The 56,065-nt window shown below is 61.8% G+C and carries 55 protein-coding genes and 3 tRNA genes (2 of these 58 running past the window's edge); 32 read left to right on the plus strand and 26 right to left on the minus strand.

The window, feature by feature from the left end:
* Window positions 1-279, plus strand: partial view of a tyrosine--tRNA ligase gene (gene tyrS, locus RS694_RS03505; protein WP_029706246.1) — the 3' portion only. 963 nt of this gene lie to the left of the window's left edge; the window shows 279 of its 1,242 coding nt (coding positions 964-1,242); its start codon lies beyond the left edge, outside the window; it ends in the stop codon at window positions 277-279.
* Window positions 280-298: 19 nt separating this feature from the next.
* On the opposite strand, the gene RS694_RS03510 is transcribed toward tyrS, so the two are convergent.
* The 4 genes from RS694_RS03510 to RS694_RS03525 all read right to left on the minus strand — a co-directional run bounded on the left by RS694_RS03510 (window position 299) and on the right by RS694_RS03525 (window position 3,760).
* Window positions 299-1,006 carry an ankyrin repeat domain-containing protein gene (locus RS694_RS03510; protein WP_029706247.1) on the minus strand — a complete coding sequence of 236 codons (708 nt, stop codon included), beginning with the start codon at window positions 1,004-1,006 and terminating at the stop codon, window positions 299-301.
* A gap of 19 nt (window positions 1,007-1,025) precedes the next feature.
* Entirely contained in the window at window positions 1,026-1,517 is a 492-nt protein-coding gene (locus RS694_RS03515) for a GlcG/HbpS family heme-binding protein (RefSeq protein WP_029706249.1), read from the minus strand.
* 135 nt (window positions 1,518-1,652) lie between these two features.
* A complete protein-coding gene (locus tag RS694_RS03520) occupies window positions 1,653-2,279 on the minus strand; it encodes a response regulator transcription factor (RefSeq protein ID WP_029706251.1) in 627 nt (208 codons plus the stop codon).
* Complete coding sequence (locus tag RS694_RS03525) at window positions 2,276-3,760, minus strand: sensor histidine kinase (protein WP_051391719.1); 1,485 nt, start codon at window positions 3,758-3,760, stop codon at window positions 2,276-2,278. The genes RS694_RS03520 and RS694_RS03525 overlap by 4 nt, the downstream gene beginning before the upstream one ends.
* 74 nt (window positions 3,761-3,834) lie before the next feature.
* Here RS694_RS03525 and dtd point away from each other — a divergent pair, with 74 nt between their 5' ends.
* Window positions 3,835-4,299 carry a D-aminoacyl-tRNA deacylase gene (gene dtd / locus RS694_RS03530; RefSeq protein ID WP_029706253.1) on the plus strand — a complete coding sequence of 155 codons (465 nt, stop codon included), beginning with the start codon at window positions 3,835-3,837 and terminating at the stop codon, window positions 4,297-4,299.
* Window positions 4,300-4,366: 67 nt separating this feature from the next.
* Here dtd and RS694_RS03535 read toward each other — a convergent pair whose 3' ends face one another.
* The 3 genes from RS694_RS03535 to RS694_RS03545 are packed head-to-tail and all read right to left on the minus strand — an operon-like array spanning window position 4,367 to window position 6,624.
* Entirely contained in the window at window positions 4,367-5,116 is a 750-nt protein-coding gene (locus RS694_RS03535) for a substrate-binding periplasmic protein (protein ID WP_029706254.1), read from the minus strand.
* Between the two features lie 28 nt (window positions 5,117-5,144).
* Entirely contained in the window at window positions 5,145-5,600 is a 456-nt protein-coding gene (gene ybeY, locus RS694_RS03540) for an rRNA maturation RNase YbeY (RefSeq protein ID WP_029706255.1), read from the minus strand.
* 7 nt (window positions 5,601-5,607) lie between these two features.
* Window positions 5,608-6,624: a PhoH family protein gene (locus tag RS694_RS03545; protein WP_241463887.1), complete on the minus strand. Its 1,017-nt coding sequence runs from the start codon at window positions 6,622-6,624 to the stop codon at window positions 5,608-5,610.
* Between the two features lie 64 nt (window positions 6,625-6,688).
* On the opposite strand from RS694_RS03545, the gene ruvA reads away from it, so the two are divergent.
* Window positions 6,689-7,261, plus strand: coding sequence for a Holliday junction branch migration protein RuvA (gene ruvA, locus RS694_RS03550; RefSeq protein ID WP_029706257.1), 573 nt, complete (start codon window positions 6,689-6,691; stop codon window positions 7,259-7,261).
* A gap of 9 nt (window positions 7,262-7,270) precedes the next feature.
* Entirely contained in the window at window positions 7,271-7,831 is a 561-nt protein-coding gene (locus RS694_RS03555; RefSeq protein ID WP_029706259.1) for an NADPH-dependent FMN reductase, read from the plus strand.
* Window positions 7,832-7,885: 54 nt separating this feature from the next.
* Here the strand turns inward: RS694_RS03555 and RS694_RS03560 are convergent, their stop codons facing one another.
* Complete coding sequence (locus tag RS694_RS03560; protein ID WP_051391717.1) at window positions 7,886-8,941, minus strand: carbonic anhydrase; 1,056 nt, start codon at window positions 8,939-8,941, stop codon at window positions 7,886-7,888.
* Between the two features lie 142 nt (window positions 8,942-9,083).
* On the opposite strand from RS694_RS03560, the gene ruvB reads away from it, so the two are divergent.
* Window positions 9,084-10,145, plus strand: a complete 1,062-nt coding sequence (gene ruvB / locus RS694_RS03565; RefSeq protein WP_029706262.1) for a Holliday junction branch migration DNA helicase RuvB — start codon at window positions 9,084-9,086, stop codon at window positions 10,143-10,145.
* Here ruvB and RS694_RS03570 read toward each other — a convergent pair.
* From RS694_RS03570 to ttcA, 5 genes are all read right to left on the minus strand, one after another.
* Entirely contained in the window at window positions 10,142-11,899 is a 1,758-nt protein-coding gene (locus tag RS694_RS03570) for a lysoplasmalogenase family protein (RefSeq protein WP_037246606.1), read from the minus strand. The genes ruvB and RS694_RS03570 overlap by 4 nt on opposite strands.
* 45 nt (window positions 11,900-11,944) lie before the next feature.
* Entirely contained in the window at window positions 11,945-13,105 is a 1,161-nt protein-coding gene (locus RS694_RS03575) for a GGDEF domain-containing protein (protein WP_029706265.1), read from the minus strand.
* A gap of 76 nt (window positions 13,106-13,181) precedes the next feature.
* Complete coding sequence (locus tag RS694_RS03580) at window positions 13,182-13,835, minus strand: histidine phosphatase family protein (protein WP_029706266.1); 654 nt, start codon at window positions 13,833-13,835, stop codon at window positions 13,182-13,184.
* A gap of 8 nt (window positions 13,836-13,843) precedes the next feature.
* Window positions 13,844-14,455 (minus strand): DUF4136 domain-containing protein, encoded by a 612-nt coding sequence (locus RS694_RS03585; RefSeq protein WP_029706267.1) that lies wholly within the window; start codon window positions 14,453-14,455, stop codon window positions 13,844-13,846.
* Window positions 14,455-15,390, minus strand: coding sequence for a tRNA 2-thiocytidine(32) synthetase TtcA (ttcA, locus tag RS694_RS03590; RefSeq protein WP_029706268.1), 936 nt, complete (start codon window positions 15,388-15,390; stop codon window positions 14,455-14,457). The genes RS694_RS03585 and ttcA overlap by 1 nt, the downstream gene beginning before the upstream one ends.
* A gap of 274 nt (window positions 15,391-15,664) precedes the next feature.
* Here ttcA and RS694_RS03595 point away from each other — a divergent pair, with 274 nt between their 5' ends.
* On the plus strand, window positions 15,665-16,057 hold the full coding sequence (locus RS694_RS03595; protein ID WP_037246609.1) for a hypothetical protein: 393 nt from the start codon (window positions 15,665-15,667) through the stop codon (window positions 16,055-16,057).
* Window positions 16,058-16,099: 42 nt separating this feature from the next.
* On the opposite strand, the gene RS694_RS03600 is transcribed toward RS694_RS03595, so the two are convergent.
* Together RS694_RS03600 and RS694_RS03605 are read right to left on the minus strand one after the other, a co-directional pair.
* Window positions 16,100-16,477 (minus strand): dihydroneopterin aldolase, encoded by a 378-nt coding sequence (locus RS694_RS03600; RefSeq protein WP_029706270.1) that lies wholly within the window; start codon window positions 16,475-16,477, stop codon window positions 16,100-16,102.
* Window positions 16,478-16,484: 7 nt separating this feature from the next.
* Window positions 16,485-17,279, minus strand: coding sequence for an SDR family oxidoreductase (locus RS694_RS03605; RefSeq protein WP_029706272.1), 795 nt, complete (start codon window positions 17,277-17,279; stop codon window positions 16,485-16,487).
* 21 nt (window positions 17,280-17,300) lie between these two features.
* Between RS694_RS03605 and RS694_RS03610 the strand changes: the two genes are divergently transcribed.
* The 11 genes from RS694_RS03610 to RS694_RS20215 all read left to right on the plus strand — a co-directional run bounded on the left by RS694_RS03610 (window position 17,301) and on the right by RS694_RS20215 (window position 30,689).
* Window positions 17,301-18,464, plus strand: a complete 1,164-nt coding sequence (locus tag RS694_RS03610) for a class I SAM-dependent methyltransferase (RefSeq protein ID WP_029706273.1) — start codon at window positions 17,301-17,303, stop codon at window positions 18,462-18,464.
* A 62-nt stretch (window positions 18,465-18,526) separates the two neighbouring features.
* Window positions 18,527-18,895, plus strand: a complete 369-nt coding sequence (locus RS694_RS03615; RefSeq protein ID WP_029706274.1) for a phosphomannose isomerase type II C-terminal cupin domain — start codon at window positions 18,527-18,529, stop codon at window positions 18,893-18,895.
* 9 nt (window positions 18,896-18,904) lie between these two features.
* Window positions 18,905-19,882, plus strand: a complete 978-nt coding sequence (locus RS694_RS03620; protein ID WP_076069332.1) for an ROK family protein — start codon at window positions 18,905-18,907, stop codon at window positions 19,880-19,882.
* Between the two features lie 297 nt (window positions 19,883-20,179).
* A complete protein-coding gene (locus RS694_RS03625; RefSeq protein ID WP_029709810.1) occupies window positions 20,180-21,178 on the plus strand; it encodes a Gfo/Idh/MocA family protein in 999 nt (332 codons plus the stop codon).
* A gap of 155 nt (window positions 21,179-21,333) precedes the next feature.
* Window positions 21,334-22,584, plus strand: coding sequence for an ABC transporter substrate-binding protein (locus tag RS694_RS03630; RefSeq protein WP_029709809.1), 1,251 nt, complete (start codon window positions 21,334-21,336; stop codon window positions 22,582-22,584).
* A 71-nt stretch (window positions 22,585-22,655) separates the two neighbouring features.
* On the plus strand, window positions 22,656-23,534 hold the full coding sequence (locus tag RS694_RS03635) for a carbohydrate ABC transporter permease (RefSeq protein ID WP_029709808.1): 879 nt from the start codon (window positions 22,656-22,658) through the stop codon (window positions 23,532-23,534).
* 15 nt (window positions 23,535-23,549) lie between these two features.
* The gene (locus RS694_RS03640; RefSeq protein WP_029709806.1) at window positions 23,550-24,404 is read left to right on the plus strand and encodes a carbohydrate ABC transporter permease; all 855 of its coding nucleotides are present in this window, start codon (window positions 23,550-23,552) and stop codon (window positions 24,402-24,404) included.
* A 7-nt stretch (window positions 24,405-24,411) separates the two neighbouring features.
* On the plus strand, window positions 24,412-25,482 hold the full coding sequence (locus RS694_RS03645; RefSeq protein ID WP_029709805.1) for an ABC transporter ATP-binding protein: 1,071 nt from the start codon (window positions 24,412-24,414) through the stop codon (window positions 25,480-25,482).
* A 122-nt stretch (window positions 25,483-25,604) separates the two neighbouring features.
* Window positions 25,605-26,306, plus strand: a complete 702-nt coding sequence (locus RS694_RS03650) for a response regulator transcription factor (RefSeq protein ID WP_029709803.1) — start codon at window positions 25,605-25,607, stop codon at window positions 26,304-26,306.
* Window positions 26,307-26,334: 28 nt separating this feature from the next.
* Entirely contained in the window at window positions 26,335-27,714 is a 1,380-nt protein-coding gene (locus RS694_RS03655; RefSeq protein WP_029709801.1) for a sensor histidine kinase, read from the plus strand.
* Between the two features lie 2 nt (window positions 27,715-27,716).
* A complete protein-coding gene (locus RS694_RS20215) occupies window positions 27,717-30,689 on the plus strand; it encodes an EAL domain-containing protein (RefSeq protein ID WP_081708742.1) in 2,973 nt (990 codons plus the stop codon).
* Window positions 30,690-31,098: 409 nt separating this feature from the next.
* On the opposite strand, the gene RS694_RS03675 is transcribed toward RS694_RS20215, so the two are convergent.
* From RS694_RS03675 to RS694_RS03685, 3 genes are all read right to left on the minus strand, one after another.
* Window positions 31,099-32,349: a multifunctional CCA addition/repair protein gene (locus tag RS694_RS03675; protein WP_029709799.1), complete on the minus strand. Its 1,251-nt coding sequence runs from the start codon at window positions 32,347-32,349 to the stop codon at window positions 31,099-31,101.
* Window positions 32,350-32,371: 22 nt separating this feature from the next.
* Complete coding sequence (locus tag RS694_RS03680) at window positions 32,372-33,055, minus strand: glutathione S-transferase family protein (protein WP_076069335.1); 684 nt, start codon at window positions 33,053-33,055, stop codon at window positions 32,372-32,374.
* 104 nt (window positions 33,056-33,159) lie between these two features.
* The gene (locus RS694_RS03685) at window positions 33,160-35,160 is read right to left on the minus strand and encodes a lytic transglycosylase domain-containing protein (RefSeq protein WP_029707279.1); all 2,001 of its coding nucleotides are present in this window, start codon (window positions 35,158-35,160) and stop codon (window positions 33,160-33,162) included.
* A gap of 9 nt (window positions 35,161-35,169) precedes the next feature.
* On the opposite strand from RS694_RS03685, the gene RS694_RS03690 reads away from it, so the two are divergent.
* Window positions 35,170-35,769 carry a 5-formyltetrahydrofolate cyclo-ligase gene (locus RS694_RS03690; RefSeq protein WP_029707280.1) on the plus strand — a complete coding sequence of 200 codons (600 nt, stop codon included), beginning with the start codon at window positions 35,170-35,172 and terminating at the stop codon, window positions 35,767-35,769.
* 88 nt (window positions 35,770-35,857) lie between these two features.
* Here RS694_RS03690 and RS694_RS03695 read toward each other — a convergent pair whose 3' ends face one another.
* Window positions 35,858-36,253 carry a TfoX/Sxy family protein gene (locus RS694_RS03695; protein WP_029707281.1) on the minus strand — a complete coding sequence of 132 codons (396 nt, stop codon included), beginning with the start codon at window positions 36,251-36,253 and terminating at the stop codon, window positions 35,858-35,860.
* A 26-nt stretch (window positions 36,254-36,279) separates the two neighbouring features.
* Window positions 36,280-37,071 carry a DUF6279 family lipoprotein gene (locus tag RS694_RS03700; protein WP_051391843.1) on the minus strand — a complete coding sequence of 264 codons (792 nt, stop codon included), beginning with the start codon at window positions 37,069-37,071 and terminating at the stop codon, window positions 36,280-36,282.
* A gap of 175 nt (window positions 37,072-37,246) precedes the next feature.
* Here RS694_RS03700 and glmU point away from each other — a divergent pair, with 175 nt between their 5' ends.
* A complete protein-coding gene (gene glmU, locus RS694_RS03705) occupies window positions 37,247-38,629 on the plus strand; it encodes a bifunctional UDP-N-acetylglucosamine diphosphorylase/glucosamine-1-phosphate N-acetyltransferase GlmU (protein WP_029707283.1) in 1,383 nt (460 codons plus the stop codon).
* 31 nt (window positions 38,630-38,660) lie between these two features.
* The gene (locus tag RS694_RS03710; RefSeq protein ID WP_051391844.1) at window positions 38,661-39,407 is read left to right on the plus strand and encodes a sensor histidine kinase; all 747 of its coding nucleotides are present in this window, start codon (window positions 38,661-38,663) and stop codon (window positions 39,405-39,407) included.
* Here the strand turns inward: RS694_RS03710 and RS694_RS03715 are convergent.
* A complete protein-coding gene (locus tag RS694_RS03715; protein WP_241463973.1) occupies window positions 39,404-40,018 on the minus strand; it encodes an NUDIX domain-containing protein in 615 nt (204 codons plus the stop codon). The two genes, RS694_RS03710 and RS694_RS03715, sit on opposite strands and share 4 nt — an antisense overlap.
* A gap of 86 nt (window positions 40,019-40,104) precedes the next feature.
* Here RS694_RS03715 and RS694_RS03720 point away from each other — a divergent pair, with 86 nt between their 5' ends.
* A complete protein-coding gene (locus tag RS694_RS03720) occupies window positions 40,105-40,869 on the plus strand; it encodes a DeoR/GlpR family DNA-binding transcription regulator (protein ID WP_029707286.1) in 765 nt (254 codons plus the stop codon).
* Window positions 40,870-40,876: 7 nt separating this feature from the next.
* On the opposite strand, the gene RS694_RS03725 is transcribed toward RS694_RS03720, so the two are convergent.
* Entirely contained in the window at window positions 40,877-41,359 is a 483-nt protein-coding gene (locus RS694_RS03725) for an Lrp/AsnC family transcriptional regulator (protein ID WP_029707287.1), read from the minus strand.
* A gap of 134 nt (window positions 41,360-41,493) precedes the next feature.
* On the opposite strand from RS694_RS03725, the gene glmS reads away from it, so the two are divergent.
* Window positions 41,494-43,395, plus strand: coding sequence for a glutamine--fructose-6-phosphate transaminase (isomerizing) (gene glmS / locus RS694_RS03730; protein ID WP_029707288.1), 1,902 nt, complete (start codon window positions 41,494-41,496; stop codon window positions 43,393-43,395).
* 335 nt (window positions 43,396-43,730) lie between these two features.
* On the opposite strand, the gene RS694_RS03735 is transcribed toward glmS, so the two are convergent.
* Complete coding sequence (locus RS694_RS03735; protein ID WP_029707289.1) at window positions 43,731-44,417, minus strand: hypothetical protein; 687 nt, start codon at window positions 44,415-44,417, stop codon at window positions 43,731-43,733.
* Between the two features lie 212 nt (window positions 44,418-44,629).
* On the opposite strand from RS694_RS03735, the gene RS694_RS20380 reads away from it, so the two are divergent.
* The 4 genes from RS694_RS20380 to RS694_RS03755 all read left to right on the plus strand — a co-directional run bounded on the left by RS694_RS20380 (window position 44,630) and on the right by RS694_RS03755 (window position 48,410).
* Entirely contained in the window at window positions 44,630-44,932 is a 303-nt protein-coding gene (locus tag RS694_RS20380; RefSeq protein ID WP_152528807.1) for a hypothetical protein, read from the plus strand.
* A gap of 240 nt (window positions 44,933-45,172) precedes the next feature.
* Window positions 45,173-46,339 (plus strand): CBASS cGAMP synthase, encoded by a 1,167-nt coding sequence (locus RS694_RS03745; protein ID WP_029707292.1) that lies wholly within the window; start codon window positions 45,173-45,175, stop codon window positions 46,337-46,339.
* Window positions 46,336-47,952, plus strand: coding sequence for a ThiF family adenylyltransferase (locus tag RS694_RS03750; RefSeq protein ID WP_029707293.1), 1,617 nt, complete (start codon window positions 46,336-46,338; stop codon window positions 47,950-47,952). The genes RS694_RS03745 and RS694_RS03750 overlap by 4 nt, the downstream gene beginning before the upstream one ends.
* The gene (locus RS694_RS03755; RefSeq protein WP_029707294.1) at window positions 47,940-48,410 is read left to right on the plus strand and encodes a Mov34/MPN/PAD-1 family protein; all 471 of its coding nucleotides are present in this window, start codon (window positions 47,940-47,942) and stop codon (window positions 48,408-48,410) included. The genes RS694_RS03750 and RS694_RS03755 overlap by 13 nt, the downstream gene beginning before the upstream one ends.
* Before the next feature lie 11 nt (window positions 48,411-48,421).
* On the opposite strand, the gene RS694_RS03760 is transcribed toward RS694_RS03755, so the two are convergent.
* Together RS694_RS03760 and RS694_RS03765 are read right to left on the minus strand one after the other, a co-directional pair.
* Window positions 48,422-49,834: a cyclic GMP-AMP synthase DncV-like nucleotidyltransferase gene (locus RS694_RS03760; RefSeq protein WP_029707295.1), complete on the minus strand. Its 1,413-nt coding sequence runs from the start codon at window positions 49,832-49,834 to the stop codon at window positions 48,422-48,424.
* Window position 49,835: 1 nt separating this feature from the next.
* On the minus strand, window positions 49,836-50,150 hold the full coding sequence (locus RS694_RS03765) for a hypothetical protein (protein WP_152528808.1): 315 nt from the start codon (window positions 50,148-50,150) through the stop codon (window positions 49,836-49,838).
* Between the two features lie 80 nt (window positions 50,151-50,230).
* On the opposite strand from RS694_RS03765, the gene RS694_RS03770 reads away from it, so the two are divergent.
* From RS694_RS03770 to RS694_RS03785, 4 genes are all read left to right on the plus strand, one after another.
* Window positions 50,231-50,305 (plus strand) — tRNA-Arg (locus RS694_RS03770).
* Window positions 50,306-50,313: 8 nt separating this feature from the next.
* Window positions 50,314-50,388, plus strand: a tRNA-Val gene (locus RS694_RS03775).
* Window positions 50,389-50,393: 5 nt separating this feature from the next.
* Window positions 50,394-50,468, plus strand: a tRNA-Arg gene (locus tag RS694_RS03780).
* A gap of 70 nt (window positions 50,469-50,538) precedes the next feature.
* On the plus strand, window positions 50,539-51,102 hold the full coding sequence (locus RS694_RS03785; RefSeq protein ID WP_029707297.1) for an HNH endonuclease: 564 nt from the start codon (window positions 50,539-50,541) through the stop codon (window positions 51,100-51,102).
* 13 nt (window positions 51,103-51,115) lie between these two features.
* Here RS694_RS03785 and rtcR read toward each other — a convergent pair whose 3' ends face one another.
* Entirely contained in the window at window positions 51,116-52,738 is a 1,623-nt protein-coding gene (rtcR, locus tag RS694_RS03790) for an RNA repair transcriptional activator RtcR (RefSeq protein ID WP_029707298.1), read from the minus strand.
* Between the two features lie 206 nt (window positions 52,739-52,944).
* Here rtcR and RS694_RS03795 point away from each other — a divergent pair, with 206 nt between their 5' ends.
* Together RS694_RS03795 and RS694_RS03800 are read left to right on the plus strand one after the other, a co-directional pair.
* On the plus strand, window positions 52,945-54,519 hold the full coding sequence (locus RS694_RS03795; RefSeq protein ID WP_029707299.1) for a vWA domain-containing protein: 1,575 nt from the start codon (window positions 52,945-52,947) through the stop codon (window positions 54,517-54,519).
* Between the two features lie 658 nt (window positions 54,520-55,177).
* Window positions 55,178-56,065: the 5' portion of an RtcB family protein gene (locus RS694_RS03800; protein WP_029707300.1), read on the plus strand. 339 nt of this gene lie beyond the right edge of the window; only the first 888 of its 1,227 coding nucleotides appear in the window; its start codon is at window positions 55,178-55,180; its stop codon lies off the right edge, out of view.

Here is a 56,065-nt window from a genome sequence, read left to right on the forward strand (position 1 = left end):
GCGGCCGAGCAGGATTTCATCAACCGCAGCAAGGGCGGCATTCCTGATCAGATTGATGATTTGTCAGTGGAGTTGGGTGAGGGTGCGCTGTTAGGTATTGGAGTTCTTCTGAAAATGGCGCGTTTGGCGGCTTCTACAAGTGAAGCCAACCGCCTGATTGACGGCGGCGGTGTGCGTATCGACAGCAATGTGGTCAGCGACAAGGGCCTGAAGTTGGGCGCGGGCACCTATGTGCTGCAGGTGGGCAAGCGCAAGTTTGCCCGCGTGACCTTAGGCTAAACCAGGGTCCTTTGGCGCTTTAGCGGGCGCCGGCTTTCTCCAGCATCTGCACCATCTCGGCATAACCATGCGCTTTGGCCTGCGCCAGCGGCGTGTTGCCCTGGCGGTCTGTCAGGCGTGTGCTGGCACCAGCAGCCAACAGGGCACGCAGCGTCGCCTGGTGGCGCGGCCCGCCATTGCCCAGCACGATGGACTCAATCAAGGCCGTCCAGTGCAGGTTGTTCACATGGTCCAGCGGCGCACCGGCGGTTATCAATTGCCGCACCACACCGTCATGCCCCAGATGGGCAGCGGCAATCAGCGCGGTACCGTCGTAGCGGCTGGTGACCAGCTTGGCACTGGCGCCCAGGGACAGCAGCAGGCGCAAGCTCTCTTCGTCGTCCGCCACCGAGGCAATGGTCACGGCGTCATAACGGTCCTGGTCCAGCAATTCCAGTTGAGCGCCGGCTTTGGCCAATGCCTGGATGGCACCGCGTTGCCGGGCGAAGGTGGCCACATGCACCGGCGTGCGGCCATTGGCATCGCGCACATTGAGGTCGGCGCGCACGGCTACGAGTTGGGCGATGCGTGCCACATCGCCACTGTGGGCGGCGGCATGCAGCCCCTGGTAACGGGCAATCTCGGCAGCGTTGGGTGCCGTCTGGGCCCAGGCGGGGGCCGCCAGGCCGCACGCGGCCACCAGAGCGAATGCCCCTTGTACAAAAACGTGGTGAAGCGTGTGGCGCATGGCGTGTTCCTCTTATGGGTTATTTCAGCAGTTCCTTGACCTTGTCGAGTGCCACGTTGGCGCACTGCTCGTCCAGGTGACCACCGGGTGCACCGCCCACGCCCACGGCACCGATGACTTCATTGCCCACCTTCACAGGCACGCCACCGCCCAGCAGCAGGTAGCCGGGGATGTAAACCAGATTCGCGGCTGCGGGGTTCTTTTGTGCGCCTTCCATCATGGCCAGCGTGGTGTTCTTGGCGGATGCGGAGGTAAAAGCCTTTTGCTGGCTGGCAGCCAGGGTGTGGGGGCCGGCGTTGTCCGCACGCTGCACGGCGCGCACGGTGCCCGCACGGTCCACCACGGTGGCGGCGACGGCATAACCGTTGGCAGCGCAGGCGGCCACGGATGCGGCGGCGATCTGGTTGGCCAGGTCGAGCGACATGTTCTTTTCGGTGCGTACGGCCTGGGCGTTGGCGCCGAAGGCGGTCAGGGACAGGGCGATGGCAGAAACTTTGAGGATGTTGCGCATGGTGTTCTCCGGTGGTTGGTTTAGCCGGTTCAGCGTTTGCTTGAACCGTGGGAGAACTGTAAAAAATGCAGGCCACCGTGCCTATTCGTGCGGCTACGCGCGAGCCTCCGTAGAACTACGGAGTGGCGTCTGGCTTCAGGCGTCCGCTGCGTCCGCCAGGCTGGCGTAGTGGCGTATCAGTTGCGCGAGGGTTTCTGCCTGCAGCTTGGCAAACAGGTTGGCGCGGTGGGTCTCGACCGTGCGCGGCGAGAGGTCCAGCACGCGGCCGATTTCCTTGTTGGTCAGGCCTGAAACGATCAGGCCCAGCACCTCGCGTTCACGCTCCGACAGCTGGGCGTAACGTTCACGGGCTTGCCGGTCGGCCTGGTGGCGTTCGCGCGAGCGCACGTGTTGGCGCACCGCGTTTTGCAGGGCTTCGAGCAGGGCCTCATCGTCAATCGGTTTTTCGAGGAACTCTGCCGCACCGGACTTGAAGGCGCGGCGGCACAGCTCCACCGTGCCGTGGCCGGTGAGCATGAGAATGGGTTGGTCTACGCCCTGTGCTACCAGCGTCTCCAGTACCGTGAGGCCGCTGATGCCAGGCATACGCACGTCCAGCACGATGGCGCCTACGCTTTCCCGGTCGAAGGTCTGCATGAAGGCCTGCGGGTGGCCCCAAGTCTGCACACGCAGGCCCACGGTGCCGATCAACAGGGCCAGGCTGGCGCGCACTGCTTCGTCGTCGTCAATCAGGTGGATCAGCGGAGAGAGGGGGGCGTTCATGCGGATGGGGCCAAGGGCAGTGTCAGGATAAAAACTGCGCCGCGCGGTGTGTTGGCCTCGGCGCGCAGCCGTCCGCCCATGCCGGTGGCCAGGGTTTCGCACAGGCTCAGGCCCAGGCCCAAACCGCCTTCACGCGTGGTGAAGAAGGGCTCGAACACGCGCGGCAGCGCATCGGGTGGAATGCCGGGGCCGGTGTCTTGCACGCGCAGTTCTCCTACGCCGTTGGTGGCGGCCACGTGCAGGGTCAGCTGGCGCTCTGCTGCGGGTACGGCATCGAGTGCTTGCAGCGCATTCATGAGCAGGTTGTGCACGATTTGCTCCAGCGCCACGCCTTCGGCCAACACCTGTGTGTTGCTGGTGATGTGCACCTCGGGTTGCACGCCGCGGCGCCGACATTCGGGCTCCAACAGGTACAGCGCGTTGCGCAGGGCCTGTTCCAGATCGACCGTCTGACCCGGCGCGTCAAGGCTGGGGCGCTCGACGGCGCGGCGCAGGCGGCCTACGACTTCGGTGGCGCGGCGTGCTTGCGCTACAGCCTGGTCCATGGCGGTGCGCGCGGTGTCCAGCTCGGGCGGATCGTCCTGCAGCAGGCGTTTGGCGGCCTGCGTGTTGGCCAGCACCGCCGTCAGTGGCTGGTTGATTTCATGGGCCATGCCGGCGGCGAGTTCGCCCAGTGTGTTGAGTCGCGCGACCTGGCCCAGACGCAGCAACTCCTCGGCCCGGCGCCGCGCGGTGCGCTGGCGCCGCCAGGCAGACCCGGCCCACAGGACAGCCCCCACCAGCGCCGCCCACAAGGCCATGGCCCCCCAAGGCAGCTCGCCCCAGCCAACCTGGCGTACCGCCACCACATCAAAGGGCTGGCTGTCGCTCGCCAGGTGTTTGTGGAATTCATAACGCCAGCCGCCTGTGCCAATCTTTCCCGGCTGTACAACAAACTGCTGGCCTGCATGCTCCAGCGTCACGCGCACGGGGCTGGTGTCCACGGGCATGGACCATTCGTCCCAGGGCACGGTGCCGTGCACGTCAATGCGCAGCGCAAAACTGGTGGGTGCGGCGGCCAGTACCAGTTGGTATTGGCCGCGTGCAGAGCCCAGGTCCAGGTTGGCGATGGCTGCACGGCGATTTTTGCGTGAGTCGTCTTCGGCGTCGGCCAAGGCCTTCTCGGGCCAGGCCGTGCCAGGATCGCGGCGCGACACGCCCAGGATTTGCGGATACACGGAGGACAGGCGCTGCTCGGGTTGATTGGCTGCTGCATCCGCTGCGGGCTGCAGCAGCGCCAGCGTGGCCAACACCGCGTCATGCTGCACCACACGCTGGCTCAGCAGGCGGTGGCTGATGCGGGCGTCGGTCTCAAAGGCCTCGCGCAGTTGCGCCAGCTCGCTGCGCGCCAGCAGTACGCAGCCCGCGGCGGTGATCGCGCACCAGGCGAGCAGCCGCAGTCCGTGGGCTTTGAGCGCGTAGTGGGTCCATGCAGAGGGCATGGTGGAATTCTTGCACACGGCCGCCGGAGATAATCCGGCGCAATTCTTTCAATCTGTTCAGACAAGGCAAAACCGTGTTGGCATTGATTCAGCGAGTGCGCCGTGCGCGCGTGGACGTGGCGCAAGAGACCGTGGGCAGCATCGGCCCGGGGTTGCTGGTGCTGGTGTGTGCCGAGCAGGGTGACACCGAGGCGCAGGGCGACAAGTTGCTTGCCAAGATACTCAAGCTGCGCATCTTCAGCGACGCCGATGGCAAGATGAACCTGAGCGTGCAGGACATGGACGGCGCGGGCACCCAGGGCGGCTTGCTGATCGTGAGCCAGTTCACGCTGGCCGCCGACACCACGGGTGGCAACCGGCCCAGCTTCAAGGGCGCGGCGGCACCTGACGACGGGCGCCGCCTCTACGACTATTTTGTGACCCAGGCCCGCGCGGCGCACCCGGTGGTGCAAACCGGCATCTTTGCGGCGGACATGCTGGTCGAGCTGGTCAATGACGGACCGGTGACGATACCGATGCGGGTCGCACCGACTCTATAGATGCTATTTATTTGGTAGCTGGTTACGCACTATCCATAAGGGCTGGAGCCCTATTTGATCCATATTTCTACAGCTTGGCGTCTTTGATGATCTTGTCCAGATCACCTTTGGCCCGCAGGGCGGCGATGCCCTTGTTGAAGGTGGCGATGATGGCTGGCCCACGAGGATGGCTCTTGGGAACGATCAGGAAGTTCTCTCCCTTGCCTACGGACTTGCTGACGAAGGCGATCTCTTTGATTCCAGCCTGCGCCATGGCGGTTTCGGCGATATAGGGTGTGGCGATAAAGAAGTCCACGCGTTTGATCAGCAACATCTTGGCGCAGCTTGCCAGGTCGGGCGGGCTTTGCACTTCCAGTGTCTTGTTGTCTATCAACGCGCCCATGTCCTTGGGTAGCGCAAAGCCCAATGGCAGGCAGTACCGTTTGCCCTTGAGCGTGGTGATGTCCTCGGGTTTCAGCCCGGATTCCGCCAGGTAGTACATGCGACGGTCCACCGTGTAGTAGGACTCGGAGAAGTAGAAATCCCGCTCGCGTTCGGCGCTGCGTCCGTACGGAAAGGTGCCGTCGTGTTTGCCTTCCAGTGTCTCGGAATAACCGCGCTTCCAGGGCAGAAAGCTGATCTTCAGATCCGGGTCCGATGCGGCAAACGCGCGCCGCGCGATTTCGGTGAGCGGCCCACCACCCGGCAGACTCTCACTCGTGAAGGGCGCGTACTCCCCGGTCGCCAGTCTGAGCGGATCCGCTGCATGTACCGGGGCATGCAGACCAAGGCTCAGCACAAGGGTCAGCAGCAGGGCGGGAAATGCGGGGAATTTCATGCCGGGTTGTGACAGTACCTGCGTCTGTTCAGTAGGGGTTCTTGAATCCCAGGCGCGCCATGATTTCGGTTTCGCGCAGTTCCATCACTTCGGCGTCTTCGTCCAGCTCATGGTCCCAGCCCTGGGCGTGCAGTGTGCCGTGCACGATCATGTGGGCGTAGTGGGCTTCCAGTGTTTTCTTCTGCTCCTTGGCCTCCTGCTTGATCACGGGCGCACACAGCACCAGGTCGGCAGTGACAGGCTCTTGCGTGTAGTCAAAGGTCAGCACATTGGTGGCGTAGTCCTTATGGCGGTACTCGCGGTTCAGCGTCTGGCCTTCTTCGGCATCGACGATGCGCACGGTGATTTCGCCGTCCACTTCCAGCGTGTTGCGGATCCAGCGGATCACCTTGTGGCGCGGTAGCGCGGCGCGGTGTTTGGCTGTGGTGGCGGCGTCCTTGAGCTTGCCAAATTGCAGGGAGAGGGTGAGTTCGGGCAGCATCAGCGGGCTTTCATGGGGTGCGTTTGGGTGTTCTGGTTTTGGGCAGGCCCACGCGGGGCAGCTCCGGTTCAGGCTCCGGGATGGCAATGCGCGGCAGATCGTCCAGCCGCGCCGCGTCGTAGGCGTCCACAATGCGCGCCACCAGCGGATGCCGCACGATGTCGGCACTGGTCAGGCGTGTGATGGCGATGCCCGGCGTGCGGCGCAGGATGCGCTCGGCTTCCACCAGGCCGCTCATCTGTGTCTTGGGCAGGTCGATCTGGCTCACATCACCAGTAATGACGGTCTTGGTGCCAAAACCCACGCGGGTCAGGAACATCTTCATCTGCTCGGGCGTGGTGTTTTGTGCCTCGTCCAGGATCACAAAGGCGTTGTTCAGTGTGCGCCCGCGCATGAAGGCCAGTGGGGCGATTTCCAACTGCTGGCGTTCAAAGGCCTTGTGCACCTGGTCGTAACCCATCAGGTCGTAGAGCGCGTCGTACAGCGGACGCAGGTACGGGTCCACCTTCTGGTTCAGGTCGCCCGGCAGAAAGCCCAGGCGTTCACCGGCTTCCACCGCGGGGCGCGTCAGCACAATGCGCTGCACCGTGCTGCGCTGGAGTGCGTCCACGGCTGCGGCCACGGCCAGGTAGGTCTTGCCGGTGCCGGCGGGGCCGATGCCGAAGGTGATGTCGAACTCGGCGATGTTGTCCAGGTACACCGCCTGGTTCTGGGTGCGGGGTTTCAGGTCGGCGCGGCGCGTGGCCAGGCCGGGGCCGTCCACGGCATCAGCAGAACCGTCACCCGACAACATCAGCTGCACGGTGGCGGGCTGGATGGGCCGCGCAGCGATCTCGTACATCGCCTGCAGCATGTCCATAGCGCGCTGCGCCTTGGCCTTGGGGCCTTCCACCTTGAACTGCTCGTGGCGGTGCGCGATGCGCACGTCCAGCGCAATCTCGATGGTGCGCAGGTGTTCATCCGTGGGGCCGCACAGGTGTGACAGGCGGGTGTTGTTGAGCGGTGTGAAAAGGTGTCTGAGAATCAAGCTGATAATTCCTTGCGGCCATTCGGCCTGACACGAATGATAGGCACAAAATGATTGGCAAAAGATGATCGGAAAACTCAGCGGCATCCTCAGCGACAAAAATCCCCCGCAAATCATTGTGGATTGCGGCGGCGTGGGCTACGAGGTGCAGGTGCCCATGAGCACCTTCTACAACCTGCCGGCCGAGGGGCAAAAAGTCTCGTTGCTGACCCACTTTGTGGTGCGCGAAGACGCGCAGATTCTCTACGGCTTTGGCAGCAGCACCGAGCGCGAAGCCTTCCGTGAACTGATCAAAATTTCCGGCGTGGGCCCGCGCACCGCGCTGTCGGTGCTCTCCGGCATGGGAGTGGGTGACCTAGCGCAGGCCGTCACGCTGCAGGAAGCGGGTCGCCTCATCAAGGTGCCGGGCATCGGCAAGAAGACCGCTGAGCGCTTGTTGCTGGAACTCAAAGGCAAGCTCGGTGCCGACATGGGCGCCCCGCTGGGCGGCGCCAACGATGCGCAGAACGACATCCTGCAGGCGCTTCTGGCACTGGGCTACAGCGACAAGGAAGCCGCCGCCGCACTCAAGGCCCTGCCCAAAGACGTGGGCGTGAGCGACGGTATCAAGCTCGCGCTGAAGGCGCTGGCCAAGTAACACCTGCCTGTGAAGGTTCTCGCCATTTGCGGCAGCCTGCGGGCGGCCTCGATCAACGCGGCCTTGCTGCGCACCGTGGCACGGGTGGCGCCACCTGATATTCAGGTGCAGCTCTGCGCAGTGGTCGGCGAGCTGCCTTTGTTCAATCCGGATCTGGAAGCAGCTATGCCGTCCAGTGTGGCGCGCTTGCGTGCTGAGGTGGCTGCGGCCGACGCCCTGATCATCGCCAGCCCGGAATACGCCCACGGCGTCACAGGCGTTATCAAGAACCTGCTGGACTGGCTGGTCAGCTTCGAGCCGTTTGTGAACAAACCGGTGGCCGTGCTCAATGCATCGCCGCGCGCACAACACGCGGACGCGGCATTGCGGGAAACGCTCAAGACCATGTCGGCGGTGATGGTGGAGACAGCGTCTATCACCGTTCCCCTGCTGGGGACGAATATCACCGAAGAGCGCATGGCCGAGTCGCCAGAGATCACACAGGCCCTTCGCGGCGCCCTGGCGGCACTGCAGGACGCGGTGGCCCTGCAGCAGTCTGCATCGGGAAATGAGGGTGTTTTTGGCCTCTAGCCCTTATGGAATGTGCGCAAGTAGCTATTAAAACAGTAGCAAAAATAGCGCCAGCTATTGCGCGTTGCGCACCGGACGACCGTTCAGCGCCTGCACCGGGCGGGCATTGGCGGGGTAGAGCTGGGTGAACAGGCGGTGCTGCGCGCGGCTGATGGACACCGGTTGCTTGAGCACCATCCACAACACACCTTCGGAACACGGTGGCGTGGTCAGCGACCCCATGAACTGGTAGTAGCGCTGGTCGGCGGGTAGCAGCTCGTTGAGGTTGAGCAGGTCGCGCGGCATGCGCACGCGGTCGCCCGCGTCCAGCGGCATATAGGTCCAGACCTTGTCGATCAGCGGGTTGGCCGCGCCCGGGTCCAGCAGCACGGCCACCACAGCCAGTTGGCCTTCGTCATTGCGGTGCACCAGGTGCGCCACCATGGCGGTGCGCTGGCCGTTGATCTGTTCTTCGGACGGGGTGTGGAAGTGGAACTGCACCAGCTTGTATTGCTGGCCGCGCACAACGATGGCGTTTTCGCCCTGCACATCGACCTGGATGGTGTGGCCGTTGTTGACCACGGTGCCGTTGCTGGGGGTGTAGTTGAACTGCACCGGTTCCGCCGGGCCTTGCAGGGTTGTGCTGTCTTCGATGTTGATGGGGGACTGGCGTTTGCCCAGCGCGCACACGTTGAATTCGGGTTTGAGCTTGCTCCAAGCCATGGGGCCGTTCTCGCCGGCGTAGTCCCAGTGGACCTCACCGCCGTGGCCTGCTTTAGCCTTCTCCATGGCCGCAGCCCGCGCCTGCAGGGCCGCGCGACTGCTCTGGGGTGTCACGGATGTGCCGGACCCGGCGGCGGTGGCGACTGGTTTTCCATTGATCACCAGTGTCAGCTTTTTGCTCGGGTTGACCGCGGCGCCCAGGGCCTCGCGCACTTTCTCGGCCATTTCCTTGGGCGTGGCGGAGGGCAGTTCCTCTTCCACCTTCTCCGCTTTCTCACTCTTCTTGGCTGCAGGGGCGGCGGCTTTCTTTTCAGCCGGGGCGTCATTGGCAAGGCTGCTGCCAGCGCCCAAGGTCAGGGCCAGCAACAAGGCGGGGAGCAGGGCGGTGGTGGGGCAAACGGACTTCATGGCTGGCAGTGCCTCGCAAACATGCACGGTCAAAGGCTGCCGCTGCTGGGCAGAAGGAGGGTTTGTCCATGGTATCGGCATTTCTGTTGCATACCTTGAGCGTCGGGCCAGGTATTCGGTCACTGCGCGCTATAGTGCGCAGGTGAGTATCCAGACCGACGATTTTTCCCCCGCACCGGCCCTGCGCATGGTGTCTGCCGCCCCGGTATCGCCCCAGGAAGAGGCGATAGAACGCGCGCTGCGCCCCAAACTGCTCGACGAGTACGTGGGCCAGGCCAAGGTGCGTGAGCAGCTTGAAATCTTCATTGGCGCGGCCAAAAAACGCAGCGAGGCGCTGGACCATGTGCTGCTGTTTGGCCCGCCGGGCCTCGGCAAAACCACTTTGAGCCACATCATTGCCCACGAGCTGGGCGTGAACCTGCGCCAGACCAGCGGCCCGGTGCTGGAGAAGCCCAAGGACCTGGCGGCGCTGCTGACCAATCTGGAAAAGAACGACGTTCTTTTTATCGACGAAATTCATCGCTTGAGTCCGGTGGTCGAGGAAATCCTGTACCCCGCGCTGGAAGACTACAAGATCGACATCATGATCGGCGAGGGCCCTGCGGCGCGTTCCATCAAGCTCGACCTGCAACCCTTCACCCTGGTGGGCGCCACCACACGCGCCGGCATGCTGACCAACCCGCTGCGTGACCGTTTTGGCATCGTGGCGCGGCTGGAGTTTTATACCTCCGAAGAGCTGGCGCGCATCGTCAAACGCAGCGCCGGTTTGCTCAAGGTGCCGATGCACGAGGACGGTGGTTTTGAGATTGCACGCCGCTCCCGCGGCACTCCGCGCATTGCCAACCGCCTGTTGCGCCGTGTGCGCGACTATGCGGACGTCAAAGGTTCGGGCGAGATCACGCTGGATATTGCCAACCGCGCGCTGGCCATGCTGGACGTGGACCCGCAGGGCTTCGACCTGATGGATCGCAAGCTGCTAGAAGCCGTGATCCACCGCTTCGACGGCGGCCCCGTGGGGCTGGACAACATTGCGGCCAGCATTGGCGAGGAGCGCGAGACCATCGAGGACGTGATCGAGCCTTACCTGATCCAGCAGGGCTACCTGCAGCGCACGCCGCGCGGTCGTATCGCCACGCTCGCGGCATATCGCCATTTGGGAGTGGCGCCCCCAGCCAATCCAACGCCCGATCTATTGGGAAATTAATCCGTGGTTTTTGGTCGTGCGAAGTGCACGATCAGCATTTGCGCCGCGTAGTAAGTCAGCAAAATCCACAGCGCCGACAGCGGCACCGGCGTCAGAAACTTGTTGATGGCAATCGTGGTGTCGCTGGCCATGAACACGCAGGCACCTACCGCCACCCAGCGCGATGCGGCGTCTCCCAGCACGCTGGCCCGCCCAATCGCCTGCGCCGCCATCAGCGAGATTACCGTCACATACGCGGCCACAGCGCCCTTGAGAACGGGGTCCCCCAGGCTGCTCCACAACACGGCATACATCACCGCACCAAAGCCCAGCACAACCACCAGCGCTGTGCGGTTGGGAAACCAGGTTTGGCCCTGGCGGAACAGCACGATGTAGAACAGGTGCGCCACCAGGAAGGAGCCCAGCCCCAGGATGAAGGGCGGCAGCCCCCAAAGCGGCACATCCCCCGGTAACATCAGGAACACATCGCCGCCCAGCGAGAACAGCAGTGCCAGCAAAAGTAATGTGTCAAATCGGCGTATGCCCCCCGTGGGTATTGCGCGAGCAGCTACGAAAACCATAGCAATTGCCATGGTCATGGGCTTGAATACCGTAAACAGGTCCAGCATGCCCAGTGCTCCCAGCGTGGCGATAGCCGCGCTTTCCAGCACCAGCAGCTCCAGCCAGTGCAGGCGGCCCTGCATGAACAGGCCCAGGCCCCACATGCCGGCCGTGAGTGCCGCGCACCAGATGGCGGCCGTGCCGGTGGACATGGCATCGGCATGCCACAGGAAGACCGATACCGCCGCGATGGCGGCTACAAACTGTAGTACGGCAAACGCCTGCTGGCCGCCACTGAGCGGCGGGTTGTAGGTGGTGACATCTTCCAGCCGGAACTGGGGATAAGGGTGGTTGCGCGCCAGGTCCGCTGATTGCCAGCCCGGCGGCTTGAACCAGACGCGCACTTTGTCACTCCATTTTTCGGTGCGCCAGGAGTTTTTGACCAGGGTCCAGTAGACGTCCACATTGGCCCACAGCGGGTCCCAGCTGTCGAGCTGGCCGCGCGTGCCGTAGACGCAGAGGTCTTTGTCGTCCTCTTCCTGGAAGCTGCCGAACATGCGGTCCCACACCAGCAGGATGCCGCCGTAGTTGCGGTCGATGTATTGGTCATTGACCGCGTGGTGCACGCGGTGGTTGCTCGGGGAGACAAACCAGCGGTCGAACCAGCCGAGCTTGCCGATCTGCTCGGTATGCACCCAGAACTGGTACAGCAGGTCGATCAGGCCGACGATGGCAAAGATGACGGGAGGCACACCCGCCAGGGCCATGGGGATGTAGAAGATCCAGCCGAAGAGGGTGCCGCTGGAGGTCTGGCGCAGTGCGGTGGACAGGTTGTAGTTCTGGCTCTGGTGGTGCACCACGTGCGCAGCCCAGAACAGCGCCACCACATGGCCCGCCCGGTGCAGCCAGTAGTAGCAGAAATCATAAAAAAGCAGCGCCAGCAACACGCCGTACCAGGTGCTCCAGAACTCCAGGTTGGGGTAAATGGCCACTGCGCCAAACACCACGGTGTAGATGCCGATGCTCAGCAGCTTGGTCAACACGCCGCTGAGCTGGCCGATGATGCCCAGGCTGACGCTGTTGATCAGGTCGTTGAGGCGAAAGGCGCGGGTAGTCGGTACGCGGGCGGCCGCCCGGCGGCTCCAGGCGAATTCCGCTGCAATCATCAGCAGGAAAACGGGGGTGGCGAGAACGATGACTTGGAATGGGCTCATGGCTTATTTTCGCCGAGCAAGCGCTTTGTGAATCGGGGGAGAACCCTAGGATATTTCTGGGGCCACCAGGTCCAGCGTATCGCTTTGCTGCGGGGTGCTGAAGCAGTAGGTGTTGCGCCCGGACTTCTTGGCCTGGTACATGGCCTGGTCGGCCAGTTGCATCAGCGCATCGAAGTTGTCGCCGTCGTCCGGAAAGATGGCAATGCCGATGGAGCACGAAGCAAACACGCCTTGCCCGTCAAATGAAACCGGTTCGCGCAGCAGGCTCAGAACCTTCAGGGCCACGGCCGGTATCACCTTACTGTCCACCACGTCGGTGATGCCAATGACAAATTCGTCGCCACCCTGGCGGCTCACGATGTCGGCCTCGCGCACGGCGGCCAGCAGGCGTTCGGCCACGCTTTTGAGAAACTTGTCGCCAAAGTCGTGGCCGTAAACGTCGTTGATGCTTTTGAAGTTGTCCAGGTCTACAAATAGCACCGCCACGTGGGAGCCGCGCCGCCGGGCGTGTTGCATGGCTTGTGAAATGCGGTCGCGCCCCATGCGGCGGTTGGGCAGGCCGGTCAGGGCATCGTGCTGCGCCATGTAGGTCAGGTTGGCTTGTGACTGCTCCAGCTCCTGGCGGGACTGCTGGGATTTATGCAGTGCCTTGTGCAGGTCGCTGATCATCATCTGCACACACAGGCCGCTCAGGGCCAGTATCAGCAGCAGGTCCAGCGTGCGCTGGTTCTGGGTGTAACTGGGGTCGACTACCGGCACATGTATGCCTGCCATGGTGCGCCAGCCCAGTATGAAAATGAATCCAAGCATCAGTGCCAGCAGACCGTAGAAGTAGCGCAGTGGCAGCAACAGACCGCAGAAAATCAGCAGGCCGGGAAAAGCCAGTAATGCGGTGTCATACATGCCCTCGTTGCTCCACACCAGCGCGCCTGCCATGGCGCTCAGAGAGGCCAGCAATAGCAGCCCGGCGTTGTCCAGTGCGTTGCGCCGTGCCAACCACAGCGACAGCAACACCAGACCCAGGCCCGCGGTCAGTTCGATTTGTGTTGCATTGAAGGGGCTGCCGATCGCCATGTTGACGACCAGGCGCGCGGCCAGCGCCAGTGCTGTAAAGCTGGCGATCTGCTTGAGCCGCCGTGCGCGAAAACTGTCGGCTTCCGAAAGTCCTCCGGAATCGCTGCCATCGCCCGGGATGGTGGTGCGCATACAGTGCCCCCAACAAGTGGTCTTGCGGGCTATCTTATAGACAAGGGGCGCTGCTGTGGAGGCCCTGCGCCGGGATTCAGGCGCTTTTTTCGGCCAGCGCCGCTTCGTCCAGATGGCGTGTGTCGGCCCAGCCCACCAAGGTCAGCCCGTCGGGTGTCCAGAGCAGGCGGTTGATGGCGGTGTTGCCCAGCTCCCAGGTGCGCGGGGCGCGCACGTCCTGCTGCGTGGCCAGGCGGTACAACATGTCCATCACGCCGCCGTGCGCGACCAGCACGATTTGTTCGTCCGGGTGCTCTGCGGCGAGTGCATTGACGGTGCGCTCCACACGCTCACGCATCTGCACCGGGGTTTCGCCGCCGGGCGGGGCAAAGTCAGGTTCACGCTGGCGCCAGCGGCGGGATTCTTCGGGCCACTGCTTTTCGATGTCGGCGTAGGTCTGGCCTTCAAAGATGCCAAATGCCCGCTCGCGCAGGCCGCTGTGGGGGTGTACCGCCTGCGCAGTGGGGTGGATGTTGTGGCGCGCAATGGCCAGGGCCGTGGCGTGCGCGCGTGACAGGTCGCTTGCGTAAATGCGGGCAATCGGTTCATCAGCCAAGGCGCGGCCCAACTGCTCTGCTTGCCACTGGCCGCGTGTGTTCAGGCCAATGTCCAGTTGGCCCTGGATGCGGGTGTCTACATTCCAGGCGGTTTCGCCATGGCGTACCGCAATGATGCGGGTGGCAGATGCCATCGGTGCTGTCATCGCGCCAGTGTGCCGTCGGGTGCCAGTTCGACCACCACTTTGCGCGGGCCGGTGGGCGGGTTGGGGTAGTCGCGCAGCGCGGCTTCAAAGATGGCGGGCAGCAGGGTGGTGCTGTCGGACCAGGGGCCTTCAAACACGGCCCGGGTTTCGTATGCGACCTGACCGCTGCTGCGTTCACGCAGCAGCAGTTGCACGCTGTAGCGGTACCACGGCGGCTCCATGGTGATAAAGAACGACGGTGAGCCCATGCCCACACCGAGGCCACCAAACACACCATACCCGCGTGGCGGGCGCTGCGTCTGGCGCGCGAAGGTGTCTATTTGCAGGCTGGTCTGCACCAGGTAGCGGGCCTGGGCATCGTCGCGTGTCAGCCCTGCCTGCGTGAGGGCCTGCTCTGCGATGGCTTCGACGCGGTCACGCGAAGCGGCGTCGCTTTGCTGCGAGGGCAGGCGTTCAAACCGGTAGGTCGCATCCCGCACCGCGGTGGCCGTGCCGGGGAAGCTCTGCACTTCGCTGTCAATCATGCGCGGCAGCGCGCAGCCGCCCAGCGTGAGCAACACGGCCAGACTGGCCAGCCAGCGTGCAAAGAGCCGGTGGCGTGTCTGCATCAGAGTGTGACCACCTGCAAACCTGGCAGGCCGGTGAGTGCGGGCGGTGTGAAGTCTTCGGCATCAAAAGCCTTGTCGCCATCCGCATCTTCCACGCCGGTGGCGCGGACGTTCTTGAAGTCGTGCTGCTGGTGGTCCATCAGGTGCGATGGCACCACATTTTGGAGGGCCGTGAACATGGTCTCGGCACGGCCCGGGTACTGCTTTTCCCACTCGCGCAGCATGTTGCCGATCTGCACGCGCTGCAGGTTCTGCTGGCTGCCACACAGCGTGCACGGAATGATGGGGTACTGGCGGTGTGTGGCCCAGCGGATCAGGTCTTTCTCGGCCACGTAGGCGAGCGGGCGGATCACCACGAACTCGCCGTTGTCACTGGTCAGTTTGGGAGGCATGCCCTTGAGCTTGCCACCGAAAAACATGTTCAGGAAGAAAGTTTGTAACATGTCGTCACGGTGGTGGCCCAGCGCGAGTTTGTTGCATTTGAGCTTGCGCGCCACGCTGTACAAAATGCCCCGGCGCAGACGGCTGCACAGGCTGCACATGGTCTTGCCTTCGGGGATGTTGCGCTTGACGATGGAGTAGGTGTCTTGCGTCTCGATGTGGTACTCCACACCCAGGTTTTTCAGGTACTCGGGCAGGATGTGATCAGGGAAGCCGGGCTGCTTCTGGTCCAGATTGACCGCGACGATCTCGAAATTGATGGGCGCGCGCTGCTGCATCTTGAGCAGGATGTCCAGCATGCCGTAGCTGTCCTTGCCACCGGACATGCAGACCATGATGCGGTCGCCTTCCTCAATCATGTTGAAGTCCATGATGGCCTGACCAACCTGGCGGCACAGGCGTTTTTCGAGCTTGTGTGTTTCACGCTCGATCTTGGCTTCTTTGCTGTCCTTGACCACGGGGGTCACTTCTTCGTCTATCCAGACTGCGCTCATGGGAATCCTTGGGGGCGGGCACGGGGCCCGGTTTCAATAACCCGCTATTTTCGTGCCTTCTGCCAGGATTGTGTTGGGCGTGGCCCCAAAAACCTGCGCGGAGCGATGAAGACACCTAACTTCCCACATTCACAAAAGTTCACGGTGATATGTGCGGAAACGCACATAAAAAGCGGGTTGGCAGGGCTAATCTAGTCGAATGGATTGGCTAGACATTGCGCCAACAGCACGTCGCTCCCGTCCATAGAGAAGTTGACTATTCATGGAGAAAATAATGAAAACCGAGTTGGAGCCCCATGCTGTGGAAGGCCGTTTAGCCGAGGTACCAGAAGGCGCGGACGATAGCCTGAATTCAGCGTTTCAGAAAAATGCTGGCGATGCGGTGAATGCCATTGCCGCTGCGGAGGAAGTCATTGCCCTGGCCACTGCTATTGCCAAAAAAGCCTTGGATATCTCGTTGATGCATCAGACATCATCCATTGAGTTGATTCTTCAGGCTGCCCAGGCAACTTTGGCGACTACGGAGGTTGCTGTCCAGAAAACACTGATGGAAGCGAAAGCGTCAGCGTTGAAGACGCTTGAATTGGCCAGAACCATAAAAGGCGAACGGCCGGTAAGTGCCAAAAAGAAGCCAGTTCGGTCCCGACAGAGTCGATTGCCGAGCTAGAGAAAATGGGGCATATGGGTGCCCCCGCTCGCAACCGGCTTCTTACCAGTGTCCGGCTTCGACCCGAATGGCGACTTCGCAGTCTTCGAAGATTTCCAGTTTGGCAATCTTCACGCGGACGCCCAACACGCCGGGCAGTTGCAGCAGGCGGTGGGCCAGTTTGCCGATCAGGCTTTCCAGCAAGTTCACATGTTCGGCCCGGCATTCGTTGATGATGATCTGGCGCACCTTGCGGTAGTCCAGCACATGGTGGATGTCGTCGTCCGTGGGCAGCAGGGGCTGGGTGCCCAGGCGCAGTTCGGCGTCCACCTGGATGGGCTGGGGCGCGACTTTTTCGGAGTCGAGAATGCCCAGGTTCGCATCAAAGCGCAGGCCGGTGAGGGTGAGAATTTGCGTTCCCGTGGTGTGGGGTTGGGTCATAGTCGGCTCACATCAGGGAAAAATCGCGGTCAAACCGCATCAGGTGCTGGCCACCGTCCACCAGCAGCGTGGTGCCGGTGATGGACTGGTTTTGCAGCGCAAACAGCACCGTGGCGGCCACGTCCTGCGGCGTGCTGGAGCGGCCCAGCGGCGATAGCTTGTGCAGGGCGGCAAACTTGTCTTCGCTCAGCAGATGGCTGGTCAGCGTGAGGCCGGGCGCCACACCCACCACGCGCACACTGGGGGACAGCGCCAGCGCCAGCATGGTGGTGGCGGCCTCCAACGCGGCCTTGGAGAGCGTGTAGCTCATGAAATCGGGGTTCTGGTTCCAGAGCTTCTGGTCCAGCAAATTGACTACGGCGCCGCCCAGCGGCGCGGCCTTGGGGCCCAGGGCCTGCTGACGCTGGGCCAGATGCTGGTGCAGTGCCTGGCTCAGCAGGATGGCGGCACCGGCGTTGCTGCGCATGTGTTTGTCCATGGCGGCGAAGCTGAAGCTGGCGGCGGTGTCGTGTTCAAACGTGGAGGCGCTGTTGACCACGGCGTCCACATGGCCCAGCTCTTCGATCACGGTGGGCAAGAGGCGGCGCACTGCCGTTTCGTTTGCCAAATTGGAGCGAAAAGCGGCTGAACCCTTTGTCAGTCGTGCGCAATCAGCTACTGTTTTTGTAGCATCTTCGAGCGAATCGCGGTAGTGCACTGCTACCCGCCAGCCGCTGGCGGCCAGCTTGAGCGCGATCTCACGGCCCAGGCGCTTGGCAGCGCCGGTGACCAGAACGGTGGGTGGGGAAGACGGGGCAGACATTGGGGGACAATCCGGTGCGCTATGACGAGACCTCCGAGTTTAACGACCCCCTCCAGTGATACCGATGCCGAGGCCACCAGCGCGGCGTTGGCGCAGCACATTCGTGCGCAAATTGCAGCGCAGGGCGGCTGGATCGGATTTGACGCGTTTATGGCACTGGCCCTGTACGCGCCGGGCCTGGGCTACTACGCGCATGGCTCCACCAAATTCGGCGTGCTGCCGCAGGGCCTGCGTGGTGCCGACGGCCAGGTGACCGGCGCCGGCAGTGACTTTGTGACCGCGCCCGAGATGACTCCCTTGTTTGGCCAAGCCGTGGCGCGCCAGGTGGCGCAGGCGCTGCAGGCCACACAAACCGACGCAGTCTGGGAGTTTGGCGCCGGTAGTGGTGCGTTAGCCTTGCAGGTGTTGCAGGCGCTGGGTGACCAGGTGGCCAGCTACACCATCGTGGACCTGTCGGATTCCTTGAAGGCGCGCCAGCAAGAGACGCTGCAGGCGTTTGTTGACAAAGTGCGCTGGGTGACGGAGCTGCCCGCGCAGATGCGCGGCGTGGTGCTGGGCAATGAGGTGCTGGATGCGATGCCGGTGCAATTACTGGCCCGTGTGGGTGGCGTGTGGCATGAGCGTGGCGTGGCATGTAGCGAAACAGAAGGCTTTGAGTGGAAAGACCGGCCGACGGCGCTGCGTCCACCACTGGATATCCCCGGCGACCATGACTACCTGACCGAAATCCACCCGCAGGGCGAGGCCTTTGTGCGCACTCTGGCCGACCACCTGGAGACAGGCGCCATTTTCTTGCTGGACTATGGATTCCCCGAGAGCGAGTACTACCACCCGCAGCGCCACATGGGCACGGTGATGTGCCACCGCGCGCACCAGAGCGACGCGGAGCCGCTGGATGCGGTGGGGCTGAAGGACATCACCGCCCACGTCAACTTCACCGGCATTGCCGTCGCCGCGCAGGACGCGGGGCTGGAGCTGCTGGGCTATACCAACCAGGCGCATTTTCTGATGAACTGCGGGCTGGTCGACGCCATGCAGACGCAGGCTTTGCCCGAGCGCGTCGCGGCCCAGAAGCTGCTCATGGAGCATGAGATGGGCGAGTTGTTCAAGGTGATTGGCCTGACCAAGGGCGTGCCTTGGGACGCATTGGGCTTTGTGCACGGTGACAAGACCCACCGGCTATAGAGTGTCTGTATTGGTAACGGCCCGGTAACACAGTGCAGCCCTTGCGGGTTAGTATCCCCGCCATGAAAACCACCACCCGAACCGAAACGATTGAACGCACCGAACGGCCCTGGGGCTGGTACGAAACGGTGTCTGAAGTTGCCGGCAACAAGATCAAGCGCATCCAGGTCACGCCGGGCCAGCAACTGAGCCTGCAAAAACACCACCAGCGGTCCGAACACTGGGTCGTGGTGCAGGGCACGGCCCGCATCACCATCGATGACAAAGTGTTTGACCTGGCACCCGGCGGCCATTGCGATATTGCCGTGGGGCAGGTGCACCGGCTGGCCAATCTGACCACCGAGCCGGTGCAGATTGTCGAAGTGCAGTTTGGCGCCTACCTGGGCGAAGACGACATCGTGCGCCTGCAAGACGATTACGGCCGCCAATAAAAACATTCCATGACTACGATTTCTCCTGACATTCGCCTGCCTGCGGGCAGCGCGCCCGTAGCCTGTGTGGACATTGGCGGCACCAAGGTGGCTGTCAGCGTGGCCGACGCGCGTGGCATCCACGGCAAAGTGACCGAGCCCACCGCCAAGGAGGGCAACAACGACGCGCTGGCGCTGCAAATCATTCGCCTTGTTGGGCAAAGTTGTGCGCTGGCCGGTATTGCCGTGGCAGATATCAGCGCTGTTGGCGTGTCGTCGTGCGGCCCGTTTGTGATGCGCGACGGGCTGGTCGAGCTGGCCGCGCCCAACATTTGCGGCGGCATGGCCGGCAAGGCTCGCGGCCTGCCTAATGACTGGCTCACCGCCCTGCTGGAAGCGCCGTTGCGCGCGGCTTTTCCGAATGTCCGCGTGGAAAACGACGGTGTGGGCGCCCTGGAAGCGGAACGCCGCTGGGGCGCGCTGCAAGGTCTGGACGACTGTGCTTACGTGACCTGGAGCACCGGCATCGGCATGGGCCTGTGCGTGGATGGGCACATCCTGCGTGGCAAGAACGGCAACGCGGGACATTTTGGCCATACCTTTGTCAGCGACAACGATGACGCCCTGTGTGGCTGCGGCATGGTGGGCGACGTCGAAGGGTTGGTGGCGGGCAATGCCATTCCACGCCGCTTTGGTTCTTTGGGTTATACCGATTCTGCTATGCTTTTTGCAGCATCTCACGCAGGTGACGCAAGGGCTGTAGCCATTATTGATGACCTGTGTCGTGTCATGGGGCGCACCGTCTTCAACATGATTGCAGCACTGGATCTGCAGCGGGTCAGTATTGGCGGCAGTGTGTTCTGGCATCACCGGGACTATCTGTTGCCGCGGGTTGTTTCGCATATCACTGGAAAATTGCCGGCATTGACGCGTGGGGTTGAGGTGGTGCCGGCGGGGCTGGGTGAGCGGGTGGGGGATTTCGCCGCTCTGGCGTTGGTTACGGGCTAAAAGCATCTTCGCTGGCGCTGGCTCAGAGTGGGCGAGCGTTTTGCTCCGTGTCCTCCGCCCTGCGGGCTCCCCCTTTACCTGCGCAAAACGCCCACCCACCCTGATCCGGTTTTGTTTGAGGGCTGCTGCTTTCAAAACCACTGAAGCAGAGGGAGTGGGGTGAGCGTCGCAGCGAGGTAAAGGAGGAGCACAGGGCGCAGCCCTTTGCGGGGGACACGAGCGGAGGCGTTCACTCCAGCCCTGCGGCGGGAGCATGAAGGGTTCCCGGTTTCCTATATACAAAACAAGGAGAGACTCATGGAAAAAGTCAAATGGGGCGTGCTGAGCACCGCCAAGATCGGACTGGAGAAAGTCATCCCCGCGATGCAGCGCGGCCAGTACTGCGACATGCATGCCATTGCTTCGCGCTCGCTGCCTTCCGCGCAGGCAGCGGCTGACAAGCTGGGTATTCCCAAAGCCTACGGCTCGTACGAGGAGTTGATTGCCGACCCGACGATCGAGGCCATCTACAACCCGCTGCCCAACGACATGCATGTGCCATGGACCCTAGCCGCCGCGCGCGCCGGTAAACATGTGTTGTGTGAAAAGCCGGTGGCCATGACGGCGCGGCAAGCGGCAGAACTCAAGGAAGTGGCCGACAAGGTCTGCATCATGGAAGCCTTCATGGTGCGCTTTCACCCGCAGTGGCTGCGTGCGCGCGAGCTGGTGCGCAGCGGCGCTTTAGGCGATGTGCGCGCACTGCAGGTGTTTTTCTCGTACTTCAATGTGGACGGCGCCAATATCCGCAACCGCATGGAGACAGGCGGCGGTGCGCTGTACGACATTGGTTGTTACGCCATCGTGGCCGGGCGTTTCTTTTTTGAGGCGGAACCGGTGCGGGTGATGGCGCTGATGGAGCGCGACCCCGAGTTCCAGACCGACCGCACCACCAGCGCTTTGGTTGATTTTGGCCAGGGGCGGCGGCTGGACTTCACGGTGTCCACCCAGACCGCGCCGTACCAGCGTGTGCAGATCATCGGCACGAAGCAGCGTGTCGAGATTGAAATCCCGTTCAACGCACCGCCCAACGAGCCTACCCGCATCTGGGTGGATGCGGGCAAGGTGCTGGGTGGCGCTGCGGCGGTCCAAGAAACCCTGCCGCCTTGCGACCAGTACACCTTGCAGGGGGATGCATTCTCGCAGGCGGTACGCAAGAATATTGCGCTGCCTTATGGCGTAGACGATGCCGTTGCCAATATGCGGACGATTGACGCGATTTTTCGCTCTGGCGCCAGCGGGCTCTGGGAATCCCTGTAGGTCGGGGTTTTGCCGTGGCTAGGGAAAGTCCCAGTATTCATGCGGCTAGAATTAATGAAAAATTAATTAATTCTGCCAAACGTGGTGTTTTGCAGAATTCAACAACGCTTCCGTACGGCAGGGCCCTCGGGGCAAAAAAACTTTTTGGAGACATGATGTTGAAACTTTCTCAACTCGCCACAGCCGTGGCATTGGTAGTGGCAGGCAATGCGGCATTCGCTGGCGAAGTGGAAGTGCTGCACTGGTGGACTGCTGGTGGTGAGGCCAAGTCGGTTGGCGAACTCAAGACCATCATGCAAGGCAAGGGCCACACCTGGAAAGACTTCGCAGTCGCTGGTGGCGGTGGTGACAACGCCATGACCGTGCTGAAGAGCCGCGTCGTGTCCGGCAATCCTCCTGCGGCTGCCCAGATCAAGGGCCCGGCTCTGCAAGAATGGGCTGCCGAAGGCGTGCTGGCCAATCTGGACGCCACTGCCAAGGCTGAAAAGTGGGATGAACTGCTGCCCAAGGGCGTCGCAGACATCATGAAATACAAGGGCAACTACATTGCTGCACCCGTGAACGTGCACCGCGTGAACTGGATGTGGGCCAACAAGGCTGTGCTGGACAAGGCTGGCGTCAAGGGCACCCCCAAGACCTGGGACGAGTTCTTCTCAGCAGCGGACAAGGTCAAGAAGGCTGGCCTGATCGCCGTGGCCCACGGTGGCCAAAACTGGCAAGACTTCACCACCTTTGAATCGGTGGTGTTGGGCGTGGGCGGTGCCAAGTTCTACAGCGACGCGCTGATCAAGCTGGACCAAAAAGCGCTGACCAGCGCCACCATGACCAAGTCGCTGGAAACCTTCCGCAAGATCAAGGGCTACACCGACGCAGCCGCTCCTGGTCGCGACTGGAACCTGGCAACTGCCATGGTCATCCAGGAAAAGGCAGCTTTCCAGTTCATGGGTGACTGGGCCAAGGGCGAGTTCGCCGCGGCTGGCAAGGTACCCGGCAAGGACTACATCTGCGCTGCTGCTCCTGGCACCGACAAGGCTTACACCTTCAACGTGGATTCCTTCGCGATGTTCAAGCTGAAAGACGCTGCCGCCCAAAAGGCCCAGGCTGATCTGGCTGCTTCCATCATGGGCACCCAGTTCCAGGAAGTCTTCAACCTGAACAAGGGTTCCATCCCTGTGCGCCTGAACATGGACATGTCCAAGTTTGACGATTGCGCCAAGCTGTCCGCCAAGGACTTCGTGGCCACTTCCAAGACCGGCGCTCTGCTGCCCTCCATCGCCCACGGCATGGCTGTCAAGCCAGCCGCCGAAGGCGCCATCAAGGACGCTGTGAGCCAGTTCTGGAACGACGACAAGATCTCGATCGCCGACGGTGTGAAGAACATCGCCAAGGCTGCCGCGACCAAGTAATCACTTTCCTGTAAGCGAAAAAGCCTGATAACCCCATCCCGTTCGGGATGGGGTTACTTTTAGGTGACCCCATGAAAACTTTTGAAAACCTGTTACCCAAGCTGGTGATCGCCCCTGGCTTTGTGCTCGGGTTTGCCTTTATTTACGGCTTCATGATCTGGAACGGCGTACTGTCCGTGACCGGTTCACGCATGTTGCCGAACTACGATGAATTTGTCGGCCTGGAGCAGTACGTGCGCCTGTGGGACATGGACCGCTGGTACGTCGCCCTGAAGAATCTGGGTATTTTCAGCACCCTGTATGTGGGCGGCTCCCTGGTGCTGGGCATGGTCCTGGCGATTTTTCTGGACCAGAAGGTGCGCGCCGAAGGCTTTCTGCGCACCGTGTATTTGTATCCCATGGCCCTGTCCTTCATTGTGACCGGTACGGCATGGAAATGGATTTTGAATCCCAGCCTGGGGCTGGAAAAACTCATGCACGACATGGGCTGGGCCAGTTTCAGTTTTGACTGGCTGGTACAAAGCGAGACGGCGATTTACTGTGTGGTGATCGCCGGTATCTGGCAATCGGCCGGTTTCGCCATGGCCTTGTTCCTCGCAGGCCTGCGAGGCATTGACGACAGCATCATCAAGGCCGCGCAGATTGACGGTGCCAGCCTGCCGCGTATTTACTGGCGCATCATCCTGCCTATCCTGCGCCCCGTGATGTTCTCCACCATCCTGGTGCTCTCGCACCTGTCCATCAAGAGTTTCGATCTGGTGATGGCCCTGACCAATGGCGGCCCGGGTTATGCCACCGATGTGCCCGCGACCTTCATGTTTGTGATGAGCTTCAACCGGGGCCAAATCGGCCTGGGCGCCGCCAGCGCCACCATGATGCTGGCCACTGTCGCCGCACTGGTCGTTCCCTACCTCTACAGCGAGTTGCGCGCCAAGCCGCACGACCGCTGATCTGGACGTACCCCCATGACTGCCAAAACCCTGTCCCGCATCGCGGTCTATGCCATCCTGCTGGTGGCCGCCTTCTTCTTTCTGGCACCGCTGTACGTCATGCTGGCCACGTCCTTCAAGGATGCCGACCAGATCCGCGCCGGCAATCTGCTGAGCCTGCCGACCAGCCTGAATTTCGAGTCCTGGCAACTGGCCTGGTCTACCGCCTGCACGGGCGTGGACTGCCGGGGCCTGAAACCTTATTTCTGGAACTCGGTGACCATGGCCGTGCCCGCCGTGCTGATCTCCACCGCCTGGGGCGCCATCAACGGGTATGTGCTCTCCATGTGGAAGTTCAAGGGCAGCGAAGTCTTGTTCGGCTTCATGCTGTTTGGCGTGTTCATGCCGTTCCAGGTGGTGCTGTTGCCCATGAGCCAAGTGCTGGGTTTCCTGGGCCTGTCCAGCTCGGTCGGCGGCCTGATTCTGGTGCACTGCCTGGCGGGCCTCGCGGGGACCACGCTGTTCTTCCGCAATTACTACACCGCCATCCCCCGTGAGCTGGTCAATGCCGCGCGCATGGATGGTGCCGGTTTCTGGCGCATTTTCTGGCGCATCGTGATACCGATGTCCACGCCCATCCTGATGGTCACCCTGATCTGGCAGTTCACCAACATCTGGAACGATTTCCTGTTTGGTGTGGCCTTCAGCGGCGCCGACAGCAAGCCCATCACCGTGGGCCTGAACAACATGGCCAACACCTCCAGCAGTGTCAAGAGCTACAACGTGGACATGGCTGCGGCCGTGATCGCCGGTTTGCCCACCATGCTGGTGTACGTATTGGCCGGTCAGTATTTCGTCAAAGGACTCACGGCAGGCGCTGTGAAAGGATAAAAAGAAAATGGCTTCTTCTCTTCAAATCAAAGGTATCCGCAAGGTCTACGGCAAGGGCGCCACCGGCGTCGAAGTGCTCAAGAAAATCGACATCGACGTTGCCCCCGGCGAGTTCCTGATCCTGGTCGGTCCCTCGGGCTGCGGCAAGTCCACCTTGCTCAACATCATTGCCGGTCTGGAAGAGCCCACCGAAGGGCATTTGTTCATCGGCGGGCGTGATGTGGTGCAGGTGGCCCCGGCCCAGCGCGACATTGCCATGGTGTTCCAGAGCTACGCGCTGTACCCCACCATGAGCGTGGCCGACAACATCGGCTTCGCGCTGGAAATGCGCAAGGTACCCAAGGAAGCCCGCGCCAAACGCATCCAGGAAGTGGCCGCCATGCTGCAGATCGAACATCTGCTGGACCGCCGCCCCTCGCAGCTCTCCGGTGGCCAACGCCAGCGCGTCGCCATGGGCCGCGCTTTGGCACGCGACCCGCAACTGTTCCTGTTTGACGAACCGCTCTCCAATCTGGACGCCAAGCTGCGCGTGGAAATGCGCGCCGAGATCAAGCGCCTGCACCATGTCTCCGGCATCACCAGCGTGTACGTCACACACGACCAGATCGAAGCCATGACCCTGGGCAGCCGTATTGCGGTCATGAAAGACGGCGTGCTGCAGCAAATCGGCACGCCCGATGAAATCTACAGTCGCCCTACCAACATGTATGTGGCCAGCTTCATTGGCTCGCCCACTATGAATTTCATAGCTGGTCACGCAGACCAGCCAGGGGCTGGAGGCCAATTTGCCTTTGAAGGCGGGGCACTGGCCCTGACCAGCCCGCAAGCCGGTCCGCTGACACTGGGCTTGCGCCCGGAGCACATCCAGCTGCGCAGCGATGCGGCCTGGCGTGGCGAGGTCATGCTGGTCGAGCCCACCGGGGCGGACACCTATGTGGTGCTCAAGACCGGAGCCGGTTCGGTGACGGTGCGTGCACCGGCCCAGACCCATCTCGCTGTAGGCGAAAACGTGGGGCTGGCCGTTGAGGCGACACACTGCAACTGGTTTGACACGTCGACGAGTTTGCGTATCGACTGAGTCCCACGGGCCTTGGCCATGCGACTGCAGCGAAACCCGGCAAAGGCACACAAGAAGTAACACTTCCGTAACGAAACAGCAGTCACCGGGAAAACAGGCGCCCGGCTTGGTATCCTCCACCCATGGCCCATTTGCTGATTGTGGAAGACGATGAACTGCTGCGCGACGGCCTGTGCGCGCAGCTGGTGCACGCCGGTCACAGCATCAGTGCTGCCGAAGACGGCGCGCAGGCGCAAACCCTGCTGGAAAGCGCCCGCTTTGATGGCGTCATCCTCGACCTGGGCCTGCCCGTGGTCGACGGTGTCAGCCTGCTGCGCTGGATACGCCAGCGCCTGACCGCCTTGCCGGTGCTCGTGCTCACCGCCCGCGATGGCGTGGAAGACCGCGTGCAGGGCCTCAATGCAGGGGCGGACGACTACCTCACCAAACCCTTCAACATGGCCGAGCTGCTGGCACGCCTGCAGGCCATGCTGCGCCGAAGCCGCTTGCCTGCCTTTGGCGGCTCGCTCGAAGTGGAGAGCCCATCCGCGCAACGCCTGCGCGTAGACCCGGTGCTGCCCTTGGCGTGGATGGACGAGGAGCCGATGGACCTGACCCACCGCGAATGGTCGCTCTTGTCTTTGCTGGTGGGCAATATTGGGCAGGTCGTCAGCCGGGAAGATGTGCTGGCGGTCTGGCAAACCCAGCCGACGGATGGCAGCAGCGCGGGCTCCAATGCGCTGGAGGTCTATGTACACCGCCTGCGGCGCAAACTCGCCGATTCAGGCCTGAATATCCGCAATGTGCGCGGACTGGGTTACATGCTGGAGATGGACGCGGGATGAGTGCCACGCGCCGCGAGAAGGTACTCCCTTGAGTACCGCAGCCCGGTTTTCGCTGAAGCGGCAGTTGCTGCTATGGCTGCTGCTGCCCCAGTTGGTGCTGTGGCTGATGGGCGGTGTGCTGGCCTTCCGGGTGGCCCTCACCTATGCGGAAAAAGCCATTGACCAGTCCCTGACCCAGTCGGTGCGCTCGCTGGCGCGCCAGGTCAAACCCTTCGGCTCCGGGCTGCTGGTGGACTTTCCCCGGGCGGCGCAGGACATCATCGAACAGGACCCCAAGGACCGCGTCACTTATATGGTGTCTTCCCCGCCTGGCAGTTTTTTGCTGGGTAATGGAAAACTGCTGCCCGGCCCGCCCGCGGGCATGGTGGTCCCCCAAAATGAACCCGTGCTGTACAACCTGGTGCTCGAGGGCAAGTCCATGCGTGTGGCCTCCATCGACCTCAGTTTTGGTGACGGCATGACCGCGCAACGCATGCGGGTACAGGTGGCCAAAAGTCTCGTGGTGCAGCAAGGCATTGCGCGGGAGCTGGTGCGCGATGTGCTTTTTCCGCTGCTGCTGCTGGGTGCTGTCCTGAGCGTGCTGGTGTATGCCGGTATCCGCCGTGGTCTGTTGCCGCTGCAGCGCCTGGAGGCACAGCTGGCCAACCGCACCGCTGCCTCGTTGTCGCCCATCGAGATGACCCAGGCCCCGGAAGAGGTGCAGTCGCTGGCCATGGTACTGAACCAGCTGCTCACCACCTTGCGGCGCAGCCTGAGCCAGGAAAAGCGTTTTTTGAACGATGCCGCCCACCAGTTGCGTACACCGCTGGCCGGGCTGATCAGCCAGACAGAACTGGCCATGCAGGAGACCGAACCTGCGGCCCTGCAGCAGCGCCTGACCAAAGTGCATACCGGTGCCCAGCGCAGCGCCCACCTGGTGCACCAGTTGTTGTCCCTGGCACGCACCGAGGCAGAAATTACCCTGCAACCCGTGGACCTGGCCGCGCTGGCCCGCGAGGTGGCGCGGGAATGGACGCCACGTGCCGTGGCCGCCGGGGTGGACCTGGGGTATGAAGGTGAAGACGCCCTGAGCGCACCTGGCGACAAGTTGCTGCTGCGCGAAGTGCTCAACAACCTGATTGACAACGCGCTGCGTTACGCCGGGCGGGGCACTACCGTGACCCTGCGGGCACGCGCTGAAGGCGCCCATGGTGTGCTGGAGGTGGAAGACAACGGCCCCGGCCTGAGCGCGGAAGACATGGAGCGGGTGTTCGAACGCTTCTGGCGCGCCAGCGAACTCCCCGGAGGCTGTGGCCTCGGCCTGGCCATCGTGGCGGAGATCGCCCAGCGGCATGGGGGTAACACCTACGCATTCGCGGTAGAACCCCAAGGCTTACGCATTAAGCTCGAACTCCCGCTGAGCCCTTGACCATGTCCGACCCACGATCTGATGTCCCCCCAGACCGGAGCCTATCGACGCCCGACGCCGATATGCCCGACTGGTTGCGCACGGACGAGGACAACCCCTGGCGTCTGGCCCTGGAGGGCTCGGGGGCGGGCATCTGGGATTGGGACCTGGTGACGGGCCAACAGACGCACTCCGAGCGCTGGGAAAAAATGTTGGGCTACAGCGGTAATGAGCTGGCTGGTGGTTACGAAGCGTTTGCGGCGCTGGTGCATCCGGACGATCTGGAGCGTGTGGATACAGCAGTCAGCGCCTACCTGGACGGCAGTGCAGACCGCTACGCCATCGACCTGCGTATGCGGTGCAAAGATGGCGCATGGTCGTGGGTCGTGTCGCGCGGCATGGTCGTGCGCCGCGATGCCCAGGGCAAGCCCTTGCGCATGCTCGGCACGCATACTGACATCAATGCACGCAAAAAGGCCGAGGCCGAGCTGCTCGATCTGAATGCCCAACTGCTGGAAAACGCCCAGTTACTGCAAACCACACTGACCAGTATCAGCCAGGGCATTCTGGTGCTCGACGCCGAGATGCGCATCCGGCGCTTCAATCCCCGCGTCTGCGAATTGCTCGATGTTCCCATCAGCTTTCTGGCCACCCGCCCCACGTTGCAGGAACTGGGCGGATTTCAGCGCGAACGGGGTGACTTTGGGGCTGATGGCGCGCTGGTGGAAGCCCACGCACGCGGCTATGTGCAAACCGATGGCCGTGCGGGCGCAGTCCCTGCCAGCTATCTGCGGCACACCCGGGCCGGAGCGGTGCTGGAAGTGAAGACCCAAATTCTGCCCGACGGCGGCATGGTGCGCACGTTTGCGGACGTCACCAACTATGTCCGCGCCGAAGAGGCACGCAAGCGTCTGGACCTGCTGCTGGACGCGACCCAGTCGCTGGCCGAGGTGGGTGGGTGGGAAGTGGATATGGAAACCGACCGGGTGTTCTGGACCGAGGGCGTGTACCGTATCTTCGAGACCTCGCCGCAGGAGTACACCCCTACCACGGCGATGGGCACGGCCGAACGCTTCTTCACGCCGGCGTCCATGGCGCGGATCCGCGACTCCTATTTCAATGCCACCAACCCGAGCACCGCGCACGACCTGGAGCTGCAGGCCGTGACTGCCCTGGGCAACCATATCTGGGTGCATTCCAAGGGCACCTCGGTATGGCGTGATGGGCGCCCCATCTCGCGTACGTCGGTGTTGCAGAACATCACCGAACGCAAGCAGGCCCAGGCCGCGCTGCGAGAGACTGAAAACCTGTGGAAACTGGCGCTGGAGAGCACCGGCGATGGCGTCTGGGACTGGAATATCCCGAGCGGCGTGGAAAACTATTCCAAGCGCCTGCTGGAGATGTATGGCTTTGAGGAAGGTGAATTGCGCGGCCGCGTGGCCACGCTGGATGGCCGCACCCACCCGGATGATCTGGCGCAGATGGAGCAGGACCGGCGCGCCCACTTTGACGGCCTGACCCCTACGTACCACAACGAACACCGCATTCTGTGCAAAGACGGTAGCTGGAAATGGGTGCTGACCCGCGGCATGCTGATCAGCCGTGATGCCCAGGGAAAACCGCTGCGCATGATTGGCACGCACACGGACATCACCGAGCGCAAGAACTCCGAGGCGCTGATCCTGCAGCAGGCCTTTTTTGACACCCTCACCGGTCTGCCCAACCGGCGCATGCTGCGTGACCGGCTGGAGCAGGAAATCAAGAAGTCGCGGCGCGACGACCATGTACTGGCCATCCTCTTCATTGACCTGGACCATTTCAAGGAAGTCAACGACACCTTGGGCCACGACAGCGGTGACCGACTGCTGGTAGAGGCCGCACGCCGCATCCGCGACTGCGTGCGCGAGTCCGACACGGTGGCCCGCATGGGCGGCGACGAATTCACCGTACTGGTCACCGAGCTGGAAGATGCCAAGTCGCTGGAACCCATCCTGCAAAAGATACTGGCCTCTCTGGAGCGGGTGTTCCAGCTCGGTACCGAGCAGGTTTTTGTCTCGGCCAGTATCGGTGTCACGCTGTACCCGCTGGATGCCCGCGAGATCGAGGACCTGCTCAAGAACGCCGACCAGGCCCTTTACGTGGCCAAAGGCGCGGGGCGCAACCGCTACAGTTTTTTCACACCGGCCCTGCAGGAAGCCGCGCAAACCCGGGCGCGGCTGGCCAATGACCTGCGCACCGGGCTGACCGACCAGCAGTTCCGCGTGGTGTATCAGCCGATTGTTGAACTGGCCACCGACTCCGTGCACAAGGCCGAGGCGCTGATCCGCTGGCAGCACCCGACCCGCGGGCTGGTCAGTCCCGCCTCTTTCATCCCCATTGCGGAGGCCAGCGGCCTGGTTGTGGACATTGGTGAATGGGTGTTCCAGCAGGCGGCCCAGCAAGTGCAGACCTGGCGCCGCACGCTGCACCCGGACTTCCAGATCAGTGTCAACAAATCACCCGTGCAGTTCCACCATGACGGCGTTGGCCGGGCGCCGTGGGCGCTGCAACTGCAGGTGCTGGGTCTGCCAGGCAGCAGCATCGTGGTGGAGATCACCGAAGGTCTGCTGCTGGACACCAGCCCCAGCGTGGCCGAGCGCCTGTTGGAGCTGGGTGATGCCGGCATCCAGGTCTCGCTGGACGACTTTGGAACCGGTTATTCATCGCTGTCTTATCTGCAGAAATTTGACATCGACTACCTCAAGATTGACCAGTCTTTCGTGCGCCACCTGATCCCCAACTCCACCGATCTGGCGCTGTGCAAGGCCATCATCGTGATGGCCCATGAGCTGGGTATGAAGGTGATTGCCGAAGGGGTAGAGACCGAACAGCAGCGCGACCTGCTGGCCGCTGCGGGCTGCGACTATGGGCAGGGCTACTGGTTTGCCAAGCCCATGTCGGCCGAGGACTTTGGCACGTTCATGGCTGCACGTACCGAGAAAAGTCACCTGGGCTGAGCGCTGGTTTAAGGCTTAACGGGTTTTGAGGCTGCGCAGGCTCCTGTTGACGGTCTTGGGAATTGGCGTTGTTGGTGGATTGTTTCTTTTTTGGCGTGTCGGGTTATGCGCCCGACAGCGCAGTAACTTTTCTTTGCTTCGCCAAAGAAAAGTCACCAAAAGAAAGGCGACCCTGCTGTCTGCGTCCCTCCGCTGCGCTGCGGGCAACCTGCGGTGCTCGAAGCCGGTGGGGTGCGCGCAAACCGAGCAACGCAGCGTGCCCGTAGCGAAGCGTAGGGCCGACGAATCCGGCTCGCCTTTCTTGGCTTACTTTCTTTGGCGAAGCAAAGAAAGTGAGGCGGCCGCCGGGCCGAAACCCGGCTTGCTAAGCAAGAAGAAATACTCCTCCAACGCCAAAGACAGAGGAAGGCTAGAACCCCTCAGCAATCGCCCGCGCCCGAGCCTTAGCAATCATTTCCCCAATCTTCGGCCCCTTAGCCCCCGCCGCCTGTGCGTGAGCAGCTATTAAATCCGTAGCAACCGACTGCGCAGAGGCCAGCGCCGCAGCCAGCCGCAAGCGCTGCGGGTACGGCGTGTCCTGCAGGCCCAGCCGCCCCCGCGCATCACACTCGCAAGCCAGCAGCACATCCGCAAAACGCTCGGGTTTGCGAAACGCGTCGCAGCGCTCCAGCAGGCGCAGGGTGGCCGCTGCGTCCAGCGTGGCCGAGCGGTGGATGTTGCCGTGTTCACGCGCCACCACTTGCGCCAGCTCCGCACATTCAGTGGGCACACGCAGGCGTTGGCAGACGCCTTTGAGCAGGCGTACGCTGCGCTCTTCGTGGGCGATGTGGCGGGGCAGCACATCGGCGGGTGTGGTGCCTTTGCCCAGGTCGTGGGTCAGCGCGGCAAAACGCACGGGTAAAGACGCGCCCAGTTGCGCTGCCATGTCCAGCACCATCATCACGTGGATTCCCGTGTCCACCTCGGGGTGGTGTTCCACGCTTTGTGGCACGCCCCACAGGCGGTCGAGTTCGGGCAGCAGGCGCTGCAGGGCCCCGCAGGCGCGCAGCACTTCGAACATGCGCGAAGGTTGTCGCTCCATCAGGCCGCGGGCCAGTTCCTGCCAGACGCGTTCGGCCACCAGGTGGTCCACCTCGCCCTGCTGCACCATGGACTGCATCAGACCTTGCGTTTCGGGGGCGACTGTGAAATCGGTGAAGCGCGCGGCAAAACGCGCCAGCCGCAGGATGCGCACCGGGTCTTCGGCAAAGGCGGGCGTGGTGTGGCGCAGCACGCGGTTGGTGATGTCCTGCTGTCCGCCATAGGGGTCACGCAGGTCTTTAAGGTCAAAAGTGCCTCCAGTCCTTATGTGGTCTGCGCAAACAGCTATGGAATTGATAGTAAGGTCGCGCCGCGCCAGGTCTTCTTCCAGCGTCACTTCAGGTGCGGCATGGACGGCAAAGCCGCGGTAGCCGGGCGCGGTCTTGCGTTCGGTGCGGGCCAGTGCGTATTCCTCTTTGGTCTCTGGGTGCAGGAACACCGGGAAGTCCAGCCCGACGGCCAGGTAGCCCTGGTCCAGCAGCTCCTGCGGGCTGGCGCCCACGACCACCCAGTCACGGTCGCGCACGGGTAGCCCCATCAGGCTGTCCCGTACGGCGCCACCCACCAGGTAGGTTTGCATGGTCACTTGGTTCCGCCGTGGATCAGGGCTTGAGCCGGTACGGCTCTTCAAAGTCCAGGAAGTCTTTCTCCGCCAGCGCCTGGTCGATCCAGGCTTTGACGCCGGGCAGGGTGCTGACACGGGTGATGTAGTCGGCAATCATCGGTGGCACGGGCAGAGCGTAGGTTTGGAGGCGCATGCACACCGGCGCAAAGTAGGCGTCGGCAATGCTGAACTGGCCGAACAACATCGGGCCACCGTGTTCCTGCAGCAGGCTGGTCCACATCTCCACCAGGCGTTGTACATCGGACCGTACGGCGGGTTTGTCGCGCCAGATCAGTGCGCCGGTATCTGCCAGCCGGGCCTCGATGTTCATGGGGCAGTTGCCACGCAGTGCGGTGAAGCCGCTGTGCATTTCGGCGCAAATGCTGCGCGCCCGTGCGCGGGCCGCGCGGTCGGCCGGCCAGAGTTGTTTGTCGGGGTATTGCTCGGCCACATATTCGGCTATGGCCAATGTGTCCCAGACCACCAGCGGGCCGTCCTGCAGCACCGGCACCTTGGCCGTGGGCGTGACGCCTGCCAGCGCCTTCTTGAATTCAGAGTTGGCGTTGAAGGAATCGAAGCGGACAAATACCTCTTCGAAAGGAATACCGGCCTGTTTCAGCAGCACCCAGGGGCGCATCGACCAGGACGAGTAATTTTTGTTGCCAATGAATAGCTTGAGCATGAAAACCTCCGTAAGGCACCATGCTAACCCGCCCCCGCCCCCGCCCCCGCCCCCGCATGCCGGAGGCCATTGCCGTGCCCGGAATGGCTCCCGGGTACCCGCGCTTAGGGCAGGTCCAGGCCCGGTTCAGGAGTGGTGCTGTCGCGCGGCCCCACGCTGCCCAGCCGCGCCTTCAGGGACTGTGGTTGCCCGGTGATGAGCGCAGCGTAGTTGGTGGTGTTGGACAACACCTTTTTGACGTAATCACGGGTTTCCGTGAAGGGCACGTTTTCGGCCCAGATGGCTGCTTCCAGCACCGGGCTGCCTGCTTGGCCACGCCAGATGCGGGGGCGACCCGGGCCCGCGTTGTAGGCGGCGGCGGCCATGGGCATGGAGCCGCCAAAGTTGTCCAGCACCAGCTTGAGGTAACCCGTGCCAATGGCGATGTTGGTGTCGCGGTCGGTGATCTGCTGGGGCTGGAAATCCACCAGCCCGATTTTCTTGGCCGTCCAGCGCGCCGTGGCCGGCATCACCTGCATCAGGCCGGAGGCCCCCACGTTGGACTTGGCGTCCATGATGAAGCGGCTTTCCTGGCGGATCAGGCCGTACACATAGGCCGGGTCCAGACCAATCTGTTTGGTGCGTGCCAGTACCGCCGCCCGGAAGGGCATGGGGTAACGCTGCTCCAGATCCACCACGGCGCGGGTGCGTTCGCTGGTGTTGATGCAGCGGTCCCACACTTCCATGCGGCAGGCCAGGTCGGCCGCTGCCAGCAAGGCACGGTCGTCCATACCGCCACGTACGTGCAGGTTGGTGTTGTAGTTCCACTCACGCACGCCTTCCGTGCGCAGGCCGAGCTGGATCGCATACAGGGCGCGTGTCAGGCCCGGGTTGTAACGCGCGGCGTCTTTTTCTTCCTGAGTCAGCGGGTCCGGGCGTGCCGGGGCGGTGATGCGCTGGCCCAGCTCTTCCAGTGCCAGTTGTTCATAAAAGCCGCGTACGCCCGCAATGCCTTCGAGCAGTTTGAGCGCCTCGGCCCGTGTGTTTTCCGTCTGGGGCAGATTCATCAGTGCGCGTGCGCGCCAGTAGACCCAGGTGCTGTCATTGCGCTGCGCATCACTCATGGACGCAATGGCGTCCTGCACGGCCTTCCAGCGCCCGGCACGCAGGGCAGCCCGCGCCATCCAGGCCAGGTGCTCGTCGTGCATGTGTTGGGGCTTGCCTTTGGTGAAGTAGCCCAATGCGCCATCCGACAGCTTTTGCGCCGCACGTTTGCCGATCACGCCCCAGATCCAGCTGCGTTCTTCCTGTGTCAGTTGGGCCACCCAGCGCAGCTTGTCCACTTCGGTGGCGGCTTCTGCGGGCTCCAGGTAGGCCTGGCGGATCAGGGCCAGTGACACCAGTTCCCGGGTCTGCGGACGCAGGGCGGTGAGTTTGTCGTTGAGGTATTTGCCGGGGTTCAGGTAGATGGCGTTGACGGTAGGAACCCATTTGGGGTTCAGCGCGCCCACGGCCTGGGTGGCCACGCGCAGTTTGTCGTTCTCCATGCCCAGGCGCGCGCGCAGCCAGGCGGCGTGCGGGTCCAGGGCCTGGTCCTTGATGAGCTGCTCGGCGGTGGCCGCGCAGGCTTCGTCGGCGTCCTTGAGCGACAACCACACGTCCTGCACCTGGGTGCCGACCTTGCTGGCACCGGCCTGGTGTTCGGCCAGCAGGGCGTAACAGCGCACCGACCGGTCATCGTTCATGCGGTACTTGGGGTACTCACGGTTGAAGGTCGACCAGTCGCGGTTGCGGCCCAACTGCAGCAGCCATTCGGCGCGCAGGCGGTCTTCCTGGTAGCTGCCGGCGTAGCGGCTGAAAAAATCCTGGATATCGGTGGCGCTGGCCTCATCCAGTCGGGCTGACAGGTCCCAGTAGGCAGCCCAAGGCTCCAGCACGTAGCCGCGCATCTGGGGCAGAAGCGCAGCCAGGCGTTTGCGGTCGCGTACCTTGTAGGCCTGTGCCATGTCCTGGATTTGCTCGTCAAAACGCGTGTTGTCGCGTCCTTGGGCGTGTGCGGGAGACAGGGAAGGCAATAACAGCGCGCCCAGCAGGGCTAACGATGTCAGAATGGTTGAAAACTGCATGTGGGGATTATGGACAACTCGGATGAACGCAAAGCCGCGGAGAAGAAAGCCCTTCGCAAGAGCCTGCTTGAACAACGCCTGAACCTGCCCGACCGCCTACAGCGCGCCGACGCCTTGCAACAAGTCATGCGCATCTGGCTGGTGGGACGGCCCGACGTCGTGATTGGTGCCTACTGGCCCATCAAGGGGGAATTCGACCCGCTGCCGGCGCTGCACCGCTGGAAGGAAGACGGCGAGCTGGTAGACCAGCCGCAACTGCGCCGCATCGGCCTGCCCGTGGTGGACAAGGTGCACAAAACCATGACTTTCCACGCCTGGTACCCGGGCTGCCCCATGGAAGAGGATGCCTATGGCATCCCCAAACCCAAAGACACCGAAGTGATCGTGCCTACCCTGTTGTTTGCGCCCTGCGTAGGCTACGGGCCGGGCGGCTACCGGCTGGGTTATGGCGGTGGTTTTTACGACCGCATGCTGGCCACGCTGGAGCCCAAACCGTTTACCGTGGGGCTGGGGTTCGGCACTGGGTTTGTGGAAGATTTCGAGCCCGAAGCCCACGACCTGCCTCTGGACGCGATCCTTAACGACTACGGGGTGGTTTGGCCGGTTTGAATGTGGCCCCCACGCTCCGCCGCTACGCGGGTCGCTGCCCCCCGAGGGGGCTGTTTTCCCTTGGGGCGGCCCGGCGGGAAAACGGGCTTCACCGCGATGGTGTTCGTGGTCGGGTGGTACGTTTCTTTACAGGCTTGGCGTTTTTGGCAATCAACGCGGCTTCCATTGCCAGCCGGGCCCAAGGTGCCATCAGCGCAGGGGACTCCATCGCGTCGGCCGGGGCGCTGTAGTAGTTCATGCTTTTGGGCTGGCCTTTCACCGGGTAGGTGAAGCGGGCACAACCTTCGGCTTCAAAGCGGGGCCGGGTTTCTTCATTGGCCTTGAGCCACAGGATCTCACCGTCGCCCAGATTCGCCAGGATGGCCACGGTCAAGCCGTCGGTGCTGATGCCCCAGCCGCCAAACATGCGTTTGGCCACACAAGGCCCCAGGTCGGCCATGAGTTCACAGCAGTAGTGGGCGAATTCTGCGTTGGGGCTGGCCATGCTGCCTTTCTCTCGGCGTGCGGGGTTCAGGAGGCGCTGGCCAAGGCCTGCGCATCGCCCTTGTAGCCTTGCAAGGTTTTGGCCAGGCGGACGCGCTGGCGCGGTGTGCTGCTGTTATGCAGGGCGGCCACGGTGCTGCAGTTCTCCTGTACCAGCTTCTCTAGGTGCTGGCGGTAGTCGGGGTCGGCGGAGACCACGGTGCGGGTGAGCAGCGCATGCAGTGCCGCTTGTGCCTGGGCCGGTGCCTGGCCGCGCACGGCGCGCAGCGTGGCCATCAGGTCCTGGTGGCGGCGTAGTTTCTCGCGGTGCTGTACCTGCGGGTCGAAGAGGGATGCGCTGAAACGTGCGGCCAGCATGTCACGCTGTTCGTCGCTGAGCGCGCCGTAGAAGGACTCCGACCATTCCACGGCCTTTTTGAGGCGGCGTTCGGCGCGGTCCTGGGGCGTGCCTTCCAGCCAGTCTTCGCGCCATTCGCTGTCCTTCTTTTCAAACTCGCGTTGCAGGCGCTGGATCTGGGGCTCCTGCAAACTGCTGGCGGTGGCGGCGAGCGTCTGGGCGGCGTTGTCCAGTGCAGCTACCGCACGGGCCTGCAGTTCTCCATAAACGCCGCACACCTGTTCTGGGGTGATGGTTTGCGGCGCCAATGTCAGCAGGCGGTCCAGTTGCTGCTCCAGCAAGGGCAACTCCTGCTTGCGGTGCCAGTCCTGCAGGCTTTGCAGTTCGGTGCGCACGCGCGGGGTCTGGGCGCTGTCAAAGTCGAAATAACTGTCCAGCCACCAGTAACTGAGCTGCGGCGCGTTGTTGTAGGCCAGGCGCACCGTGCTGCAGCCCTGCAGTGCCAGCAGGGCGCAAAGCGCGCCGATAATAGAAAGCCATCGCAGTATTGAATGTGAACGCAAAGCCCATCGCCTTAAAAAGGACCCAACCGTGACCGCAGCATTTCAGGCCTCTACTTCAGCCCCCAACGCAGGCCCGGCCATTGACGTGGTCATTATGGCGGCCGGCAAGGGCACACGCATGAAGAGTCGTCTGCCCAAGGTCTTGCACCCGCTGGCCGGGCGGCCCTTGTTGCAGCATGTGCTGGACACGGCGGGCGCGTTGCTGGCCCGCAAGGTGGTGGTGATCACCGGCCACGGTGCTATCGAAGTAGAAGCGGCTTGCGCAGGTGGGACGGGGGCTACAGCCGGTTTTGATCTGAATTTTGTACGTCAGGAGCCGCAGCTCGGCACCGGCCACGCGGTGCAGCAGGCGGTGCCGGCGCTGGCCGACGATGGTGTGGTGGTGGTGCTCTCGGGCGATGTACCGTTGACCCAGGCCGACACGCTGCTGGATGTGATCCGCGCGAGCGCGGGCAACCAACTGGCGCTGCTGACACTGGAACAGGCCAACCCTACGGGTTACGGCCGCATCGTGCGCGGCGCCGACGGTGCGGTGCAAGCCATCGTGGAACACAAGGACGCCTCCGAGTCCCAGCGCCAGATCACCGAGATCTACAGCGGCATCATGGCCGTGCCCGCCGCTGCGCTCAAGCGCTGGCTGGCGCGGCTGGACAACAAAAACGCGCAGAACGAGTATTACCTGACCGATATCGTGAAGTTCGCCGTGACCGATGGCGTGGCCGTGGTGGGCCACAAGATCACCGATGCGGTGCAGGTGGCTGGCGTCAACAGCCCGGTGCAACTGGCTGAGCTGGAGCGGGCTTTTCAGTTGCGCAACGCGCACCGCCTCATGGAAGAGGGCGTGCGCCTGGCCGACCCGGCACGTATCGATGTGCGCGGCGACTTGCTGTGCGCCCACGATGTGTCCATTGATGTGAACTGCGTCTTCATGGGCCAGGTCAATCTGGGCGAGGGCGTTTCCATCGGCGCGAACTGCGTGATTGCCAATGCCGTGATTGAGGCCGGTGCCGTGATCCACCCGTTCACCCATATCGACGGCGAGAAGCTTGGTGTGACGGTGGGGGAGGGCGCATTGATCGGTCCGTTTGCCCGGTTGCGCCCTGGTGCACGTCTGGGCGCTGAAGTGCACATCGGCAACTTTGTGGAAGTGAAAAACTCCACGCTGGCCAAAGGCGCCAAGGCCAACCACCTGGCCTATCTGGGCGACGCGACGGTGGGCGAGCGTGTGAACTACGGTGCGGGCAGCATCACCGCCAACTACGATGGCGCCAACAAACACCGCACGGTGATTGAGGCCGACGTGCATGTGGGTAGCAACTGCGTGCTGGTTGCGCCGGTCACCATCGGCGCGGGCGGCACCATTGGCGGCGGCTCCACCATCACCAAAAGCACCGAGCCGGGCGCTTTGAGCGTGGCGCGCGGCAAGCAGGTGAACATTGCCAACTGGGCGCGGCCTGCCAAGAAACCCAAGGCCTGAGCCTCGCAGTCCCCGCCAATACTGCACCGCCATGACAGATCCTCAGACACGCATCGCCCAACTGGAGGCCGAACTGGCCGCCGCCCGGCAGGAGATGCAGGACTTCACCCAGACCGTGTCCCACGACCTGCGTGCGCCCTTGCGCCATATCGTGTCGTATGCGCGGCTGGTGCAGGAGGATGCAGGCCCGCAGTTGAACGAAGAGGTGCGTGGTTTTCTGTCCACTATTACCGATGCCTCAGGCCAGTTGGGCGCCATGCTGGATGCACTGCTGGAGTTGTCTCGCCTGGGGACGGCACCTGTGCAAATTACCTCCGTTGCGCTGCAACCGCTGGTGCAGGAAGTGTGTGACGAGGTCGCTGCGCGGCATGCAGCGCACGTCGTGGATGTCAGCGTTGACGTTGCGGTGCCGGAGGTACTGGCAGACGCCGCGTTGCTGCGCCATGCTCTGCTCGGCCTGTTGGTTAATGCCTGGAAGTTCACCGCAACGACCCCTGAAGCCCGTGTGGTGGTGTCCGCCACCCTCAATGCGCAGGGCATGGTGGTCTTAACTGTGCAAGACAACGGTGTGGGTTACAACCCCGCCTTGCAGGGCCAGTTGTTCAAGATGTTCAGCCGCTTGCACAGCGCCAGCCAGTTTCCCGGTCTGGGCAGCGGTCTGGCCCTGGCGCGCAAGGCCGTGCGGCGCATGGGTGGTGAAGTGCAGTTGAGCGGCGCGGTGAATGCCGGTTGCTGCGCGACGCTGCTCCTGCCCGGCGTACCGGTAGCCGCTGCTTAAAGTTTGTCCAGACCCTGCAGCGCTGCGTGTTGCAGCAGCATGATGGTTTTGCCATCCTGGATGTCGCTCGATTGGCACATGCGCAAGGCCTCCGACAGCGGTAACTCCAGCACCTCGATGTCTTCCCCTTCCTGAACCATGCCGCCGCCGTGGCCGACACGGTCTGCGGCCTCGTATTCGGCGACGAAAAAGTACAGCTTCTCGGTGACGGAGCCCGGGCTCATGTAGGCCTCGAACACCTTGCGTGGCGCGCGGATGCGAAAGCCGGTCTCTTCCTCCACCTCGCGGCGTATGCAGGATTCGGGATCGTCACCATCCAGCAGGCCGGCGCACGCTTCGACCAGCATGCCATCGGCACTGCCATTAACAAACGCCGGAAAACGAAACTGCCGGGTCAGCACCACCGTGCCCTGCAAGCGGTTGAACAACAGCAACACGGCGCCGTTGCCGCGGTCATAGGTCTCGCGCGTCTGCTGCTGCCAGGTGCCATTGCGGCGCAAGTATTCAAACGTGGTTTTTCTGAGTGTGTACCAGTGGTCGGAAAGCACTTGGGAGTCCAGCAGGCGCACGTGGGGTGCGTCGTGGGGTGTGGGCATGGCTTGTGGTTTCATGGTGCTGTAGATCGTGCAATTGCGTGTAATATCGTGCAAATTCACGCAATGTTATCACGCGTATTTATTCCATTACCCTGCACCCTATGCTGACCGTTCAACGCCATCAACTCATCCTGTCGCGCCTGGCGCGTGACGGCCAATTGCTGGCCAAACCTTTCGCTGAGGAGTTGGAAACTTCCGAAGACACCATCCGCCGCGACCTGCGCACCTTGGCGCAGGCAGGAAAACTGCAGCGAGTACATGGCGGTGCATTGCCAGCGTCCGAAGCAAACGCGACACTCGCCGTGCGTCAGGCGGTGGCGCCAGACGACAAGACCGCGCTGGGCCGCGCCGGCGCCCGCATGGTGAAACCCGGGCAACTGGTGATGCTGGACGGTGGAACCACCGCACTGCAGGTGGCGCGGCATTTGCCTGAGGACCTGCGCGCCACCGTGGTGACCCACAGCCCTACGGTGGCCATCGAACTGGCCCGCAAACCGCATCTGGAGGTGGTCATGCTCGGCGGCCGGCTGTTTCGCCATTCGATGGTGAATGTGGGGACTGCGGTGGTTGAAGCTGCAGCCCGCTACCGGGCGGACCTGTACTTCATGGGCGTCACCGGGGTGCATCCCACGCAGGGCTTGAGCACGGGTGACGATGAAGAAGCGGCCGTGAAACGCGCCCTGAGCGCGCGTGCTGCCGAAACGGTGGTGCTGGCCTCGCACGAGAAGTTGATGGCGGCATCGTCCTTTGTTGTGGCCCCTCTGGGCGCGGTGGACCTGCTGGTCGTGCCGCAGCACACCGCCGCCAAGGTGGTCCGGCAGTTTCGCAGTGCAGGTGTGACCGTACTGGTTGCGCCAAATTCCTAGGCGCCGCTCAGGCCAGCGGCAGCTCCGCGCCAAATTTGCTGCGCTTCACGCTGAAGAAGGCCTTCACATTGCGCACATTGGCGTCGCTGGTAAACAGGCGCTGCGCCAGCGCCTGGTAGCCCGGCATGTGGGCGGCGTGCACCACCAGCACAAAGTCTGGCCCGGGGGACACGCGGTAACACTGCTGTACGGCGGGGTCACCGGCCACGCGGGCCTCAAAGGCGTCCAGCGCGGCGGCGTCCTGCCGGTCCAGCGCAATTTCCACAATCGCGGTGAGTCCGTGGCCCAGGGTGGCTGCAAGTTTTTCTGGGTTCAGCAGGGCGATCTGGCGCTCAATCAGCCCTGCGTCACGCAGCCGTTTGACGCGGCGCAGGCAAGTGGGCGGTGAGGTGTGGACCAACTCCGCCAACGCCTGGTTGCTCAGGCTGGCGTCGCGCTGGAGCTGGCTCAGCAGCTGTAGGTCGGTCACATCAAGTGTTATTTGTTCCATATTTATCAATAATTTGGAATAAAAAATCTTAATTTCTATTTAATGAAATATTAATTCATAAATTGACAAAATTCGACTACTAATTATTTATTGGCACTTCTACCATTCGTCCATCCATTTTTTGGGAGATCAGTATGTGTGGCATCGTCGGCGCGGTTTCTACCCGCAATATCGTTCCTGTGTTGGTGCAGGGCCTGGAGCGTTTGGAGTACCGGGGTTATGACTCCTGCGGTGTGGCGGTGTATGCACAAGACGGCGCCCATGGCGGCGGTTTGCGCCGCGCGCGCAGCACCTCCCGGGTGTCGGAACTGATCGAGCAAGTGGCCTCTGGCCAGGTGCAGGGCACGCTGGGCATCGCCCACACGCGCTGGGCCACACACGGCGCGCCGGCCGTGCACAACGCCCACCCGCATTTCAGCCACGGCCCTGGCGCCGATGCCCACCAACGTGCGGGCCGTATCGCCCTGGTGCACAACGGCATTATTGAAAACCACGACGAGCTGCGTGCTGTGCTCAAAGCCAAGGGCTATGTGTTTCTGAGCCAGACCGACACCGAAGTCATCGCCCATCTGGTGGACAGCCTGTACGACGGAGATCTGCTGGAGGCCGTGAAAGCCACGGTGCGCCAGTTGCATGGTGCCTATGCCATCGCCGTGTTCTGCAAGGACGAACCACATCGCCTGATTGGTGCGCGCGCCGGTTCACCGTTGATCCTGGGCGTAGGCAAGGACGGACAGGAGCATTTTCTGGCGAGCGACGCCATGGCCCTGGCCGGTGTGACCGACCAGATTGTCTACCTGGACGAAGGCGACGTGGTGGACGTGCAACTGGGCAAATACTGGTTGCTGGACAAAGCACATAAGGCCGTTGCTCCGGCGCAGCGCCCGGTGAAGACCGTGCTGGCGCACAGCGGTGCGGCCGAGCTGGGCCCGTACCGCCACTACATGCAAAAGGAAATCTTCGAGCAACCACGCGCCATTGCCGATACGCTGGAAGGGGTGGAGGGCATCGTGCCCGAACTGTTCGACGCACAGGCCAACCACGCGCCCGGCAGCAACGCGGCACGTGTGTTTGCGCAGATCGACTCGGTGCTGATTCTGGCCTGCGGCACCAGCTACTACAGCGGTTGCGCGGCCAAGTACTGGATTGAGAGCATCGCCAAGGTGCCTTGTAATGTGGAGGTGGCCAGCGAATACCGCTATCGCGACTCCGTGCCCAACCCCAACACACTGGTCGTCACCATCACCCAAAGCGGTGAGACGGCTGACACACTGGCCGCACTGCGCCACGCGCAAAGCCTGGGTATGAAACACACGCTGACCATCTGCAACGTGGCCACCAGCGCCATGGTGCGTGAGTGCAGCCTGGCCTATGTGACCCGTGCAGGCGTGGAAATCGGCGTGGCTTCCACCAAGGCCTTCACCACCCAACTGGCCGGTCTGTTCCTGTTGACGTTGTGCCTGGCGCAAGCCAAGGGCCGATTGACCGATGCGGAAGAAGCACGCCACCTCAAGGCCATGCGCCATTTGCCTGCTGCATTGCAGGCGGTGCTGGCGCTGGAGCCGCAAATCATGGCCTGGGCCGACGACTTTGCGAAGAAGGAGAACGCGCTTTTCCTGGGCCGCGGGCTGCACTTCCCGATTGCCATGGAAGGCGCCTTGAAGCTCAAGGAGATCACCTACATCCACGCCGAGGCCTATGCCGCAGGGGAGCTCAAACACGGCCCGTTGGCGCTAGTGACGAGCGAGATGCCGGTGGTCACCGTGGCGCCGAACGATGCGCTCCTGGAAAAACTCAAAAGCAACCTGCACGAGGTGCGCGCGCGCGGCGGTGTGCTGTATGTGCTGGCGGATGCGGATACCCGCATCGACAGCGGCGAAGGCCTGCACGTGATTCGTATGCCAGAGCACTATGGTGAGTTGTCACCGCTGCTGCACGTGGTGCCACTGCAATTGCTGGCGTACCACACGGCTTGCGCACGTGGGACCGATGTAGACAAACCGCGCAACCTGGCAAAAAGCGTCACTGTCGAATGACAGGCCGCCTCGGTGTTTAGCTATTCCGCGCAATTAAAGTCGAAAACAGTTTAATAAAGTCGAAAACACGCCTCTAGCATTCATGCGGGTTTGCGAGGCGTTGGATTTTTGAGGTGGTTTTTTAAAGTCGAAAACAATGTCTTTCAATTGATCGGCAGGATCTGGGGAGCGACGTAAATGACCGAGATGGGCCAACTGCAGCCCTTAACGAATGACCGCTTCCAGTAGGTCTATTTCGTGCGGTCATTAAAAACGGCAAATGAACGACAACAACGCCCCTCGCGAAGCATTCGTTGCGTTGGCGAAGTAACGTCAACGCCTGTCGAATACGGTAATCAGCGGAAAGAAGAACTAGCGATTTGCAGTAAGTTGATCCGCGCCTTTTCTGCGTCCGCAAACGAGTCGATCTCGCTGCAGTCCCGCGACAAGAGGTTAAGGACAATCCGTCCTCTGGTGGGCGAGTTGGTCCAGTAGTAGCCTTCTAAGCGCTTGTCACCCGATGTAAGCCGAAGGTCGCCGTAGCCGGTAGTGATCTTATCTTCAGCGTCCTGCATTCGCCGCATCTCGAAGACATACTGAAGTTGGGCTATTGAGCTACGTGGCTCAACCACCATGGTCTCCAGCGTGGAACGGGCTGGCAGACTGGGCGTATAGGATTGAATAGTGAGGAAAAAGTAGCTCTGCTTGATCACAAATGCAATAGGGATCGGCGGCAAGGGTTCAGCGCGTTCGGTTGGTTTGAACTCAGTCTTCAGCTCACCCCACCAGAGTCCGTGGACCATACGCTTTCCCATGAGCCACGCGAGCCATTGGTACTTCCACTTCAACTTCGACAAACCCAAGATCAACAAAGGCGGCACGGCTAGGGCGGTTGAGACGCTCTGCCAGATGACGCGTAGCGGCTCGGACTGCAATTCAGTTCGTCGAAAAAACACAAGGCTACCAGCCGCTACCAGGACGATGTACCCGCAGTACTTGATAAGCCGAATAAGGTCGGTGTAGGTCAGACTGACAGGTAGCATCAGAGGATACCCCTCACGGTGCACAGACCGCCTTCATAAACCGACACCTCACGCTCGTGGGTCAATAATCCGATGGCCGCGACTCCTGCCACCCTCGAGGCCAGCAACGCAGTCATGTGTCGAGCGCCACTGGCTCGTGCGGGAGTCGCTGGCAAGTCGGGCAGCGGTGGCGCGATGAACTGGCACAGGTGGGTAAGGGACGCCGAATCCGCATGAATGAAGTGGAAGCCGTCGTGCCACTGGGACGACAGGCGCGCTGTACACACAATCACCTCGCAAATGGCCTCGAACCCCGTGACTGGCAGTTCGAAACGTTCGTCGCCCCCGACTTCGAGTGGCAGATGGGGCAGCGCCGTCAACGAATCGTAGAAGATGATGCCCAACCCAGCGAAGTCATTGGCGAGTCTCGGAGCAACTTGCCGAAGCAATTGCAGGGCGCTGAATGCTTGAGGCGTATGCAATGGAAGGACCTCTATGCAGGCTCAAGCCTGACTATGTACAAGTTATCAGCGTAGTCTATATCTTGCCAATGGCCGATTCCGACATGGACAGCTTCTGACTTTACTCATTTGTCCCTTTTGTAAATATGGCCCTTGAAATTGCCAAAGTTGCCACGATTTGTAACAACGCCGAGATTCTCAGTACGCTTTGGAACGGTGGCCATATGCCGATTTATGGGCTGAATGGGGGGCTTGGTACCCGTAGGCGACGGGTCTAGTCACGCGTCGCGCCGACCATCACATGCCCTTCTGCCCATGCTAAATCTGAGCGCCCTTTTCTACACAGAAGTCGAATTCGAGACCTGTCTCTTCGACAACCTGAACCTTCCGGAAGATGCCAAATCGGACATCGCAGACGCGAAGAACGATGTTCGAATGGCGCTGCGAGACGGAATTCCCCGTGTGTACGCTGACGAAGGGCACCCCGGCAAGGTCCCGCAGCCTCGTTTCTTCACCCAGGGGTCCTGGGCTTACAAAACGCTGAATGCACCCGCGCAGAGCCCTCAACAGGCAGACGTTGACGATGGCTGCTACCTGCCACTCAGCTTCCTGACCTTGACTGACCGCCCCAGTGTTGCGGCCGAGGTCTTCTTCGACGTTGCGCAAAAAGCACTGGCAGAGCTCGTGGAGCAGAGGGGCTGGAAGCTGTCGAGCAAGCCTACTTGCATCCGCATCGAAATCAACGATCTCGCACATATCGACGTTCCTCTGTATGCAATTCCTGACAAGGAGTTCGAAACCCTGGTCAAGGCCGAGAACGTCAGGCGTGCCACCCTTGACGGAAAGAGCTATTCCTTCGAGGCCGCGGCTGATAGCTGGGATGAGCTATCCACCACGAAGGTGCTGCTGGCCCATCGCGATGAAGGCTGGATGCACTCGGACCCCCGTCCGGTGAAAACGTGGTTCGTTGACCAGGTGGCCACCAAGGGCGAGCAGCTCCGCAGGGTGGTGCGCTACCTCAAGGCATATCGCGACTGGACTTGGGACAAAGGTGGCCCGAGCTCCATCCTGCTGATGGCGGCGGCGGCGCCACTGTTTGTGAGGCAGGATCGTCGCGACGATCAGGCGCTGCTTGACGTTGTAAAGCTGCTGCCAGCGGTGCTGCGTAAAGGTGTCAATAATCCAATTAACCCGGAGGAGTCATTGACCGACCGCCTGCGTGCATCCAGCGATGATGCGGACATGGTCGAGCAGGCTGCTCTGCAGTTTGAAGATCTTGGCAGCAGACTGCAGGCTGCGTTGGACGCCGGAAACGCCGAGCAGGCATGCAGCTGGTTGCGCGATCTGTTTGGGCCACGTTTCCCGAATCGCCCCGAGCGCGTGAAAGTCGGGGCCGCTGTTTCCTCTGTTGCCGCTGCCATTGCATCTTCACCGGCGATTGCGGGGCCATCGGAGTTAGTCGGACGGACCCGCGCCGGATGAAGTTCGAGAAGGTCGCGATCCCGGACCTGACCGCCGCGCTGCACCAGCGTGGCTTTTCCTACGTTGGTCGAGGCTGGCACGGCTGGATGAAGTTCACCGGAGAGCTCAGGTTGAAGTCGCAGAGCTACCCCTGTGAAATCGCCGTTTCGCCGACGCTGGATGAGTTCCCTCGCGTTTGGCTGACGCCTTTGCCAGCAGGACGGGTTGAGCTGTTGCCGCACCTCAGCACCGACGGTTACTTGTGCTACTTGTCGGCAGACTCGGTCATCTTCGACTACTTCGACCCGATTCGGCAGACGATGACCTGCCTGGACCGGGCGGAGCAGGTGCTGGAGGATATCCTTGCTGGCAAAATGATCGATGACTTGGCAGAGGAATTTCACGCCACCTGGGGCGACAATATTTGCTTTCTGGACGTGGATGAGAGTCGGCCAGGTACCCTCGAGGCCTACTCCTTTACTCCGGAGTTGGCCGTGGTCACCGATGACAAGGCACGCACTCACGCTAAACTGGAATCCGTCGGCGCTGGACTGCCGAAGATCGAGCTATCGGCGTTTCTCGTGCATACCAAGTCAAGGCCGATGCCAATCCGTGTCAGTTGGCCACCGAAAACAATTCAGACCTTCCTGCAATGGCAGAGCTCGCTCGACCGAGCCTGTCGTAAAAAGATCGAAGAGCGGCTCATGCAGCTGTTTAAGCGCAAGGCACCCCGTGTTCTGATCCTTATAGATTCGCCAGCGGTGCAGTACGGCATTGAGGTTGACCTGAAACGGGAGCCGGACGGCAAGGGCAAAAAGTCGTCGCTACGAGAAAACCTGTATCGACTGCCGATCCGACAAACCTCGGTCTTCCGCATTGACGACAAGTACATTGCTGGGCGAAATCTCCCTGGGTCCAGGACGCTAGCAGGGCTCAGGGTTGGGTTGATCGGTTGCGGCACCATCGGTGGCTATCTGGCAGAGTTGCTAGCTAAGGCTGGGGCGGGTACGGTCGGCGGAAAGCTGACGCTGGTTGACAAGGGTGCGCTTGAACCCTGCAATCTCGGACGACACCGACTGGGTTTCAACGCCCTGATGCAAGGCAAAGCAGAAGCCATGTGCAAGGAACTCCGGCGCATCGCGCCGGGCATCGATGTAGTGCACATCAGTAGCGATGCAAAAGAGGCGAACCTGGGACCACTAGACCTGCTCATTGACGCGACGGGCGAGCAGGGGCTGACTGAGTGGCTAACTTGGAAGTACGCGGAGAAAGTCCCGTACCTGTCCACGTGGGTTGAGGGGGCCGGTGTGGCAGTCCGCGCTTTGTTGAAAGCCAAGCCTGAACACGCATGCGCACGCTGCGTGTCCCGCCCGCCCTTGGCAGATCAGTATCGCGTCTTCGATTCGCCTCCGGAGGTCATCATGAGGGGGCATGGCTGCGAAGGTCTCTACGTCCCCTTTCCTGCTGCAGCCTCGGTACAGGCGGCAGCCCTAGCGATGGAGATGGTGCAGGCCTGGTTGGATGGCGCGGAGGCGCACAGCTTCAGGACGCGCGTGCTCGATCAGTCGCGCCAGGTTCATTTCAAGGATTGCTCACCCCCGCGCTATGAAGGATGCCCTGCATGCGCCATGTGAGTGACTGGACGCTTGATGACGGCAGCGTCATGCTGAACTTCTCGGACGAAGTCCGGAGGGTTTTCGAGAATAATGTCCAGCTCGGCGACAGCCCCGAAAGCGGCGGCATCCTCCTGGGCACCGTGCATGAGCCCGGTTTACTGGTCACCGTGGCAACCACACCTTCGCGTCTGGACCGACAGTTTCGCTATCTCTTTGAGCGGTTGCCGTTCGGACACCGTGCGGTAGCGAAACGTCTGTGGCGCGCCTCCAACGGCACGACCCGCTATATCGGCGAGTGGCACACCCACCCACAGGACATTCCCACTCCATCGGGCATAGACCTGGATGAATGGCGAAAGCTTGCCAGAATGCGAGCCGACAAGCTCCCGCTGTTGGCAGTGATTGTCGGGCGCGAAGCGCTTCACGTCGAATTGGCGCACGGCAACGGCCACCGAGATTTGCTCCGGCCTTACTGAGTTCTGTGTGTTCAGCGCCTACGCTTGATCCTCAACTTGGTGTACGCGGGCGCGGCCGGATTGTGCACATGATGATGCACATCGCGTATGGTGACGGGGACACGCCGAGCTGCATAGACCTGCCCGTTGACCCGCACGATGCAGTCCATGTGATGCGTACCAAGGTAAAGTGTCCGCTCTTCGTTCTGCAGCATCCGCATTCCTACCCTTCGATGGCCGAGGTCACTGCTCTCGTCTGCGTCTAATCCCTTGTTACGCACCGTCCATTCGACGGTAGCGAACATCGGCACAACCTGAGGGTTCACAATTGTAAAAACCAACGCGCAGTCCTTGGCAACCCCCGCCACCTGGTTGCGGTGCTTGGACACAAAACGGCGCTGCCGCCCACTGCCTGTGTAGACAGCGATGTCGATCTCGGGCACCTGCATGAGAGCCCGCGAGGTCTGCTCATCGACCAATTCGACCTCGTCCACTTCCGGCAGCGGCATCAAGAAAGAAAACGCCTCGGACCAGATCAGTGCCGCCGCAACTTCATCTGCCGCCTCAGCCGCACGCTCAACGATGTCCAGCAGCGCATCGAGCCTCGGCAGAAACGCTGCCCATGCCTCATCACTCATGCGATTGAGGTCTTCTTCGACCCTAGTGGCTGGGTTCTGGACGCGTTGGCTCCCGTTCAGTCGGCCATGTATTGTCCGGACTATGGAGATCAATGCGTCATCGTCAGAGACACCGAGCAGAAGGGCGAGGCCGATGTCGGGGTATGCCTCAGTAGCCAGAACCGTAAGGAAGATCGAGGACGGACGCGAATCGGGGATGTCGTCAAACGACAGGGCAGCCCAAGCCTTGAGGTAGCGTATCACTCTGCGCACCTGCTCACGCTCACCACCGGTGAGGGCATCCCTGAACCACTTGTAGAAGGTCTTAGGGTCGCTGGCCTCCCAACCCTTCGTAAGGCATGCCAGCCGTCGCTTATCGGTGTCACTATTGAGGTGATAGACCGGGGTGTCGATGTGGAATTGATGCTCGTAAGATGCCCGTGAGCAACGCTCCTTGGGTGGCTCCGCCACGGAACGCATGTCCGCGCATTGATCGTGGTATTCAATGAGCTCTTGTTGCACCCAACGACGTAGCTGCTCGGCCGTGGGTTCAATGCTTTCGCCGTTGCCCCAATCGAAGTAGACGCCGAGATCGACGTCGTATTCTTCGTCCGCCAGTACAGGCTTGATCAACGTACCGTACTTGTAGGAGCCCTGAAGCCACGTCGAGATCGCATAGCCATGCTTGGCCTTGAGCGACACCTTCAGGTACTCGGCCAAATCATTCCAGCTTGTTTGCAGGAATTCGCGCTGCCGCGTCGTGGGGCTGACACGGTTGATCAGCGTTTGTTCCCCGGCTCCATTGAACAGTGAGCTGGCGCGGCCCATGTCAGCCCTCCCGGCTCAATGTCATCTGAGGTCGATGACTCAGGAATGGCGCCAAATCGGTTGTTAGGATGTCGCTGGCCGCCTTCTTGCCGAGGGCCGTTAGCGTACGCCGTGCTGCCTCGGTCGCGATATCCAAACCGACGTCTTTGGCTTGTTCATGCGACGGGAGCGCGTCGAGTCGGAAGTACCGATCCTTGAGTTTGTGCTGCATAAGCTGGTCAACCAGTTGCTGCTGCGACGAGATCGTGACTGAAAAGAGTCGGTTGTCGTCCATCCAGCCACCGACACCAAGTTCGCGCCCCGATTCAAAGGACAAGGAGTACTTATTGGTTGTGGTACCAATGCTGAGGAGGCCGTCGGGGGTTCGAATCCCCCACGGGTCGCCAATCGCTCAATGCCTCAGTAGTTCAACGGACAGAACGAGGCCCTCCTAAGGCCTAGACGCAGGTTCATTGCCCGCCTGCGGCGCCAACTAACACCCCCGGTTAGCTAAGCGGTAGAGCAGCGCCCCTACAAGGCGACGGTCTGCGGTTCGATCCCGTGACTGGGGACCACTTTTGCCCGCGTAGTTCAATGGAGAGAACAGGCGCCTTCTAAGCTTCAAACACAGGTTCAATTCCTGTCGCGGGCTCCACGCACATGACACCACTTGGGATCACACGAATTCAGTAAGGAGATGGCCACGAACGGCCACAGGTGCAACCGTGAATCAAAGCAGAATCCTCCAACTCGACGTGCAAGGTGTTCCCCAGTCCTGGGTGAGCCCAGAACGCGCTGCAGGCTACTACGCCACCGGCGATGTAGTCTGGGCCGTGGGCGAGACCTTCATGACCATGCGTGGCGGGATCAACGCCGCCAGTGGCGTGCAATCCCACATCGATCTCGCACCCATCATCGCCGTCAACGGCTGCGCTAGCGTCAATCTGTTCGACGTTACGCCCACGCTGACCAATCGCAAGCTGTTTGCGCGCGACAGGTCCATGTGCGCGTACTGCGGTGGGGTTTTCAAGCACGAGGATCTGACACGGGAACACATCCACCCTCGGTCGCGTGGTGGCCTGGACAACTGGCAGTCGGTGGTGAGCGCATGCCGGGGTTGTAACAACCTCAAGGCAGACCGCTTTCCGTACGAAGCCGGGATGACCTTGCTCTACACGCCGTATGTGCCCAGCCTGTACGAAGACTTCATTCTGTCGTCACGGCATATCCGGGCCGATGTGATGCAATGGCTATTGGCCCGGGTGCCAAAAGGTTCGCGACTCATATAGCTGTACCTGCCAATTAGCGACCTTCGTCGGCAGGCATCATCGAACGGACTGAATTCCACGTCAGTTGGAACTTGAGCAGGTATTTGCGCAGCCGATCCGCGTCATTGACGATGGAACGCTGCGTGCGCGAACGGTCAAACAGTCGGCGGCCGGCATCTGAAAGCGTCAGTGATTCTCGGCAAACCCGGATGACAGCCTCAAGCTGCATGCGGTCGAACAGATCCAGACTGTCAATGGCGTCGGCCGGGAGCATGGCCTCCAGGTCGAGCCCGGTTGAGTTCACCTCTCCGACTGGTTGCCACAGCCATTGAAGCCGCTGGATTTCCGCATTGACGAGGCTAGCTGAAATCCGCCCCCCGTCTGCCAGCGTCGCCATCCGCGTGACGCTGGCAGAGAGATCGCGGAAGTTGCCACTCCACAGCGCGTCTGCCGACTTGGCAAACTGCAAATATCGGGCCTTGGCTTCGGCATTGAACCGGACGACTCGCCCGGTTTCGGCCGCAGCTCGGCTCAGTTGGTGTTCGATGTTGGGCTCAATGTCTTCCGGGCGTTGGGCCAAGCCGGGCAAGGTGTACGACCAGAGGTTGATCCGGGCAAACAAATCTTCCCGGAAGCGTCCCTGTGCGACGTCGACGCGCAAGTCGCGGTTGGTGCCAGCAATAAGCTGAAAATCGCTACTCACCTCACGGTCGCTCCCCATGGGCAGGAACCGCTTCTCCTCCACGGCCTTGAGCAGCATCGCTTGCTCATCCGGACCGAGCTCGCCAATCTCGTCCAGAAATAGCACACCCTGGTGCGCTGTACGGAGCAGACCAGGCCTGTCAGCCGCAGCCCCTGTGAACGCGCCCTTCTTGTGGCCGAACAGAGTCGATGCCGCACCATCCCCGCGCAGCGTGGCGCAGTTGACTTCGACGAAGTCGCCCTGGACTTGGTGGCGCGACTTCTTCAGCTCGAACATGCGTCGCGCCAAGTGAGACTTACCGGCGCCGGTGGGGCCAGTCAGCAAAATGGGGGCCTGCGAGCGCACTGCCACGCGCTCAATCTCCTCAATCAAGGCATTGAAGCGCTTGTTCCGCGTCGGGATGCCGCTCTTGAGGAACTCCAATGCTTCCGCATGAGCCTGGCTAAAACGCTGAGCCAAGACGTCGTAGCGCGAGAGGTCCAGGTCGATCAGCGTATAGCTGCCAGGATTGCCTCGCTCCTGCTTCTTCGGCGGCGCCGTCTGCAGCAGCACGCCAGGAATGAAGCGCGACTCGACCATCAGGAACATGCAGATTTGCGCCACATGCGTGCCGGTCGTGATATGCGCCCAATACTGCTCATGGACTGGATCGAAGCGATAGCCGCGCGCCCAGTCATAGAGCGCCGCGTACATGACTCCGAAATCCCAGGGATCCACGACATCCATCGGCACCAGGTTCACGACGGTGTCGGGCGACACATTCGCAACGTCGCGCAGCAGGGTCTGCGCCAGGGCTTCGTAGCGCGTCGGATAGAGCAACTCCAGCCGGTCAATCAGCGTGTCTTCGTGCTGGACCAAGGAAATCGTCGGCCGCCACTTCTCCCAGCGTCCAGCGCCTTGGCCTGAGTCCAGTTGGGTTCCCATGAATCCGATGACAACGTTCTTCTTGGTCATAGCTATATTGATATCTTATTAGCGTCAATTCTAGTATTTATACGATTCTACGGGCACGCATTTTGGAAGCCGAAACGGAGTAATCGAAATATTCCTTTGCAAATCAATGAGTTATTTGCTCGGTTATCAACGACTGTCGAAACTGGCACACCCTTTGCAAAGAAGAAGGTACTAACAACAAGTTGAATACAAAGAGGAGAACACTCATGGTCAACACGCAACTCTTTCAAACCCTCAAGGGCGCTCTGCTGCCTGCAGCCAAGGTGCTCAATGCCGAGCAGGCGCCGGCCTATGCTTTCAGCCCGCGCCATCAGCTGGCGCAACTCGCAGCCACAGGCTGTCTGAGCCAGACCTTCTACGCCAACGCGGAAGACCAACTCGACATGGTGACGGCGCTGGCGCAAGAAGTCGATGCCGCCTTTGTCGCCAAGACCGCGATCTATGCCCGTCAGTCCGGCCACATGAAAGATATGCCGGCGCTGCTGGCGGCTGGCCTGGCTGTGCGTGACGTGGCCCTGCTGAACCAGGTGTTCTCGCGTGTGGTCGACAACGGCAAGATGCTGCGCAACTTCGTGCAAATCCTCCGAAGCGGCGCTGTGGGCCGCAAGTCGCTGGGTACTCGTCCGAAGAAGTTGGTGCAACACTGGCTGCTGACGGCAACCGAGAAGCAGCTTCTGAATGCGGCCGTGGGCAATACGCCGTCACTGGCCGACGTGGTCAAGATGGTTCACCCCAAGCCTTCCGAGGCCTGGCGTGCCGCCTGGTTCGCGTGGCTGATCGGCAAACCGGTCGATGAAGCGGCCCTGCCGCCCATCACTCAGTCGTTCGAGCGCTTCAAGCGCGAAAGCGCCCAAGGCGTTGCGACCGATGTGCCGGAGGTTCCGTTCCAGATGCTGACTGCGCTGGAGCTGAGCTCGGCCCAGTGGGCGCAGATCGCTCGCACCGGTTCATGGCAGATGGTGCGTCAGAACCTGAACACCTTTGCTCGTCACGGTGTGTTCGACATCGAAGGCATGGCCGAGGTTGTCGCTGCCAAGTTGAGCGACCCGCAGGCTGTGGCCAAGGCTCGAGTGATGCCCTACCAGCTGATGGCTGCGTTCAAGGCGACTGGCGAAGCCGTGCCGCAGGTGGTTCGCGATGCGCTGCAGGATGCGATGGAAGTCGCGCTGAACAACGTGCCCAGCTTTGAGGGGCGCGTGGTGGTGTGCCCTGACGTGTCGGGTTCGATGAGCTCGGCCGTGACTGGTCATCGCGGTTCGGCGACGTCCAGCGTGCGTTGCATCGACGTGGCTGCCCTGGTGGCTGCGGCGGTGTTGCGCAAGAACCCGCAGGCCCGTGTCTTGCCGTTCGAACAGGATGTGGTGAAGCTGTCGTTGAACGCCCGTGACTCGGTCATGACCAATGCGCAAGCGCTGGCCAAGATCGGTGGTGGCGGTACAAACTGCAGTGCGCCGCTGGCCATGTTGAACCGTGAGCGCGCATCGGTGGACCTGCTGGTCCTGGTCTCGGACAACGAGTCCTGGGTCGATGCCAACCGGCGCGGTGCGACGCAGACTTTGCGCGAGTGGGAAGTGCTGAAGAAGCGAAATCCGAATGCGCGCCTGGTGTGCATCGACATCCAGCCGACGGTAACCACACAGGCGGCGGAGCGCCATGACATCCTGAATGTCGGCGGCTTCTCCGATGCGGTGTTCACGATGGTGGCGAACTTTGCGGACGGCAAGATAGAGGCCGAGCACTGGGTTGGCGAAATCGAGAAGGTGTCGCTGGCCGCACAGTAGGGGCTTCAAGTACTTGATTTGGAAGGTGTCTCAGGCGAATGCCTGCAGGAGTACAGCACCATTGGCCGCGCGGGCCGGCAAGCCCGCAACGGAGAATCCGTAGGCCGCTCTTGCAACTTTCGTCGCCTGGGGCACCAACCAGCACCAACAATCGTCGTCGCGTGGTGAATGCCGGTGGGACTACATCTGTAAAACGTGTCTCACCAACTGTTTGTCGCCACGCGGGGGCTGTTAAGTTTTGCGCGAATGCTGGCAGGAATACATTGGAACGCCGGGGGTTCGAATCCTCAACCGGGAAACCGGCATGGCATCTTCTTGCCCCCCCCTTGTCGCGCTTTTTTTGCGATGTCCTGTTGCGAATGCAGGTGGAACTACAGACTATTAATCTCGGTGTCGCGGGTTCGAGTCCCGTCGGCCTCCGTCAGGAAGCCGTAGCTCAGTGGTAGAGCACGATGTTTCACCAAAAACTTGTCGCAGCAAGGCATCACTTTTTAGCGGTGAATGCAGATGGAATTACAGGTAGACGCACGCGGCGCAAGCTGCGTGTCCCGTGAGCGATCACGGGGCGCCCGGGTTCAAATCCCGGTCCAGCAATGGATGGCGGAGTAGAAGATTTCATCGCCTCTTGTCACCGCACTTTTTGATAGAGAACAACAACATGTCAGAACTGAACTACAACATTGAGGACGTCCCCGGCGGTGTGCCGGTGAAGATGTGGACCAAAGGCGTGCCCGTCGAGGCTGAGGCCATGGACCAGCTCGCCAATGCGGCTCGCCTGCCCATCGTGTTCAAGCACGTCGCAGCGATGCCGGACGTGCACTTGGGCATCGGCGCCACCGTCGGCTCCGTGATTCCGACCATCAAGGCCATCATCCCTGCGGCGGTCGGCGTGGACATTGGTTGCGGCATGATGGCCGCGAAGACTACGCTGCGCGCGGAAGACTTGCCAGACAACCTGGGCCCGCTGCGCTCAGCCATCGAAGCGGCCGTGCCGCATGGCTTCACGCCGCGCCGTGGTGGCCGCGATCCCGGTAGCTGGGAGAACCCGCCCGTATCGGTGGACCAGGTCTGGGCGACGTTGGCCGACGATTTCGACGCGTTGTGCGAGTTGCACCCACGCCTGAAGAACACGAACAACCGCAAGCACCTGGGGACCCTGGGTACGGGGAACCACTTCATTGAGGTCTGCCTCGATGAGACAGGTTTCGTTTGGTTCATGCTGCACTCAGGTTCGCGCGGAGTAGGGAACGCTATCGGCACGCACTTCATCGAACTGGCCAAGAAGGATGCCGAGCGCAACCAACGCAATCTGCCCGACAAGGACCTGGCCTACTTCGAGGAAGGTGCCGAGCACTTTGACGACTACGTGCGCGGCGTGGGCTGGGCGCAGCGCTTCGCGATGAAGAACCGCGAGGTGATGATGGCCAACCTGATCGCCACGGTCCGCAAGGTCATCACGAAGCCCTTCGAGTCACACGTCGAGGCAGTGAATTGCCACCACAACTATGTGCAAAAGGAGCGTCACTTTGGCGAGGATGTGTTCGTG

The organism is Rhodoferax saidenbachensis (genome assembly GCF_001955715.1).
Classification (GTDB): domain Bacteria; phylum Pseudomonadota; class Gammaproteobacteria; order Burkholderiales; family Burkholderiaceae_C; genus Allorhodoferax; species Allorhodoferax saidenbachensis.

Bases quoted from the DNA above. Each gene is read 5' to 3' on its own strand.
- RS694_RS03510 (WP_029706247.1), bottom strand. From the start codon at position 1,006: ATGCGCCACACGCTTCACCACGTTTTTGTACAAGGGGCATTCGCTCTG.
- RS694_RS03515 (WP_029706249.1), bottom strand. From the start codon at position 1,517: ATGCGCAACATCCTCAAAGTTTCTGCCATCGCCCTGTCCCTGACCGCC.
- RS694_RS03520 (WP_029706251.1), bottom strand. From the start codon at position 2,279: ATGAACGCCCCCCTCTCTCCGCTGATCCACCTGATTGACGACGACGAA.
- RS694_RS03525 (WP_051391719.1), bottom strand. From the start codon at position 3,760: ATGCCCTCTGCATGGACCCACTACGCGCTCAAAGCCCACGGACTGCGG.
- RS694_RS03535 (WP_029706254.1), bottom strand. From the start codon at position 5,116: ATGAAATTCCCCGCATTTCCCGCCCTGCTGCTGACCCTTGTGCTGAGC.
- ruvA (WP_029706257.1), top strand. From the start codon at position 6,689: ATGATCGGAAAACTCAGCGGCATCCTCAGCGACAAAAATCCCCCGCAA.
- RS694_RS03560 (WP_051391717.1), bottom strand. From the start codon at position 8,941: ATGAAGTCCGTTTGCCCCACCACCGCCCTGCTCCCCGCCTTGTTGCTG.
- RS694_RS03570 (WP_037246606.1), bottom strand. From the start codon at position 11,899: ATGAGCCCATTCCAAGTCATCGTTCTCGCCACCCCCGTTTTCCTGCTG.
- RS694_RS03575 (WP_029706265.1), bottom strand. From the start codon at position 13,105: ATGCGCACCACCATCCCGGGCGATGGCAGCGATTCCGGAGGACTTTCG.
- RS694_RS03580 (WP_029706266.1), bottom strand. From the start codon at position 13,835: ATGGCATCTGCCACCCGCATCATTGCGGTACGCCATGGCGAAACCGCC.
- RS694_RS03585 (WP_029706267.1), bottom strand. From the start codon at position 14,455: ATGCAGACACGCCACCGGCTCTTTGCACGCTGGCTGGCCAGTCTGGCC.
- ttcA (WP_029706268.1), bottom strand. From the start codon at position 15,390: ATGAGCGCAGTCTGGATAGACGAAGAAGTGACCCCCGTGGTCAAGGAC.
- RS694_RS03595 (WP_037246609.1), top strand. From the start codon at position 15,665: ATGAAAACCGAGTTGGAGCCCCATGCTGTGGAAGGCCGTTTAGCCGAG.
- RS694_RS03600 (WP_029706270.1), bottom strand. From the start codon at position 16,477: ATGACCCAACCCCACACCACGGGAACGCAAATTCTCACCCTCACCGGC.
- RS694_RS03605 (WP_029706272.1), bottom strand. From the start codon at position 17,279: ATGTCTGCCCCGTCTTCCCCACCCACCGTTCTGGTCACCGGCGCTGCC.
- RS694_RS03610 (WP_029706273.1), top strand. From the start codon at position 17,301: ATGACGAGACCTCCGAGTTTAACGACCCCCTCCAGTGATACCGATGCC.
- RS694_RS03615 (WP_029706274.1), top strand. From the start codon at position 18,527: ATGAAAACCACCACCCGAACCGAAACGATTGAACGCACCGAACGGCCC.
- RS694_RS03620 (WP_076069332.1), top strand. From the start codon at position 18,905: ATGACTACGATTTCTCCTGACATTCGCCTGCCTGCGGGCAGCGCGCCC.
- RS694_RS03625 (WP_029709810.1), top strand. From the start codon at position 20,180: ATGGAAAAAGTCAAATGGGGCGTGCTGAGCACCGCCAAGATCGGACTG.
- RS694_RS03630 (WP_029709809.1), top strand. From the start codon at position 21,334: ATGTTGAAACTTTCTCAACTCGCCACAGCCGTGGCATTGGTAGTGGCA.
- RS694_RS03635 (WP_029709808.1), top strand. From the start codon at position 22,656: ATGAAAACTTTTGAAAACCTGTTACCCAAGCTGGTGATCGCCCCTGGC.
- RS694_RS03640 (WP_029709806.1), top strand. From the start codon at position 23,550: ATGACTGCCAAAACCCTGTCCCGCATCGCGGTCTATGCCATCCTGCTG.
- RS694_RS03645 (WP_029709805.1), top strand. From the start codon at position 24,412: ATGGCTTCTTCTCTTCAAATCAAAGGTATCCGCAAGGTCTACGGCAAG.
- RS694_RS03650 (WP_029709803.1), top strand. From the start codon at position 25,605: ATGGCCCATTTGCTGATTGTGGAAGACGATGAACTGCTGCGCGACGGC.
- RS694_RS20215 (WP_081708742.1), top strand. From the start codon at position 27,717: ATGTCCGACCCACGATCTGATGTCCCCCCAGACCGGAGCCTATCGACG.
- RS694_RS03675 (WP_029709799.1), bottom strand. From the start codon at position 32,349: ATGCAAACCTACCTGGTGGGTGGCGCCGTACGGGACAGCCTGATGGGG.
- RS694_RS03680 (WP_076069335.1), bottom strand. From the start codon at position 33,055: ATGCTCAAGCTATTCATTGGCAACAAAAATTACTCGTCCTGGTCGATG.
- RS694_RS03685 (WP_029707279.1), bottom strand. From the start codon at position 35,160: ATGCAGTTTTCAACCATTCTGACATCGTTAGCCCTGCTGGGCGCGCTG.
- RS694_RS03690 (WP_029707280.1), top strand. From the start codon at position 35,170: ATGGACAACTCGGATGAACGCAAAGCCGCGGAGAAGAAAGCCCTTCGC.
- RS694_RS03695 (WP_029707281.1), bottom strand. From the start codon at position 36,253: ATGGCCAGCCCCAACGCAGAATTCGCCCACTACTGCTGTGAACTCATG.
- glmU (WP_029707283.1), top strand. From the start codon at position 37,247: ATGGCGGCCGGCAAGGGCACACGCATGAAGAGTCGTCTGCCCAAGGTC.
- RS694_RS03710 (WP_051391844.1), top strand. From the start codon at position 38,661: ATGACAGATCCTCAGACACGCATCGCCCAACTGGAGGCCGAACTGGCC.
- RS694_RS03715 (WP_241463973.1), bottom strand. From the start codon at position 40,018: ATGAAACCACAAGCCATGCCCACACCCCACGACGCACCCCACGTGCGC.
- RS694_RS03720 (WP_029707286.1), top strand. From the start codon at position 40,105: ATGCTGACCGTTCAACGCCATCAACTCATCCTGTCGCGCCTGGCGCGT.
- RS694_RS03725 (WP_029707287.1), bottom strand. From the start codon at position 41,359: ATGGAACAAATAACACTTGATGTGACCGACCTACAGCTGCTGAGCCAG.
- glmS (WP_029707288.1), top strand. From the start codon at position 41,494: ATGTGTGGCATCGTCGGCGCGGTTTCTACCCGCAATATCGTTCCTGTG.
- RS694_RS03735 (WP_029707289.1), bottom strand. From the start codon at position 44,417: ATGCTACCTGTCAGTCTGACCTACACCGACCTTATTCGGCTTATCAAG.
- RS694_RS20380 (WP_152528807.1), top strand. From the start codon at position 44,630: ATGAATGAAGTGGAAGCCGTCGTGCCACTGGGACGACAGGCGCGCTGT.
- RS694_RS03745 (WP_029707292.1), top strand. From the start codon at position 45,173: ATGCTAAATCTGAGCGCCCTTTTCTACACAGAAGTCGAATTCGAGACC.
- RS694_RS03750 (WP_029707293.1), top strand. From the start codon at position 46,336: ATGAAGTTCGAGAAGGTCGCGATCCCGGACCTGACCGCCGCGCTGCAC.
- RS694_RS03755 (WP_029707294.1), top strand. From the start codon at position 47,940: ATGCGCCATGTGAGTGACTGGACGCTTGATGACGGCAGCGTCATGCTG.
- RS694_RS03760 (WP_029707295.1), bottom strand. From the start codon at position 49,834: ATGGGCCGCGCCAGCTCACTGTTCAATGGAGCCGGGGAACAAACGCTG.
- rtcR (WP_029707298.1), bottom strand. From the start codon at position 52,738: ATGACCAAGAAGAACGTTGTCATCGGATTCATGGGAACCCAACTGGAC.
- RS694_RS03795 (WP_029707299.1), top strand. From the start codon at position 52,945: ATGGTCAACACGCAACTCTTTCAAACCCTCAAGGGCGCTCTGCTGCCT.